Source organism: Dysgonomonas sp. PH5-45 (assembly GCF_029893235.1).
GTDB lineage: Bacteria > Bacteroidota > Bacteroidia > Bacteroidales > Dysgonomonadaceae > UBA1309.
In genome coordinates this window covers 1-57,671 of sequence record NZ_JARXWE010000005.1, presented here as the reverse complement: position 1 = coordinate 57,671, position 57,671 = coordinate 1, and the positions used below count along the sequence as shown (strand labels likewise).

The following is a 57,671-nucleotide window of genomic DNA, read 5'->3' as shown; positions in this document are numbered from 1 at the left end:
AGGATTTGTTTTTTGAAACATATCTGGCTTATAAATACAATGCTTTCAATAAAGTAAGTAACGATGTACAGTGGACAGGTACATATACCGCTAACCTGTGCCAAGGCAAGGTTACCCTCACAGGATTTGTGGATGTATGGACCGAAAATAAAAACCGTGATACAGGCAAAGGGGGTAAAAAAGTTGTTTTATTGACAGAACCCCAGTTCTGGTATAACTACAATAAACACTTATCGGTGGGAACAGAGATAGAGATCAGCAATAATTTCTATTCGCACTACGATAACAAGGTGTACGTTTGTCCAACGTTGGCCGCTAAATGGACGTTTTAAGAAATAGAGATAAATATTTTAAACTATGTTAGATAAATATTTTAAACTGACCGAAAATCGGACAACTATCCGCAAAGAGTTTGTGGCTGGTCTCATTACTTTCCTTACCATGTCGTACGTACTGATTGTGAATCCGAGTATCCTCGGTGCAACGGGTATGGACACAGGAGCCTTGTTTACGGCCACGGCATTGGCCACTGTTATAGCTACCCTGTTGATGGCTTTGCTGGCAAAATTGCCGATAGCTCAGGCGCCCGGTATGGGGTTGAATAGCTTTTTTGCGTTTTCGGTAGTGTTGGGTATGGGTTATACTTGGCAGTTTGCTCTTACGGCAGTGTTTATAGAAGGTATTATTTTTATATTACTTACAATGTTCAATGTCAGGGAACTGATAGTAAAAAGCATTCCTAAGGTAATAAAAGATGCTATCCCGATTGGTATAGGGCTTTTTATCACGTTGATAGGTCTGAAAAACGCCGGTATAATTGTTGCTAATCCGGCAACATTGGTGGGGCTTGGCGATTTTTCGCAACATAGCATCTGGATAGCCCTTTTGGGCTTAGTTGTGACGGCGGTTTTATACGTTCGCAATGTAAATGGTGCAATACTGGTAGGTATTATCTTTGCTACCGTTTTTGGCTTCGTGTTGGGCGACGTTGCTCTGCCAAGCGGATCTATTGTTAGTTTACCTCCATCGGTGGAGCCAATATTCGGAAAAGCCATAGAACCGATGCTTACAGCTGAGGGGTGGAGTAAGATATTCTCGCTCGACATGTTGATTGTAGTCTTTACATTCTTGTTTGTCAATTTGTTCGATACTGTTGGTACGCTTATTGGCGTGGTTTCGAAAATCGGGTTGACCGACGAAGAAGGCAACTTCCCTCAAATGAAAAAAGCCTTGTTTTCGGATGCTCTTGGAACAACATTCGGCGCAATATTGGGCACGAGTACCATTACCTCCTACGTAGAAAGTGCCTCTGGTGTAGCTTATGGCGGGCGTACAGGACTGACGGCGGTTAGCACAGCTTTGTTTTTTGCTTTGGCTTTGTTTTTTGCACCGTTGTTTTTGATGGTTCCTGCTGCCGCAACTGCTCCGGCACTGATTATTGTAGGGTTATTCATGGTTTCGTCGGTTGGTAAAATTAACTTCAACGACATGAGCGAAGGCTTACCTGCGTTCATAACAATGGTTTTTATGCCTTTCACATACAGCATTGCCGAGGGTATAGTTTTTGGTATGTTGAGTTTTACATTCATAAAACTGTTTTCGGGAAAAGCCAAAGATGTTTCGGTAACGGTTTACGTGGTGTCCGTTCTTTTTGCCTTGAAGATAGTTTTGGATGCCTTGCATTTGATAGGATAAAATTTTAAGAGAGAAAGTCAATGATAGAAAATAAGCATAAAGAGATAGCCCGATGGGCAATGGAATTCGCGTTGAAAAACGGCTGCAATGCCTCGCGTGTATCGGTGGTTACAGGGCAAAACAATTCTATTGAATACCGCAACACCCAGTTGGATAAACTGCAACAGAGTTCCGAAAACAAACTGTTCATAGAGTTTTTTGTGAATGGACGGTATGGCTCATTTTCTACAAACAGGATTGAGAAAGCGGAGTTGGAAATGTCGATCAAAAACGGTATTGCGTCGACCCGCTTTCTTGCAGAAGATATTTTCAGGCAGTTGCCCCATTCGGATAGGTACTATAAAGCCACGAAAGACGATGATTTAGATTTGTTTGATGCTTCGTACTACGATTATACAATAGATCAGAAACTGGATTTGGCTCGTGCTACGGTCGAAGAAGTATATCAGACCGACAGCCGCATTGTATCCGTCATGGCAAGTTTTGACGATGGCTGTGGCTCGGAGTATTTTGTTGCCAGTAATGGTTTTGAAGGAGAGAGCCGCGATTCGGCTTTTAGCCTCACAGCCGAAGTTGCCCTGAAAACAGAAAGCGATGCCCGTCCCGAATCGTATTGGTACGACAGCCGCGTTTATTTCTCTGATTTACAAAAGTCGGGTATTGCAAAAAAAGCATTGGGACGGGCGATACGAAAAATAGGACAAAAGAAGATAAAATCGGGGCGATACACTATGTTGCTCGACAATACTGTTTCATTGAGGCTTTTTGCTCCGCTTGTTTCGGCTATGTATGGATCGGCTTTGCAACAAAAAAGTTCTTTCCTTATAAACAGGCTTGGCCAACAGGTGGTATCGGACAAGTTGACTGTGATTGACGATCCTCATATCCACCGTGCTTTTGGGTCTCGCTGGTTTGATGGAGAAGGTGTTGCCACGAAGCGGCAAACAATCATAAACAAAGGAGTTTTGGATATGTATTTTATTGACACATATCACTCCCTGAAAATGAATACCGAACCCACCATATCATCGCCGTCGGTAATATCTGCCGAATTGGGAACCCGCAACTTTACGGAACTGTTGCAGTCGCTCAACAAAGGGATATGGATCACAGGTTTTAACGGGGGAAATACAAACTCTACCACGGGCGATTTTTCTTTTGGAATAGAAGGTTACTTGGTGGAAAACGGTGTAGCCACACAGCCTGTGAGCGAAATGAATATCACTGGAAATATGTTGCAGTTGTGGCAAAACCTGATGGAGATAGGTTGCGACCCGCGCGATAACTCTTCGTGGCGGTTCCCGTCTATGGTTTTTGATGATATTAATTTCAGCGGGCTGTAAATAATCTGCTGTTTTGGATTTAAGCACCACCATTTTTGGCATTGTTACCCGTAGAAATCAGATCATACTTGTTACAATCTTGATAACGCCTTCAACCCACGGTTCGGTACTATTCAATCCGGGAACGAACTGAAAGTCTTCTCCGCCATGTTTCATAAATATCTCGCGGGCGTTTATGTCTACATCAAACAACGACTCCAGATTGTCGGCCGGAAAACCTGCTGTAAGGACTATAATTTTTTTTGCGCCCAACGATGGCAAAGTGCGCATAGTTTCGTCTAAGCCCGGCTTGAGCCATTTATTGCCTATTGCCGATGAGTACAGAATCCGGTTTTTTTTAACGTCTAACTCTAACTCCTTACTTACCAGTCGGATAGTTTCTTTTATCTGATAAACGTAATCGAAGGCCTTGCCTTTGTGCCAAGCGGCGTCTACGTGTGCAAGGGGTAGGCTGTGAAAACTGAATATCAATCGGTCGTACTCCTTACGGACGAAAGGGCGTAAACTTTCGGCCAATGCCTTTATGTATCCGATATGATTGTAAAAAGGCTCTGCTATCTTTAGTTTGAATGGGCGGGGTTGTTTATAAAAATGTTTGGCAACCTCATCAACAGTTGTTTGGTACGACGACTGTGCGTAATGAGGAAACATCGGGACTACCACCACTTCGTGCAGTGTACTGCATTTCTCCTCCAAGAGGTCTAAGGCCAAAGATACATCGGGCATACCATACCGCATAGCATATACAACGGGCAAGCCGGAACTTTCTTCTACTTTTTTTGCCAGATTTTGAGTATGCAAAATAAGAGGAGAAGCGAAAGGCTCTTTGTTCCAGATAAGCGAATAGTGCGCCGCCGATTTGGGAGCTCGCACCGGTGCTATTATTCTTTTAGCCAAAATAGGCCTGAACCAATCGGGTACGGCAGACATAAGCATCGGGTCGGAGAGCATTGTCCCGATAAACTCTTCCACGTCTTTTTTGTTGGGACTGTTGGGAGTTCCTGTATTTACGATGAGAATACCTCTCATAGCACACGCTTATTACTTTTTTAAGAATAACAAAGATAGTTTAAATATTTTTTAAACGAATGTTTCTATGATATTAACACTTTCATCAGTCTCAATTTTTACAGTTTGCGCGCTGGCTGGTATAAGTACAGATTCTCCTCTTTTTATTGTCAACTTGTTGCCATTATTGTCGGTGATATTGCAAGCACCTTCGGTACAGATGTATATAACAAAAGAATCTGTTTGCGAATAATCTCTTGTTAGCGACTTATTCAGATTAATGATGTTTGTAGTGAAGTACGGACAAGATTCCACAAGTACGGCTTCGTTGGTGTGGGGAGTGTACTGGGTTTTGTACGAACTGTATACCTTGAAGTCGATAGCATCTTTGGCCAGTTGGGTGTGAAGCTCACGTTGATTTCCGTCTTTGTCGAGGCGTCCGTAATCGTATATCCGGTATGTAATATCTGATGTTTGCTGTATCTCGGCAATGAATGAGCCTGCCCCGATGGCATGCACACGTCCGGCGGGTAAAAAAAACACATCACCCTTTTTTATGGGTTGTTTGGCAAGGTAATCGATAAATGTATTATCGGCTACGGTTTGCGCATAGCAGTCAGGGTTTAATTGTTTTTCAAAACCGGAATAAAGGAAAGCATCGGGTTTTGCGTTTATTACGTACCACATTTCGGTTTTCCCGAAGGAGTTGTGCCTTGCCTTTGCCAATGCGTCGTTGGGGTGTACCTGTATCGACAAATTATCTTGTGCGTCAATAAATTTAATGAGCAGAGGAAACGTAGAGCCGAATCTCTCAAAAACTTTTTTGCCTACCAGTTTCTCCTTATAATGGGCAATCAGATCTTCCAGATTCCGGCCTTTGTGGCTGCCGTTGGCAACTACCGATACATTGTCTTTCACGCCCGATATTTCCCAGCTTTCGCCAATACCGTTTAGCGGAGGGGTAATCCCTTTAAAGGGACATATCTCAGAACCTCCCCAGATGAGAGATTTCAGGATGGGTTCAAATTTCAGCGGATATAAATTCATTTTAGTATTTTATTTTTTGTGCAGTCTTAAAACCATTCCCGTTCGCGCGGGCAGATACAGTTGCAACCAACCTTTGTTATCTTTCTCGTACAACGGGTCGTATTGAGTAAAATGATGGATGGTATCGTCGGCAAGGTTGTTACCTCCAAATACCGAGCTGTCTGTATTCAGCAGCACTACATATTCGCCTTGCGGAGTCAATATCCCGTAATTGGAGAACGATTTATGGGGGCTGAAGTTGAATACAAAAATCAAATCTTCGCGGCGATAAGCTAATATCTGGTCAGAATCGCTATCCCACAATTTGCAGATTGTTGTATTTTGAAAATCCTTTACCGATTTCACCGTTTCTATCATTGTTTTGTCGAAATCGGCAAGAGCTTTATACCTTAGGTTGGGGTCGTCCACCAGATTCCATTGGCGGCGGGCATATTTGTGCGACCATCCGTTTCCTTCGCGCGGGAAGTCTATCCATTCGGGATGCCCGAATTCATTGCCCATAAAGTTAAGATATCCGCCATTTATTGTTGATATGGTAATAAGGCGTATCATTTTATGCAGGGCAATGCCTCTGTCGGTGCGAAGCGAACTTCCGTACAGTTTTGACATATACCAGTACATATCGGAGTCGATAAGCCGGAATATGATTGTTTTATCGCCCACCAAAGCTTGGTCGTGACTTTCGGCATACGAAATTGTTTTTTCATCGCTTCGCCTATTTGTCAGTTCCCAGAATATTGACGAGGGCTTCCACTCCTCGTCTTTCAGTTCCTTTATGGATTTTATCCAATAGTCGGGTATGTTCATTGCCATGCGGTAATCGAACCCGTAGCCGCCATCTTTTATTTTTGCGGCAAGTCCCGGCATTCCACTCACCTCTTCGGCTATGGTTATGGCATGGGGATTGACTTCATGGATAAGCTGATTGGCAATAGTGAGGTAACTGATGGCATCGTCGTCTTCGTTACCATTATAATAATCCTGATAGTTGGTAAAGTTGTCAGATAAACCATGACTATAATAGAGCATGGAGGTAACGCCATCAAAACGGAAACCGTCGAAACGGTATTCGTCAATCCAGTATTTACAGTTCGAGAGCAGAAAGTGCATTACTTCCTGTTTGCCGTAATCGAAACAAAGCGAGTCCCACAACTTATGCTCACGTCTTTCTCCTTGGTGGAAGTATTGATTGTATGAGCCATCAAAACGGCCTAAGCCTTCAACTTCGTTCTTTACCGCATGCGAATGAACAATATCCATGATGACGGCAATGCCCATCGCATGGGCTTCGTCTATCAGTTGTTTCAGATCGTCGGGCGTTCCAAAGCGTGACGAAGGTGCAAAGAAACTGGATACATGATAGCCAAAAGAGCCATAGTAGGGATGCTCCTGTATGGCCATTATTTGTATGGCATTGTAACCGTCGGCCTTGATGCGTGGCAGCACGTTGATGCGGAATTCGTTGTACGAACCCACTTGTTCGCTTTGCGTAGCCATACCGATGTGGCATTCGTAAATGAGCAGAGGGTTGGTGTCGGGTCTGAACTGCTTTACCGAAAACCTATACGGATTTTCGGGAGCCCATACCTGAGCATTAAAAATATTAGAGTCTGCGTCTTGAATCACTCTTGTAGCCCAAGCCGGGATACGTTCACCGCATCCGCCCTCCCATTCTATAAGCAGTTTGAAAATATCTTCGTGGCGAAGTTTATCTGCCGGTAGTTTTATTTCCCAGTTTCCGTTGTCAATCTTAGAGAGGCGGTATTCTTCATCTTTTGTCCAATTGTTAAACGAACCAATCAGATAAATAGCCGTAGCATTTGGCGCCCATTCTCTAAATGTCCACCCATCTGATGTTTTGTGTAATCCAAAATAAAGATGTCCCGAAGCAAAGTCAGATAAAGAAAGCCTCCCGTTTTGGGTTATGGCTTTTTTTCTGTCTGCAACATAGTTACATCTGCCCTCGATAGCTTCTTTGTAAGGTTTAAGCCACGGGTCGTTCTTTATCAGGTTCATCATGCGGGGTTGTGCTGGATAGGTTTTTTCTTGCGGTTATTCCTTTACTAAAACCTTAACAACTATTTTCAGCACCGACCCTTGCCCTATACATGGCGCATGCCCATCTTCAGGGAAGAAGATAACAAAACTGCCGGGACATACATCGAAATACGATTCGGGTTTGTCGCTGAAAAATTGTACGTCTTTTTCGGTGTTGAAATCGTCTTTGGGATTTTTCATGTCCTTACGGCTTATCCAACCAAATCCTTCGGGTTTACTTACAGGGATTTGAATGTCTATGTATTTATTGTGAACTTCAAGTTTAGCATCTTCTTCGTTATTCAGATTGCTTTCGCTGATGCTCACAAACAAATCTCGTCCTTGAATTTCAGTTTTCCCTGTCTCCAAATTCGAAAAATCTAAAGATCGTATGTACTCAAAAGCTTTTGAGAAAAGCGGATGCAGACTATTATAACGATCCGAATTTTTAATGCTGTCTAATATCATAAAGCAAGGTTTTAATTTTTAACGTACCAATGGTTTCAACTGTTTAATTTATTGACTTATAGTTAAAAAACTCTATTGTTTAACCACATGTACGGCTATGAATATAATAACAAAGATATAATAAAATATGATATACTAAGTGTAAGCCAGATTCTTTTGTGATTTCTGTATATTTATGACTTTTTGATAAGGAATATGTTTTTTATAGCGTGTATATTTGTTTATATCGGATATTTTGCTATCTTTGTGTTATTGTTGTAGTGTGGTTAAATTTTATAAATTAGGTAAAATCATGAAAAGTACGATTGGTAACAATGCCGGTATGGTTTGGGATTTTTTGGAAACAAAAGGAGAACAAACTGTGCGGGGCATTAAAGTGGCATTAAAAGTGCCTGAAAAAGAATTGCATTTAGCTCTGGGATGGTTAGCCAGAGAAAATAAAGTTGAATTCGGAAAAGTAGGTAAAGATATCACAGTGAGGCTTATGTAGTTTGCTGTATATCTGATAATAAATTGCTCCTCCAAATATCTTTGTATGATATTGGGGGAGCTTTTGTTTTATAACTTTAATTTAAGGGTAATAATTTTGCCAATTCGTAATCAATTTTTATTTTTGTATGCATTTTGGTTGCGTATGGAAGATAAGTACGAAAAACTTCTTCAGAATTTGGAGTTGAGAATGCGGCAGTTAATGTTTCTTTGTGATTCTCTGAGGGAAGAAAATAATACCCTTAAAGAGGAGTTGAAAAAGAAAGAAAAAGAAGCCGAGTCTATTTCTCTTATGTTTACTGATATGCAATCGGAATACAACAACGTGAAGTTTGCCCGGTCATACACATCGGCCAATAAGGCTGATATTGAGAAGGCAAAAGCAAAGTTGTTGAAATTAGTGCAAGATGTTGATAAATGTATCTCATTGTTGAAAATGTAATAAGTTATGGCAGTGGGAGAATATTTCATAATTAAACTGCGGGTTGCAGACAGAATATATCGGTTAAGGATAAAACGATCGGAAGAGAAGAAATACCGAGATGCCGCAGATGCGATTGAGAAAAAAACAAATCAGTATAGAACCCACTTTTCGGGAATAAAAGGGGAACGACTGGAAGAGAAAGACTGTATGGCTATGACAACCATACAGGCTCTTGCCGAAAATTCGGCCTTAGAAGACAGAAGTCTTCTATTTGAATCCAGAATACAATTGTTGACCGAAGAACTGGATGCTTTTTTGAAGAAATTTATTTAAGGTTTTACTTAAAAAACAGATGCACTAATTGCGAGATGAGCAAAGAAATTTTTCATCTTTCGGTTAGTGCTTTTTATATACATTAATTAAAAACATTTTATAGAATAAATAATTTATGGAAATAATAATAGGTGTAGTAGCCTTCATTGTAGGAATTGCTGTGGCATGGGTTCTGCTGAACTTTGTGTCGAATTCGAAGGTGAAGAAAAGACTTGAAGAAGCTGAGCGCGAAGCTGAGGTAATAAAGAAAAATAAGCTGTTGGAAGTGAAAAATCAGGCAATAGAAATGAAGTCTGAATTTGAACGGATGGCCACCTCACGAAACGCAAAAATGCAAGCTGCCGAAAACAAAAATAAGCAGCGGGAAATGACACTCAACCAACGTCAGGAAGAATTGCAACGCCGCAAAGGAGAAGTAGAGGCTGTAAAAGAAAATCTGGATGCACAGCTCGAAATTGTTGAAAAAAGAAAGCAAGAACTCGAAAAACTACACAAACAAGAGGTTGAACGCCTGGAAGCCCTATCCGGTTTGTCGGCCGAAGAAGTTAAGGAAAAACTTGTTGAAGCCCTCAAAGACGAGGCGCAAACTAATGCCCAGTCTTACGTTAATGAAATAATGGAAGAGGCTAAAATGACGGCAAACAAGGAAGCTAAAAAGATTGTTATCCAATCAATACAACGTGTAGCAACCGAAACAGCGATTGAAAACGCGATCACTGTATTCCATATCGAATCGGACGAGATAAAAGGCCGTATCATTGGTCGCGAAGGCCGGAATATCCGCGCCCTTGAAGCGGCTACGGGCATTGAAATCATAGTAGACGATACGCCTGAGGCAATAATACTTTCAGGGTTCGATCCTGTTCGCCGCGAAGTGGCACGTTTGGCTTTGCATCAACTGGTGGCCGATGGACGTATACATCCGGCTCGTATCGAAGAGGTGGTTGCTAAAGTAAGGAAGCAAATTGAAGAAGAGATTATAGAAACAGGTAAACGCACTACTATCGACTTAGGTATCCACGGATTGCATCCGGAACTGATACGTATGGTAGGTAGAATGAAATACCGTTCGTCTTACGGACAGAATCTGTTACAGCACGCTCGCGAAACGGCAAATCTTTGTGCCATAATGGCCGCCGAACTTGGCTTGAATGTCAAGAAAGCGAAACGTGCCGGACTTCTGCACGATATAGGTAAAGTGCCTGACGACGAACCGGAATTGCCTCACGCAATATTGGGTATGAGGTTGGCCGAGAAATACAAGGAAAAACCGGATATCTGCAACGCCATAGGAGCGCACCACGACGAGGTTGAAATGACCAGCTTGCTTGCACCTATCGTTCAGGTGTGTGATGCAATATCTGGAGCTCGCCCGGGAGCCCGCCGCGAAATAGTGGAAGCATACATCAAACGTCTGAACGATTTGGAACAATTGGCCCTTTCGTACCCCGGTGTGCTGAAAACTTATGCCATTCAGGCAGGGCGCGAGTTGAGGGTTATTGTGGGCGCAGATAAAATAAGCGATACAGAAACGGAAAGCCTATCGACCGAAATAGCTAAGAAAATTCAGGATGAAATGACTTACCCCGGACAGGTTAAGATTACAGTAATCAGAGAAACCCGGGCTGTAAGTTTTGCCAAATAAAATAGGTATGAAAGTACAAGAGTTCTTAGGAAGAAAGTTCTCTTGTGCTTTTTTATAAGCTTATGAATAAAGAATTGAAGATGAAGTAGGGTATCAAAAAGTAATAATCAATTATTTATCTTTGTCTTAATTCGTAACGTATGAAAAAATTACTTTCATTCTTTTTTTGTTTTCTGATGTCGTTTTCTTTGTTGGCTAACGATAAATTTATTCTTGTTATAGACCCCGGACATGGAGGGGCGGATGGTGGAGCCACCAGAGGAAAAATAAAGGAAAAGGATATAACGCTCGATGTAGCGCTCAAACTTGGCAAACTTATAGAAAGCAACTGCCCTGATGTAAAGGTGGTATATACACGCAAAACCGATATCACGGTCGATTTATATAAACGCCCTGTTATTGCTAATAAAGCAAAAGCTAATTTGTTTATTTCCATTCATGTGAATGCAACCGATGCGAAAACCACCAGTGCTACGGGTATCGAAACTTACCTGTTGGGATTAGCTAAAACAAAAGAAAATCTTGCTGTCGCTAAGCGCGAAAACTCGGTTATCTTGTTGGAAAGCGATTATAAAACCAGATATGAAGGCTTTGACCCGCAGTCGCCCGAGTCGTACATCATATTTGAGTTTATGACAAATAAATACATGGAACAAAGCCTCGATTTTGCCGAAATGGTACAGAAGCAAATGGTTTCTATGTCGAAGAAAGGAAACAGGGGGGTTCGTCAGTCTGGTTTTTGGGTTTTGAAACAAACAAGCATGCCAAGTGTATTGGTAGAATTAGGCTTTATAAATAACCCTACGGATGCTGCTTATCTTACATCCGAGTCGGGAAAACGTGTTTTTGCAACTTCTATCTACAATGCTTTTATAAAGTATAAAAAAGAATTTGACAAGAAAAAAGGTGGAATACCTTCTGCTAAAACAGTAAAAGAGAATAAGCCAATAGCAATAGATTCGGTAGAAGATACTTCCCCAAAGGAAGTAAAGATATCGTCGGCCGGTAAGGATAGCGGCACTTTTTCTAAAGCGCTTAAAAATAAAAATGCCAAATCAAGTGCCTCTTCTGTACCTGTGGAATCACGGAAAGAAAATAAAGCACAAAAAGCGAAAACGGAAGAGCCTAAAACAAAAAAAGCAAATAGCTCTAAGGTTGCCATCGATGCAATAGAATATCGTGTGCAATTTCTTGTTGCGAATTCTAAGTTACCGGTCAACTCAAGTCAATTAAAGGGGTTAACCCCAGTTAGTTGCTATAAAGATGGGGCGGCATATAAATATACTTATGGAGCAACCACCGATATAGCAGAGGCACAGCGTATCCAGAAGGAGGTTCGCAAAAAATTTACTGATGCTTTTATTGTTAAATTTAAGAATGGAGTCAGAATCAAATAGATATAAAAATTTATGAAAAATCTTGCATCGAAAGAAGTAAAAATAGGAATTGCTTTTGTAGTAAGCTTGTTTATATTGTATTTCGGGATTAACTTTCTGAAAGGTGTAAATATTTTTAAGCCCACAAACTCGTACATTGTGGCTTTTGATGATGTTACCGGTTTAACACTTTCGAGTCCGGTTGTTGTTAACGGATTTCAAGTTGGCTTGGTTTCGTCTATGCATTTGGACGAAAAAACGAACAAGGTAAATGTAGAAATGAACCTTAATAAAGGAGTGCGGATACCTAAAGGCAGCAAGGTGAGGCTTGATGTGTCGTTGTTGGGAAATGCCTCCCTTATGATAGAGCAAAACTTGGCTACAACCGAAATGTACACAACCGACGATATAATAGAAGGTTCGCGCGTACATGGAGCCATGGAAGCTGTTTCTACACAAATGATACCCGAATTTGTGGCTCTGTTGCCCAAAATAGATTCTATCTTGGTTGGGGTAAACAATATTGTGAATAGTCCGGCTTTGATGCAGTCTGTAAACAATGCGGAGGCAATTACCGAAAATATTAAGCAATCTACGCAGCAACTAAATGTGCTGATGGCATCGGTCAATAAAGATGTGCCTGTAATTACAGGCAATCTGAAAACCGTCTCGAACGATGTAGCCGCGATGGGTTCTAAGCTGAATGCTATGGATTTGAATTCTACATACAATTCTTTGGATGCAACACTGAAAAATGTTGAACAACTGTCGGTTAAGCTGAACCAAAAAGATAACTCTTTAGGTTTGCTTCTTAATGACCGCCAATTGTACGATAGCCTCAATGTAACGATAGGTAACGCTTCTTTACTGCTCAAGGACGTGAAAGAGAATCCGGGCAAGTATATAAACGTAAAAGTTTTCTGATGTTATTTAGATCGATTATAAATAACAATTAATTTACAAAAAACGATATAGTGCCTAAAAATAGGGGGGTTATTACAATAGCCTCCTTATTTTTTTTGTAATAGGTAGAATGAGTTGTTTGTGTGTATATTGTTGTTTGACAGCTATTTATTGGTGTTTGATGGCGTGTTTTATTTGTATTTTTTAATAAGGTTTTAACCCTTTGTTTACTAAAATGTTATAGTAGTTTGCGAAAATGCAAATTAAAAACGATTTGTTTTTGTAATAAATATTTTGAAATTTTGTATAGCAGAAAAGGGATACTTCTTAAAGAATAACAAAGTGTATAAAAATAAAAGGCTCGATGAATAACAAAGTAGAATTACTATGGAATAATTGTTTGAAGGTTATAAAAGACAATGTGTCGGATGTAACTTTCAACACATGGTTTGCTCCGATAGTACCATTATTGTTCGAGGATAATGTGTTCACTATTCAGGTTCCGAGTCAGTTTTTCTACGAATATCTTGAAGATAAATTCATCGATTTGCTACGAATGACCCTTCACCGGGAGATAGGTGAAAAAGCGGTGCTTAATTATCGTATCTTGGTAGAGAATACTTCCAATACACATGTAGACTACCGGGGAGAGGCAAAGTCGACCGGAGTAGATGTTTCGCGGTCTAAAGTGGCGGGCAAGGTGGCCAGTCCTTTTCAGAATGTTGCTGTTCCTGCCGATTTCGACTCCCAGTTAAATCCTAAATATACTTTCGATAATTTTTTTGAAGGAGTTAGCAACAAATTAGCTCGTACGGCTGGCGAAACAGTTGCTAAAAATCCCGGAAAAACGGCTTTCAGCCCCTTGTTTGTACATGGAGTATGTGGTGTTGGCAAAACCCATCTTTGCCATGCTATCGGGGTAAAGATAAAAGAACTATATCCCGAAAAACGTGTTTTGTACGTTTCTGCGCATTTGTTCAAAATACAGTACACCGATGCCACGAGATTCAATACGGTAAACGATTTTATCAATTTCTATCAGGGCATAGATGTACTTATAATTGACGATATCCATGAACTATCGGGATTGGAAAAAACCCAGAATACTTTTTTCCATATATTCAACCATTTGCATCAAAACAATAAGCAATTGATTCTTACATCCGACAGATGTCCTTCGGAGCTGCTTGGGGTTGAAGAACGCTTGCTGACTCGTTTCCGCTGGGGATTGACAACCCGTTTGGAAGCTCCCGATTACGATCTTCGCATAAAGCTATTGCAGAGCAAAGTGTTGCAAGACGGCTTGTCTATATCGGATGATGTTATTGAATATGTTGCCGAGAATGTTGTCGATAATATTCGTGACCTTGAGGGGGTAATCGTTTCGCTTATGGCACATTCTGTTATCTATAACCGGGATGTTGACTTGTCGTTGGCAAAACGTGTAATAGGGCAGGCTATCAAAAAATCGGAAAAGAAAAGCCTTACGGCATACGATATTTCGGAAGCGGTATGCAATTATTTTAATATAAAGAAGGAACTGATACATACAGCATCCCGTAAGCGGGAGATTGTTCAGGCGCGGCAAGTGGCTATGTACCTGACGAAACAATATACCGACCTTTCGTTGGCTCAGATAGGTTCTGTGATAGGTAAGAAAAACCATGCAACCGTGCTTCATGCCTGCCGGACAGTGAAAGACCAGATAGAGGTCGACAAATCGTTCCGGGACGAAGTTGAAGAAATAGAAAAAATATTGAAACGATAGTGGTAAAAACAACTTAATTATAAGTTAAGCGGTCTATTTTTTTTAATGGATCGCTTTTTGTGTATTATAATGTTTAAATAATTTTGCGAAAAATATCAAAAAGAAAGATTGATATAAATTTTACTGATTGCTCATTTCTTTTCTCTTTGTGCAATTTTTGCATTGTCTAAATGTTTTATAGCAAATTGACATTTTATAAGTCTTTTTTATGGAGATTAATTGAAATGAAAATCCTAAATTTGTGGGATTTTAGAAATGAAACTATTATTGGCACAGTCGGTAATAGTTTAGAGAGAACTTTATGTTGATATCCGTGTTTAAAATCTAATAAAAACAATATAGAAAAATATTATGGGAAGAGAAATCAAATTTAGTCTTGTCTATCGGGACATGTGGCAATCTTCTGGTAAATACCAGCCCCGTGTAGACCAATTGACACAAATCGCACCCGTTATCATCGATATGGGCTGCTTTGCTCGTGTAGAAACCAATGGTGGTGCTTTTGAGCAGGTTAACCTTATGTATGGCGAGAACCCAAATAAAGCGGTTCGCGAATGGACAGCGCCTTTCAACAAAGTGGGTATCCAAACTCATATGTTGGAACGTGGTCTTAATGCCTTGCGTATGTATCCTGTACCAAAGGATGTACGCCAATTAATGTTTAAAGTAAAATGTGCTCAGGGTACAAATATATCTCGTTCTTTCTGCGGATTGAATGACCCTCGTAACCTTGAACTTTCTGTAAAATATGCCAAAGAAGCAGGAATGATTTCACAAACTGCTCTTTGTATCACTAGTTCTCCTGTTCATACAGTAGACTATTATGTTGACTTGGCCGATAAGTTAGTAGACTTCGGTGCCGATGAGTTTTGTTTGAAAGACATGGCCGGTGTTGGTCGTCCTGCATTCTTGGGTAAACTAACAAAAGCCCTTAAAGACCGTCACCCAAATATTCCTATTGAATATCACGGTCATACAGGTCCGGGATTCTCTGTTGCTTCTATGTTGGAAGTAGCAAAAGCCGGAGCCGATTATCTGGATACAGCTATCGACCCTCTATCGTGGGGTATGATTCATCCCGATGTTATCACAATACAGGCAATGTTGAAGGACGCAGGTTTCTCTGTTCCTGAAATCAATATGAATGCCTATATGGAAGCTCGTGCTTTAACACAATCTTTCATCGACGATTTCTTGGGATATTTTATCGACCCATCTAACAAGCAAATGAATTCGCTTCTTGTAGGTTGTGGTCTTCCTGGTGGTATGATGGGTTCTATGATGGCCGACTTGCGCACTATGCACCCTGCTATCAACATGGCTCTTCGTAATAATGGTAAATCGGAAGTGTCGCTCAACGACCTTGTGGTTCAACTATTCCAAGAAGTAGAATATGTATGGCCTAAACTTGGTTATCCTCCATTGGTAACACCATTCAGCCAATATGTTAAGAACATCGCGTTGATGAATATCTTTGCAATGGCTCAAGGTCAACCTCGTTTCTCTAACATCGACAAAGACAGTTGGGGTATGATTCTTGGTAAAGCTGGTAAACTTCCTGGCAAATTGGACGACGAAATCGTTGAATTGGCTAAATCGAAAGGAATGGAATTCTATACAGGAAATCCTCAAGACGAGTATCCTGACGAATTGGATAAATACCGCAAAGAAATGGACGAAAACGGTTGGGATTATGGTCAGGACGATGAAGAATTGTTCGAACTTGCTATGCACGACCGTCAATACCGTGACTATAAATCGGGTCTTGCAAAAGAACGTTTCAACAAAGAAGTTGAGGCTGCAAGAGCTAAAGCCGGTGCGCCAATCGTTGTTACACGCGAGGTGGTTGAAGTTCCTCGTTTCGACGCGGAAGCTATCCAGGCTAAGTATCCGGATGCTAAACCATTGCAGGCAACAGTTAGCGGACAGGTTCTTTGGCAAGTTGATGTTGACGATGTTTCAACAGCACCTGTTGTAGGTACAACAGTAAAAGAAGGTGATGTAGTGTGCTTCGTTCAAACATATTATGGTATTGAAGAAGTTAAAGCATTGACTTCTGGTAAGATTGTACAAATCGAAACTAAACAAGGCGATAAAGTACAGAAAAACCAAGTATTGGCTTATATCAACTAAAAGACAATATTATTTTCAAATAAGAAAGCCCTGTGGTTGTTGCAACCGCAGGGCTTTCTGCTGTTTTAACAGTTTGATTTTCTGGTATATATTTGATGCAATGTAAGCATATAAGTCACATTATTATTTAAGGAAATAAATATTTGGCGATATCAATAAAAATTTATTACTTGGAAAAAGTAATGATAATACCATAAAGTGAATTAGAAGAAATGAATATTTTAAAGAAAACCATCCTACTTGTTTTTTGCTTATGCTATTCCTTTAGTATGGTTTACGCACAAGATGAAGCAGCAGAAAAAGTTATTATATTAGATGAGGTTATTATATATCCTACGAAAGCAAAGATATTGAAATCTAATATAAAGAAAGAAGTTAAAACTTCGTGTAAAGGATTTGCTTCGGTAATTTCATTGGTAACACCTACAAAAAATGCCCAATATGTAAAAGGAATAGAATTTTTCTTTAATAATAAATGGAGCGACTCAAAGAACGAAGGGTTCTATCTTAGACCTATTATAGTTAATTCGGTGAATAACAAGCCCGGGAATACTGTTTTGTACCGAGGTTACGATTACTTTGTGACAAAAAAAGTAGGGCAACGGGTCTATTGTGATTTCTCGGAAGCTCCTGCTTTTGTAGGAAACCTTTCTTCTTTTTTTATTGGAGTAGAGTTTGTTGAAAAACGGGGAACTTCGCCTGTTGAGGACTTTAATATAACGTTAGGTACAAGTAAGAAGGTAAACTATTCGTTTGTAAAGGGGCATTGCAATACATGTCAATATGCACCGCTTAATATTAGTCCGAAAGAAGGTTTACTCTTGAAATACAGACTGTTTTATGATTAACCGCAGGGCTTTTTGTGTATTTTTGGAGTCTATAGAATATCTGATGGCTTTATGATAATAACCCTTTCGCCTGCCAAATTGATGAACTTCGGAACTCCTGCCCTGATGCAAGAGTTGACAGTTGCGCCTTTTCAAGAAAAAGCGGAGGACCTGAATACCTTGTTGATGCGGCTTGATATGGATGCAATAAAAAGGCTGATGAAGATAAATCCGACTCAGGCTATTGAGGTTTTCCAATACATACATGGTTTTGATGATGAACGTACTCCCCGCAAACAAGCGGTATTTGCTTACAACGGAATTGCTTTTTCGGGATTGGGTGCAGGCAGCATGACAGCCTCCGATTTGCATTATGCTCAGAGTCGATTGCTTATTCAGTCGGGCTTGTATGGCGTTTTGCGTCCGTTAGATGCGATAAAGCCATATCGGTTGGAGATGCAAGCAAAACTGCGAAATAGTTCAGGAGAAAACCTGTATGCTTATTGGAGGGAGGCTACTACTCAATATTTGAGTAAAGCCCTTGGTGAGAATGGGAATGTATGGCTGAATCTGGCGTCGGACGAATATACAAAAGCAATTGACGTTAAAACTATATCGAAACATTCGCAAATAATAACCCCTGTGTTTAAGCAACAAACCGATTCCGGATACAGGCAAGTGGTGGTACACACCAAAAAAGCCCGTGGATTGTTGGCACGGTTCGTTCTGGTTAATAGAATTGAAGATACGGAGTCGGTAAAAGCTTTCGATTACGAAGGCTATACTTTCTCTCCACGCCTGTCGAACGGAAATGAATATGTATTTGTAAGATGACTTATCTTACTTTAATCCAAACTTTCTAACCGGGGATGTTCCATTTTGTATAATCTACGAATAATGCCATCTACCAAGCCGATTTTAGGTACATATATTTCGCTTACTTGGCATATTTGTATAATAGTAAGGAAAATATGGATTGCGGGAATAATAACATCGGCACGATATGAGTTAAGCTGATAATTGAGCATGCGTTCTTCGTAAGTCATGTTGCTTAAAGATTGATAAAGCTCTTCCAGTTCGGATTTCTTGATGGATTCTCCTTCCCGTTTTTTCAGAATTTTATATACTTTGTTGATATTTCCGCCTGAGGCAATAATATTGAAGGGACCGTATTGATTATAGATATCGGTTATTTTTTCTTTAAAATTGCTGCAAACATTGGTTTGTACCGCATTAGCCAACATTCGCACCGTACCTACCTGGAAAGAATAGCCGGCAACTTTTTTTTCGCTGCTATAAGCTAATGCTTCTGTGCTGCCACCACCTACATCAATATAGAGCAGGTTCTTTGTCAGATTGAGTGTCTTAAACTTTTGCAGGCCCCCGGCTTCGTGAATGATGTCAGCTTCTTCACTACCGCTGATTATTTCTATATTTAGTCCGGATTTTTGGTGTATAGCATCTATTACCTCTGCTCCATTCTTTGCATCACGCATAGCACTGGTGGCACATCCCCTGTAATAGTCAACATTATAGGCTTTTAAAATAAGCGCAAAGCCTTTCATGGTTTCACATAACAGCGAACATTTTTCGTCGCTTATATACCCTGAGGTGAAAACATCTTCGCCTAAGCGGATAGGTACACGCAGGTAAGCAACTTTTTTAAAGTCGCTGTTTTCGGGGAGTTCTTCTTTGTTATTTATAAGTAACCGAACGGCGTTCGAACCTATATCTATGGCTGCAAATGTGCTTGTGTTCATTTTTTTATTTCTGTTTTGAGGCGATAATACTCGTACAGTTCGGTTTGAGAGCGCCGTATCTTAGTATTATATTCCCTATGTACATAATTGTTATTGCCAAATACAGTTAGGTTGCGAGCCTTAACATTATCGGCCCACTGTATTTCAAAAATATCTTTTATTGTTTGGCGTATTTTGTCATCGAAGATGGGTGTTCCCACTTCTACACGCCTATCAAGGTTGCGAGGCATCCAATCGGCACTCATTATATATACCTGTTCTTTGCCGTTGTTATGAAAAATGGCGAGGCGCGAATGTTCCAGATACTTATCTACAATACTTATTACTTCTATATTTTCGCTCAGTCCTTTTACCTGTGGTTGCAAACAGCAGGCACTCCGCACAATAAGCCTAATCTTTACTCCTGCCTGACTGGCCTTGTAAAGATGTTTTATCATGGTTTCGTCGGTCAAGTTGTTCAGTTTGGCACATATCGAAGCCGGTTTGTTCCGGCGGGCATTGCTTATTTCTTGGTCTATAAGGTCTTTTAATTGGGAGCGCATATGGTAGGGCGATACAAGCAGTTTCTTGCAAACGAAACGTTTGTGGGTATTCCGGAAAAAGTCGAATATAGCACGCGCGTCGTTTACTATATGTTGGTTGGCGGTAAACAGGCCGAGATCGCTATATATCTGTGCCGACGATTCGTTGAAGTTTCCTGTGCCGATGTACGCATAACCTTTTGTTGCGCTTCCTTCCTTACGTTCCACAAGTACCAGTTTGCTATGTACTTTTATGCCGTTTATGCCATGGATAACCTTTACACCTCTTTTTTGTAACATATCGGTGCTTTCTATATTCTGCTCTTCGTCAAAACGGGCTGTCAGCTCAACCAATACCACTACTTCCTTACCATTTTTTGCGGCATTGATGAGGGTACGTATTACTTTCGACCGTTCGGCAGTACGGTAAAGGGTTATATATATGCTTTTCACCTTGGGGTCGATAGCTGCTTCGCGCAGAAAATCGAGAAAGTGATTGAATGTATGGTATGGATAATTGAGCAATATATCTTTTTTCTCAATAACTTTCAGTATGCTCGAAAAAGGTTTTATGTCGGGGTGGGTGAGTGGAGTAGGGTTGCAGTATTCGAGCGAAGGGCGCACTTTGGGAAATCTCATCAAATCTTTCAACATATGGTAGCGGTCGCCTGCTTCGAGGTACTTGCTGTCGGCTAACTTCAGTTTGGTGGCAATGATGGAGAATAAATCTTGCGGCATCTCCTTATCGTAGATCAGGCGTATAGGTTGTCCGTGTAAACGATCTTCCAAGCCTTCTTTCATTTTATCAATGATGCTTTTTGATATATCGTCGTTGAATGTCAATTGGGCATCACGCATGATTTTGAAGGCATAGGCCGATATTTCCTTGTAGGAGAACATAAAGAATATTTCGTCCAGACACAAGCGGATGATGTCGTCAATAAAGATGATTTTGTTTTTATTCTTTTTCGATGGCAGTACAACAAAACGCGGACAGGCAGAACTGACAGGTATCTGTATGATTGCGTATTTGTTGCCGTCGGTTTTGCCCGAACTCATTTTAACGGCATGATACACATTGTCGTCTTTGAGAAAAGGCAGTTGTATGGATTTACGGATAATGAGCAAAACCAAGCGAGGACTGATGATGTTAGAAAAATACTCACGGCAAAACTTTATTTGCTTATTGTTGAGCTGTGTTTCGTTCACCACATAAATGCCTTGCTTTTCCATTTCAGACAAAACATTGTAGTATGTGTCTATGAATATAGATTGGGCGTTTTTGGTGTGTTCGTTTATTTTTTGCAGCAATTCTTTGGGCAAAAAGTTGTCTGTGTTTTTTACAGACAGTTTTCCTTTTGTTCGTGCCTGACGCACAACATTTGCTACACGTACCTTAACAAACTGATCGTGATTGTTAGAGAAAATCCCCAGAAAGCGAAGCCTTTCCAGCAAGGGCACATTCATGTCTTGTGCTTCCTGAAGCACTCTGTCGTTGAACGTGAGCCAACTTAATTCACGGTTGTTTATAATCATTTTACTACAATTTCGGGTAATGTTAACGGGCTTTTGAAGCGCAGTGTGTTTTATGGTATGCGCCGCCATAATTATGCAAGGTATAATTTTTTTCGGGATGAAACGAGACGGGAAACTATGTTTTTCAAGATATAGTTCCTATTTGAGGTAATAATAGAGATAAACCAACCGGATAAGGGGCTGTTTTTGTTGGCGCATAATCAAAAAGTAAGCAAAAACGGTGGGTTATTCCCTCCAATGGAAAATATAGAGGATTATAATGTTAGAACTTAAATAAAGTGAAAAGCATAATGACATAATCAAAAGCATCTTTTTTTCCTGCTTATATTTTCCCGTTCTTTGATAATTTAATAGTAAATTTGCAGGCATTAATTCAAAATACTAACTTATTTATAATAAAATAGATCATGAATATTTCGCATATTGAACATCTTGGTATTGCTGTGAAAAGCATTGAAGAAAGCCTTCCATACTACGAAGGAGTGTTGGGCATGAAGTGTTATAACATTGAAGTTGTTGAAGACCAGAAAGTGAAAACTGCCTTCTTTAAGGTAGGACAAACAAAAATAGAGCTTCTTGAACCAACCAGTCCAGACAGTACTATCGCTAAGTTTATCGAGAAAAAAGGCGAAGGTATCCATCACCTTGCTTTTGCGGTAGCCGATGGTGTTGCCAATGCTTTGGGCGAACTTGAAGCAAAAGGCGTTCAGCTTATAGATAAAGCGCCTCGTGGCGGAGCCGAAGGTTTGAATATTGCTTTCCTTCATCCTAAATCAACATGCAGCGTGCTTACAGAGCTGTGCGAAGACCCTAAAAAATAAAAACTTACTGAAAATTAATTTCTTAGAATCAAAATAAAAGAATATGAGCCAACTTGAAAAAGTAAAAGAGCTTATTGAGCTTCGTGCAAAAGCCCGCCTTGGTGGTGGTGAAAAAAGAATTGAAGCCCAACATGCAAAAGGAAAGTACACTGCGCGTGAACGTGTTGCCTTGTTGTTAGACGAAGGCAGTTTCGAAGAGTTCGATATGTTTGTAGAGCATCGTTGCACAAACTTTGGTCAGGAAAAAATTAAATTCTTGGGCGATGGTGTTGTAACCGGTTGCGGAACTATGGACGGTCGTTTGGTTTATGTGTTTGCTCAAGACTTCACGGTTATAGGTGGTTCGTTGTCCGAAACAATGGCAATGAAAATCTGTAAAGTAATGGATATGGCAATGAAAGTAGGTGCTCCTTGCATCGGTATCAACGACTCGGGTGGTGCGCGTATACAAGAAGGTGTGAACGCATTGGCGGGATATTCTGAAATCTTCCAACGCAATATCCTTGCTTCGGGAGTTATTCCTCAGATTTCAGCAATCTTTGGTCCTTGTGCCGGTGGTGCTGTTTACTCTCCTGCTCTTACCGACTTCATTTTGATGACAGAAGGTAGCTCTTATATGTTCCTTACAGGACCAAAAGTTGTTAAAACCGTAACAGGCGAAGATGTAACCCAAGAAGAACTTGGTGGTGCAGGTGTGCATACAACAAAATCGGGGGTTGCTCAGTTCTCTGTTGCTAACGAAGACGAAGGTATAGAACTTATCAAGAAACTATACAGCTTCCTTCCTTCTAACAACCGCGAAGAAGCTCCACGCAAAGAATGTACCGACCCGATTGCCCGTATGGACGATTTGTTGAACGATATCATTCCTGACAATCCTAACAAGGCATACGATATGTATGACGTAATAGGTTCTGTTGTTGACAACGGCGAGTTCCTTGAAGTACATGCAAACTATGCTAAAAATATTATCGTAGGTTTCTCTCGTATGAACGGACAGTCAGTGGGTATTGTAGCCAATCAGCCTAAATATATGGCTGGTGTTCTTGACATCAATGCTTCGCGTAAGGCTGCACGTTTTGTACGTTTCTGCGATGCTTTCAATATTCCTCTCGTAACTTTGGTAGACGTTCCCGGATTCCTTCCCGGAACAGGACAAGAATACGGCGGTGTTATCACTCACGGAGCAAAACTCCTTTATGCTTACGGTGAGGCTACTGTGCCAAAAGTAACAGTTACTTTGCGTAAATCGTACGGAGGTTCGCACATCGTGATGAGCTGTAAACAACTTCGTGGCGACATCAACTACGCATGGCCAACTGCCGAAATTGCAGTTATGGGTGCCGATGGAGCGGCAGAAGTATTGTATGCTAAAGAAATTAAAGCCGAAACCGATCCTGCTAAACAAGCAGAAGTGGCAGCCGCTAAGAAAGATGAGTATAACAAACTGTTCTGCAATCCTTACAATGCAGCCCGTTATGGTTATATCGACGATGTTATTGAACCTCGTAACACTCGTTTCCGTGTGATTCGCGCTTTAGAGCAATTGAGAACAAAACAACAAGTTAATCCTGCTAAAAAGCATGATAACCTGCCTCTATAATTTCTAACCGAGAAAAAAGAAAGAAAATTATGAGCGAAATTAATAACGATGTCTTAGCAGCTATTGCAATGGCTATCTATGAGCTTCAGGACGAAGTGCATGATGTGGAAAGCAATGTGCTGACAATTAAGAGACAGCCACAGGAGTATCTGCCATGGGCGGCCAAAGAATTGCTGTTTAGACAACAACCAAACAAAATGTAAAAACGAGTTAGATATATGAAAACGTTTAAATATAAAATAAACGGCAAAGAGTACGAAGTAGCCGTTGACAAGTTTGAAGACCAGTTGGCGGAAGTAACCGTAAACGGAGCTTCTTATAAGGTAGAGTTGGAGAAAAAAGAAGAGCCTGCCGCCGCGCCAAAAATACAACGTCCTGTTGCAAGCGCGTCTTCGGCTCCTGCTGCCGCAGGTTCGGGTGCCGGTACTATCAAATCGCCACTTCCCGGTATCATTGTTGATATCAAGGTTAAGGTGGGCGATGCTGTAAATAAGGGCGATGTTGTTGCCGTGCTTGAAGCTATGAAGATGGAAAACGCAATCAACGCCCCTGTTTCGGGTAAAGTTGCTTCTATCAGCGTTAATGCCGGTGATTCTATCCTTGAAGGTGTAACTATCCTTACAATAGAGTAAAAAACTATATTTAGTTATATGGATGTGAAGTCCCTTTGCAATTTTTTGCAAAGGGACTTTGTTTTGAGCGATGGAATCTTTAAAAAGTTTTTCTACCTTTGTTTATTCACATAAAACGATAGAACCGTGGCGAAAAAAGTTGCAGAAACCCCGCTGATGAAGCAGTATTTCGAGATTAAAAGTAAACATCCTGACGCAATATTACTTTTTCGTGTAGGCGACTTTTACGAGACTTTTTTGCAGGACGCTATCGATACTTCCAATATTCTGGGTATTACTCTTACCCAACGTTCTAACGGGGCGGCCCAGTTTGTTGAACTTGCCGGCTTTCCACATCATGCGTTGGATACTTATCTGCCAAAACTTGTCCGTGCGGGTAGGCGTGTAGCTATTTGCGATCAGTTGGAAGACCCCAAGATGACAAAGACTCTTGTTAAAAGAGGTATCACCGAACTGGTTACTCCCGGAGTATCTATCAATGACAATGTGTTGAACCACAAAGAGAATAATTTTCTCTGTGCTATTCATTTTGCGAAAAAAAATATAGGTATTTCATTTCTTGATATTTCGACAGGTGAATTTCTTGTAACCGAGGGACAGCAGGAGTATATAGACAAACTACTGGCCAATTTCTCGCCCAAAGAGGTGCTGATAGAGCGCGACAAGAAAAAACCGTTTGAAGAATATTTCGGTTCACGTTTTTTTACCTTCGAGCTCGAAGATTGGGTTTTTACTGCCGATGCCGCAAACGACAGGCTATTGAAGCATTTTGAGACAAAAAACCTGAAAGGTTTTGGTGTGGCTCAACTTTACGACGGAATCATTGCTGCGGGAACAATACTGCATTATCTGGACATTACACAGCATTGCCAGATAAGACATATAACAACACTCTCGCGAATAGAAGAAGACCGCTATGTGCGTTTAGACAAATTCACGGTGCGTAGCTTGGAAGTGATTTCCACGATGAACGAAGGGGGCAAGTCGCTGTTGAATGTTTTAGATCGTACGGTTTCGCCTATGGGTGCGCGTATGTTGCGTCGTTGGCTGGTTTTTCCACTCAAAGAGGTAGAGCCTATTAACGATAGGCTGAATGTGGTGGAATATTTTTTTCGTGACCCGCAATTGAAGCAGCTTTTGGAGGAACAGCTATCGCTGATTGGCGATTTGGAGCGTATCGTATCGAAAGTGGCCGTTGGGCGCGTCACTCCCCGCGAAGTGGTTCAACTTAAGGTTGCTCTCAATGCTATTGAGCCTGTGCGCAATGCTTTTCTGGATTTGGAAGAACACACCTTGAGGAAAATTGGAGAACAATTGGACTTTTGCCCTCCGGTAAGAGACCGGATAGAACGTGAGATACAAAACGATCCTCCGGCGCAGGTAAATCGTGGAAATATAATTCGCAAAGGTGTTAACGAAGAGTTGGATAGCCTGCGCGAAATAGCTTTCTCGGGCAAAGATTACCTGATGCAGATACAGCAGCGCGAAACGGAAGCAACAGGAATTTCTTCGCTCAAAATAAGTTTCAATAATGTTTTCGGTTATTATATAGAAGTCCGCAATACCCATAAGGATAAAGTTCCTGCCGACTGGATACGTAAGCAAACGCTCGTCAACGCCGAACGGTATATTACACAAGAACTGAAAGATTACGAAGAAAAGATTTTGGGGGCGGAAGAAAAAATACTGGCGCTCGAAACAACCTTGTACAACAATCTGGTAGAGAGTATAACGGAATATATACCTGTTATACAGCGCAATGCAAACCTTATAGCCCGCATAGATTGTTTGCTTTCGTTTGCAAAGGTAGCCGGGGAGAATAAATACGTGCGTCCTGATGTTATAGATTCGGATGTGTTGGATATAAAAGCAGGTCGCCACCCTGTTATAGAAAAGCAATTGCCGCTTGGCGAGCCATACATCGCCAATGATGTGCATCTTGACAGTAAGGCGCAGCAAATTATCATCATAACGGGGCCAAACATGGCGGGTAAGTCGGCATTGTTGCGGCAAACGGCTTTGATAACACTGATGGCGCAGGCCGGAAGTTTTGTTCCTGCCGAATCGGCCCGGATAGGACTTGTAGACAAGATATTTACCCGTGTGGGGGCTTCCGATAATATATCGTTGGGCGAATCGACCTTCATGGTAGAGATGAACGAAGCAGCCGATATCTTGAATAACCTTTCGGACAGAAGCCTTGTGCTTTTCGACGAATTGGGGCGTGGTACCAGTACTTACGACGGTATATCTATCGCTTGGGCAATAGTGGAGCATATCCATGAACACCCTAAAGCAAAAGCGAAGACACTTTTTGCAACACATTATCACGAACTGAACGAAATGGAAAAATCGTTCAAACGGATAAAAAATTACAATGTGTCTGTAAAGGAAATAGATAATAAGGTAATCTTTTTGCGTAAGCTGGTGAAAGGCGGAAGCGAACACAGTTTTGGTATCCATGTGGCAAAAATGGCGGGAATGCCTCCAAGCATAGTGAAGCGTGCATCCGATATTTTAGCTCAGTTAGAGACCGATAACCGTAAACAGGGCATAGCAAAACCGATGAAAGCAATCAGAGAACAGCGCGAAGGCTTGCAGTTGAGTTTCTTCCAGTTGGACGATCCCGTTTTGAGTCAGGTGCGCGACGAAATACTCTCGCTCGATGTGAACAACCTGACACCAGTCGATGCCTTGAATAAACTCAATGAAATAAAGAAAATAGTGAAAGGAAAATAAACAGGGAAGAGTACGAATTTATAAATCTTGCGCGAATTTTCTGAACGATTGGGCGAAAGACGACCACGAAAGCCTCTTCTTTTCGGAAAGAATCCCCGGTAGGAAAGACGATTTCCCATCAACTTCGAAATACTGTTTTATTCCGCAGGCAATAGCTTCGGGTGCGATTTCTTCAACCACAATCCCTGTATTCGATTCTCTGATGGCTTGTCCCAAGGCTCCCACATCGGTTGCTACCATAGGTAGTTCCAGTTGATATGCAAGGGCAACAACTCCGCTCTGAGTAGCCGAACGGTAGGGTAGCACAAGTGCATCGGAAGCCGAAAACAGAGGCGATACCATTTCGTCGGGAATATATTGTTCAAATATCTTTATATTATCTTTCAGGGGCGAAGCATCTATCAGATCCTGATATTTCTTGAAGTCGCCGTAACATTCTCCGCCGATAATCAGTTGGTAGCTGTCGTTCAGATATGACATAGCCTGGATAAGCAAATCAAGTCCTTTGTAATCGCGGATAAGCCCGAAAAACAGAAGCGTTTTCTTTTCAGGTTTTACACCCAGTTGCTTGCAGGCTTCTGCTTTGTGGAAGCGGTCGCCATACTGGTCGTATATAGGGTGCGGATTCAACAAAACGCGCGCATGCGGCATCAACTGTTCTAAGTCTTGCTTAACAGGTTGGCTCATAGCAATAAAACCATCGCATCGGCCGAAGAAATATTTGGCAAAAGGAACATCTATGAAACTCCTTTCGTGAGGGATAGCATTGTGAACCAATGCCAGTATTTTAATGTCTTTTTTTATAAGCCGGCAAACGCTACCCAAGGCAGGAGCCATAAAAGGCATCCAATAAGCAACGATAAGTATATCGGGATGGTACTTGTTTATTTTTTTTGCGGCAGATATGTACGACAGTGGATTTACACTGCTCAGAACCGTGCTGGCTTTCGACTTTCCACTATCGGGGTTATCTACATATTGTGTCTTTCCCGGAAAAAGAAAAGACGGATACATGGTTGTATATGAAAATGCTTCTACTTCATCCTCTTTGCTTAGCTCTGTGTACAAACAATCGCTAAACGAAGCAATCCCTCCACGAAAAGGATAGAAAGGAGAAAGAATAGCTATTTTCATGGCAGTCTACTTTTGTTTCTTAGCCAGAATATCTTCCACTTTATCAACAATCACCTGTTCGTTTATTCCGTTCATGCAGGCGTAATCGCCTCTCACACACGGAATTTCTCCGTAAACAGAACATGGACGGCAATCAAGGTCTATCTGAATGGCGTTGTCGGGGTCTTGCTTAAACCCGTAAAACCCTAAACTGGGGTGGGTAGCTCCCCATATGGAAACAACAGGAACTTGCACGATAGACGCCAAGTGCATATTGGCCGAATCCATGGATATCATAACATCCATATAATACATCAGCAAGAGTTCGTTGCTGAGGTTTAGCTTTTGGGCTGTATTGATTGTATTGGGATATTTAGCACACCACTTGTTGGCAACCTCCGATTCGCCTTTGCCACCAACAAAAAGGAATATATTATTTTCCGGGTTTTTCGATAGGGTCGCTATCACCTTTTCCATTTTTTCGAGAGGATATATCTTTTCTCTGTGTTTAGCAAACGGAGCTATTGCAATCCAACGTCCCTTTTTTTCAGCAACAACACTCCGCAGCTGGTAGAAGTCGGTATTAGAGAAATCGAAAAAGTTTGAAAAAGACATATCGGCCTTATAACCAGCCCGTTCAAATACTTCGAAGTACCTTTCGATAGTCGACTTGAGGGGTGGTTGTGTCCGTTTGGTGCTTACCATCTCGGCTTTTTCTAAGCGGCCCTTATCTATATAGGCTGTTTTTACACCTGTCAGCCATAAGCTTCTTCGTATAACCTTTGAGCGAAGCACATCGTGAACGTCTACAACTTCAGTAAAGCGTTTTCTATGTAATTTGCCCAATATCTTTAAAAAACGAAAGCCTTTGTGACGCTTATCCGTATCGAGGGGAATAGTATTAATATTAAACCCTAAATTGTTGAATAGCGGCGTGAAAGCAGGACGTGTCAGTACTGAAAATCGGGATTGAGGATATCTTGCGGCAACAGAGGTAATAACTGGAACAAGCATTGCCACATCGCCAAAAGAAGATATACGAACAACTAATATTCTTGGCATTCAGAATAGTTTTGTAAATTTATTTCTTTTCGTACAAAACAGGGTTTAATGTAGGGTCGTTATACATTTTCATCTGTTTGTAAACTTTCATGTATTTATTGCCGTTCTCTATATCAGCAAGCAATTCGTTGATGGCAGTCGATAGATCGGTGCGCTGTTCGAGCAATACATCGAGTTTCTTTTTACATACTTCGCGATGGGCTGCATCAGCATCTGTACGGTTTGCCTCTTGCTGCATATGGTATATTTTCAAGGCAAGGATAGACAGGCGGTCTATGGCCCAAGCCGGGCTTTCTGTGTTTATCTGAGCATTAGCCTTGGGTTTTACTTCTTTGTATTTGTCAAGGAAATAGCTGTCTATCAGTTCTACCAGATCGGTTCTATCTTGATTCGATTTGTCTATACGGCGTTTCAGAGCAAGAGCTTCAACAGGATCTATTTGAGGATTTCGTATAATATCCTCCAAGTGCCATTGAACTGTGTCAATCCAATTTTTGAGATATAAATAATATTCGATCGATCTTACCTCATAAGGGTTTTTGATGGGAGTATCCACATGGTCGTTATGATGATAATCTGCAATTACGGTATCGAATATATTATTGCTCAAATCTGTAAAGCTCATCTCTAAGGGGTCTATTAAATTAAATTTATTTTACAAAAGTAGGATTAATTAATGTTGTTTCAAAATATTTTATTGATTTGCCCAATTTTCCCTGTCCAGATTCCGATAATTAATTGCTTCGGCCAAGTGGGTGGACTTAATTGTTGCTGACTCTTCAAGGTCGGCTATTGTACGGGCTACTTTAAGGATACGGTCGTAGGCTCTGGCCGATAGGTTAAACCTGTTCATGGCTGTTTTTAAGAGTTTAAGACCGGCCTCGTCGGGCGAGGCGTACTCTTGCAGATGCTTGCTGGTCATTTGCGCATTGCAATAAATGCCATCTTCACTGCTATAACGTACGGATTGTATTTCGCGGGCTTTTATTACCCTCTCCCTGATATGGGAACTGCTTTCGGCGGATGTTTTGTCCGATATTTTTTCGAAAGGTACGGGTGTTATTTCAATCTGTATATCTATACGGTCCAGCAATGGGCCTGATATTTTATTCAGGTATTTGTGTACGGCTCCCTGCGGGCAAATACAGTCTTTGTCAGGGTGGTTATAGTAACCGCACGGACAAGGGTTCATGGATGCTATCAACATAAATCCGGACGGATATTCGACCGAAAATTTGGAACGTGATATATTTATCTTCCTATCCTCGAGTGGCTGACGCATTACTTCAAGTACACTGCGGTTGAATTCGGGTAGTTCATCCAGAAAAAGTACTCCATTATGGGCAAGGCTTATTTCGCCCGGTTGCGGATATGCACCGCCTCCCACCATTGCAACGTCCGAAATGGTATGGTGTGGCGCCCTGAAGGGGCGTTGCTTCATCAAAGAAGTTTCTATGCCTATCTTTCCGGCAACGCTGTGTATTTTGGTTGTTTCGAGTGCTTCGTGCAAAGTAAATGGCGGTAATATTGAGGGTATGCGCTTTGCCATCATTGACTTACCGGCTCCGGGTGGACCTATCATTATGGCATTATGGCCACCTGCGGCAGCTACTTCGAGAGCACGTTTCACGTTTTCCTGACCTTTCACGTCCGAAAAATCGAATTCAAAGTTGTTGCCCGTACGGTTAAATTCGGCTCTTGTATCTATGACTGTTGGTTGTAGCGTTGATTGGTCATTGAAAAAATCTATAACTTCTTTTATGTTGTCTACCCCATAAACGTCCATATTGTTTACAACGGCTGCTTCGCGGGCATTGCTCCGGGGTAGGATGAATCCTTTGAAGCCTTGCTCACGAGCTTTTATGGCTATCGGCAAGACGCCTTTTATGGGCAGAATGGTTCCGTCGAGCGAAAGTTCGCCCATGATGATATATTCTTCGAGTTTCTGAGTCGATACACTTTCGGAGGCAGCTAAAATTCCGATTGCTAAAGGCAAATCGTAGGCCGAACCTTCTTTGCGGATATCGGCGGGCGACATATTTATGACCACCTGTTGCCGTGGAAATTTATAGCCGTTTACCTGTAATGCGGAAATAATGCGTTCGTGACTCTCTTTCACCGAAGCATCGGGCAAGCCAACGAGCATAAATTTTATGCCTTTAGAACAGTTTACTTCTATGGTTATGATGTTTGCGTTAATGCCTTGAACGGCAGCGCCAAATACTTTTGCGAGCATTTAAATAGAGTTATAATTCTTGGTTATACAAGCAAATGTAAAAAGAAATCGCCACAGAAAAAAGAAAAGGAGCTATGGTTTGTTATTTATGTAATACAATACTATAATTTGGCTTTTCTTTTTGATAAGGGGAAAATAGGCATAGAGAAGCCAATAGAAAAGTTATTCATGTTCTGAAATTTTTTATTGTATATTGGTACACGCCCATCGAAATGTAGTTTATAGTTTCCAAACCCTAAGTAAAAGAACGGAACCCATTGCAAGGATGTGTTTTTAAAGTCGGTATAATACACAAATTCGCTTCCTAACCCCAAAAAAAGAAAAGAAATCTGTCCTCCAATTTTGGGGCCGATATAAAACTTGTTTTTATTAAATGCAAATTCATTAGATGCATAGTAAGAAGTTGCAAATATTCTGTCATGAGATGTAATTCTCGAAAAACCAAGTTCCACTATGTGGTTGGTAATGCCTTTTTTCTTTCCGGGAATAATGGAGTATCCAGCAGCCAAATGGTTTTGTACCGACTTTGAGCCTTCCGGGTAAAAAAGTAATTGCAAGCCTATTAAATCTTGTTTGTTGATGCCAATACTTCTTATTTTGACTAATTTGCCTGTCTCATTGTTATGAATAGAATGTTTTTGATAATAAGCCGATACGTAAATTGAATCTTTGGTGAAGGAAACAAGCTTATTAAAAAATAAACGAGTTTCATTTCTTGTGTGTTGAATAGTGTCAGCTGAAATCGCGGGATGATATTTAAAATCAGTTTTTGTTTTGAATGAGAAGTTCTTTCCGTCTATTTCATAAGTAAAAAAGTCTCCTTTAAAGTCCGGTTCGACATCATAGTATAAATGTTCTTTCGAGAGAGAATCGATGGGGACATATAAAGGAGTGGATAGAGGCAAATGTAACGAATAACCCGAAATGGAAACGCTGGTTATAAGAATAAAAACCAAAAAGATATTGATTAATGTCTTCTTCATAGACTACATACTCGAGGTTACTGTTTATTGTTATTTTTAATCAGCTCTTCAAGTTTGGAGACGAGTTCGGTTGCGGAGATTCCCCGTTCTACGATCTTGCCTTCGGGCGAAATCAAGATGCTATACGGTATTTCGGTTATATTATAAGTGCTTACCGGTTCGGCAGCCCATTCCTGTACGTCAATAAGTGTTATCCAATCGGCAGGCAGTGAGTTTTTTTTATCCTTCACAACTTTTTTATCCGAATCGAGATATATGGACATAAATTTCACATCCATTTTCTTTTGCTTCAAAGCCTTTGAGGCATCCAATAGATATGGCATATTAGCCTCGCATACAGGGCATACAGCCGATAGGAATGATAATAGAACATACTTACCCCTAAAGTCGTTCAAGGACATTCGCTTACCGTTAATATCGGGTAGCGAAAAATAGGGAGCCTGCGCACCCACCCTCGATTGTTTTATCGACTGATTGAACAAATGCAATTCTTCTGTCAGGTAAAAGCTTTTGGCGGGACTTTGCAGTGAATTCAACTGTTCTTCAAGACGGTCGGCCATAGAATTGTCTTTATAGAAATGGTGAATGATGACAACACTGGCTATCTTGGCCGGATTCTTTTTTATATAGTCGCGGGCTTTGCCAGTCAGTTCAAAACTTATATTCATCAGTTCTGTTTGCAGCGATTCTGAATCACCTTTTTTATTCTCTAAATCCTTATATATCCGGTTTCTTTTTGCCAGAAGGCTTTTGTTCTTTTTCTTAAAGTCGGTGAGGTCGTCGTTGGCTTCGCCACCGCTTACCTCCACAAGGTCGGGGGTGCTTGCATCGCCCGATATTTTTATTTTCCATCCTTTGTCTACAAACACACTTATGGCACGACCTTGCTGATTAAAAAATAAACGGGCAAAAGTTAAAGTGTCGATTTCCGATTTAAACGAAAAACTTCCGTCTTTGTCTATTTTAATGGTATCAATGGCAAGTGTATCGGTTGGCAATTCTTTTATAAACAAAAGATAAGATCCGTTCGTGTTTTCGAGCTTACCTTCTATCGAAAATATCTTGCCGTTCTCTTTCTTGCAGGCTGATACAAGAAGTATTAGTGCCAACAAGATTACAGTACAGTAGAGTATATGTTTGGTTATTTTCATTGCTTCTTCAGATAATTAGAAAATACAAAGATATTAATTTTTCGTTATTTATGTTAATTAAAACAAATTTTTCTTCATTTTGTTTACCCTAAAGGCAACTTTAACTAATTGCGAATGAGTAAAACAGCTATTACCGCCCGTTTATTGTAAACGAATACCGGGGTTAAATATTTTCCGCAAGAGGGGTACGATTATGAAATATGTATTAGCGTTGTTTAGGGTAATAAACTTTTTATAACGGCTTCCATTTTTTCGATAGAATTTTTCCAATCAAATATTTGAGCGTAGTCATGCCCTTGTTGGGCAAGTTTTATGCGGTAGTCGGTGTTTTCTATCAGGGAAATTATTTTTTCGGCCATCTGCTCCGGATTACGCACTTCGGTAAGCAGGGCGGTTTTACCGTCGAAGGCGTATTCTTTGTGCCCATCAATGTTTGTGCAAACCAATGCGCAGCCGCAAAGCATGGCTTCGACCGACACCAGTCCGAACCCTTCGGTAAAACTGTTGGATATGAATATAGCATTGCCGTTGTAAACACTGCATAAATCGGCAGGATCGCGATTGTACTTTATCCAACCGGGCAAAGAATCGGGAGGGGGCGATATTCCGAATAACTCTACTTCTAATTCGGGAACTCTCTCCTTTACCAGCTTTAAGGCCTCAAGGCCGTATTTAGAACCTTTTATCTCTTGTTCGGAATACAACATGGCCACTGTTGAGGGTTTTCGGGCGTTTATTTGTTTGGTGATGTGAAACACCGAGTTGTCTATACCGTTTGTTATCAGCTCCACTCTGTTGCTTGTATGTTGGCTCACTATGTCTTTAAGGTAGGAGGCAACCACAATGTTGGTAGTGTTTTTTATGTTGTACGACGAATAAAGCAAATCCTCGTGCCCTTCCCAGTTCTCGAAGCCCTGTATCAGGTTTATCTTTCGGCCTTTACTGGGGCTTAAAGCTCCCATCTCCAAAACCGTAGACCACCAAGTGGCTATAACAATATCGGCATCGGGTATATATTTTTCTTCTACTCTGGGCACGTACGACATCGTTATTGAAGGATCGAAGTCGAACCACTTGTTTCGCCCGAAACCTTCTAATTTGGAAAGCATAAGCCTTACGAAATAAGGAAGCCTGTAATTCATGTATGGCGTAAAGATGGGAAATGTGAGATGCACACAATAGCCTTTCTTAGCCAAACGATTTGCATATTCATACATTACCCTGAAACCTCCTGCCGGACGGCGGGGTTTGAAAGGAAGGATGAAATTTATTTTTTTGTTACACACGGGCACAAATAATTTTCAACAAAAGTAAAACAGTTACTCATTAAAAATGGATATTTTAGCATAATTTTTATCAGAAAATAAATAGGAGTTTTGTGTATCGTAAAATACGAAAGGATTGTTGCGGCGCACATTCAAAATGTTTAATTTTGCTCGTAACTTAAAAAGAATCTTAATACTTAGGAGAAAATGCTGAAAAGAACCATTTCTTTAATTTGTTTATTGATGACATTGACTATCCCTGCACAACAGTCCGGAGGTTATTCCTTAAGCTTGGACGACCTTATCCCCGGTGGGAGTACCTATAATAATTACCGCCCGCAAATGCCACACAATTTGCGTTGGTGGGGCGATAAACTGCTGTGTGTCGAAGGTGATTCTGTAATATCAGTCTCCCTCACGGAGAAAGGTAAAAAGGAAGTTCTTTTTACGTTGGAAGGTCTTAACGGTTTGTTTCAATCAAAAAATAAGAAGATATCCACTATAAATGCCCTTAGTTTTCCGTATCCCGATAAAGATAATATCATCGCTTTCGATACGGAAACGGATAATGGCATGATGGAGAAGCTTCTTTTTGACCTCGAAAAACGAGATTTTATAGCTTCGTTCGTTTACCCAAAGAATGCAGGGAATCTTGATTTTTCGCCTCAAAGCAATAGGTTGGCTTATACCGTAGATAATAACTTGTTTGTATCGCTTGCCGGAGTTGTGTCTCCCTTGGCGGTTTCGGCCGAGGAGGAAGAGTATATTACTTATGGTGGGGCAGACGTGCATCGTAATGAATTTGGAATAACGAAGGGCACTTCCTGGTCGCCCAAAGGAACAATGTTGGCTTTTTATCGCATGGATCAGACAATGGTCGGCGATTATCCGTTGGTCGATATATCGGCCAGGGAAGCAAAACTAAAAAACATAAAATATCCGATGGCGGGTATGAATAGCCATGAAGTTACAGTTGGTGTTTATAATCCAGCTAATAGGACAGTAATTTATCTGAAAACGGGACTTCCGAAAGAAAAATACCTGACCAATATAGCGTGGAGCCCTGACGAGAAAAGTATTTATGTGGCTGAAGTGAACCGTGGGCAGGATACATGCCTGCTGAACCGGTATAATGCGGAAACAGGCGAACTTGAAGCCACCCTGTTTACTGAAACCAATAGCCGGTATGTTGAGCCCGAACATCCTGTTCTATTCCTTAAAAATACTCCTTCGCAATTTGTTTGGCAAAGCGAACGCGACGGGCACAATCATCTTTATTTGTATAATACGGATGGTAAGTTGTTGAAGCAAATAACATCGGGTCGTTGGGACGTTCTTTCTGTTGTAGGTTTTGACGAAAAAGGAGAGAACCTGTTTATTGTTTCGGCCGAAGAGTCGCCAATAGAAAACCATATTTACAAGTTAAATATAAAAACAGGAATCCGTACAAAATTATCGGGAGAAGCCGGAATGCACACCGCTCTGTTAAGTGTGTCGGGTCGCTACATTTGCGATACGTATTCGTCGCTGGCCATTCCGGGCAAAGTGGCGGTGATAGATACTAAATCGGATAAGGTACATATCGTTCATGAGGCAAAAAATCCTTTCGAGGGAATTGATATGCCGGAGATAACGGTTTCGCACCTTAAAGCCAATGACGGAAAAACCGATTTGTATTACCGTATGGTTAAACCAACAGATTTTAATCCGTCCGAGAAATATCCCGTTGTTATTTATGTATATGGAGGCCCTCATTCGCAAATGGTAAATAACGGATGGAATTCTGTGCGTGGCTGGGATATCTATATGGCGCAGAAAGGATATATTGTTTTCACTCTTGACAATAGAGGGACGTCTTATAGGGGGCACGATTTTGAAAGCATAACCCATCGCCGGTTGGGTATCGTAGAAACACAAGATCAGATGACGGGAGTTGAATACCTGAAATCTTTGCCCTATGTTGATGCGAACCGCATAGGTGTGCATGGTTGGAGTTTTGGCGGTTTTATGACCCTAAACCTCATGCTTCGCCATCCGGAAACATTTAAAGTAGGTGTTGCCGGAGGTCCTGTTACCGATTGGAAGTATTACGAAATAATGTATGGCGAACGCTACATGGATTCGCCCCAAGAAAATCCTGAAGGATATAAAGAAACAAACATGGTAGACCGCGCGGGCGATTTAAGTGGCCGCCTGTTGATAATACATGGCGACGAAGACCCTACTGTGGTGATGCAGCATAGTTTACAGTTCCTGAAATCGGCTATCAGTAATGGAACGCATCCCGATTTTTTTGTCTATCCCGGCCATGGACATAACATGAGAGGAAAGGATCGTGTGCATCTGCATGAGCATATAACACGTTATTTTGATAACTTTTTAAAATGAAAAACTCGAAAATGAAAAACTTACTCATTAATTATTTCCATTTTTTTGCCGGAATCTTATTTCTTCTTTTGGCAAAAGTGCGAAAATCTATTTATGGATATACACCTAAACCATTTACTACTGAAGAAGTTCAACGTTGTATTGAATACGATCTGAACATTGTAGACGATTGGTTAAAACAATTGAAGAATTATACAAAATCTGAAGGAGATTTACTAAAAGATAAAAGTATATTGGAATTAGGTCCGGGGTCAGATTTAGGTATAGGACTATCTCTTTTGGCAAAAGGGGCAAAAAAATATACGGCTGTCGATATTTATGATTTAGTAGCGAATGTACCCGATAAATTTTATGAACAATTATTCGTCTATTTTAAAAAAACAATGAATATCGATACCGTTCCTTTACAAGAAGAGTTTGTCAAACTTAAAAATAAAGAAAAAAGTAGGCTTAATTATGTATGCAGAAAAGATTTTGATATAAAGAAAGCGTTAGATGACGAGGAGAAAGTAGATATTATTTTTAGTAATGCGGCATTTGAACATTTCGACAATGTTAAGGAAACGATAAAAAATGTAAGTTCGGTGGTTGGTCCGGGTGGTAAGTTTATAATTCTGGTTGATTTGCAAACCCATTCAAGATGGATACGAGAAAAAGATCCTAACAATATATATCGTTATCCGCAATGGCTCTATAGCTTATTGAGTACGCAAAGTACACCAAACAGGACAAGACCATATAAATATGAAGAAGCTCTTTCGGAATTTGGTTGGGAAAATATTTCTGTTTATTCGAATAATATTTTAGGCGAGGAAATGTTTTCTTCGATGAAAAGATATCTCAATAAGGATTTTAAAGGATCTCGGAACCAAATGGAATATCTTACAGCTTGGATTTGTGCTACAAAAAAGGCGGATAATTAGATTTTTTTTCTGATTTTTCAAAAGAGAAACAATGCTCAGAGAGTTGTTTGCTGTCATAATGAAAGTGAAAAGTGCTTAAAAGCATGTTTGTAAAGATGCTTTTGAAACAAATTTGTTTAACCTTTGCAGTAAAATATTCTGCGTAATTGTTTTCGATTTTTCGGAGGCAAGTAGCGGAATATTTATTAATTTTGAACTTTGTTATTTTAAAACATATAAAACAATTATTAATTTTTCTACAGTTATGAAGAAGCATAATTTTAACGCAGGACCTTGTGTTTTACCAAAATCAGCAATTGATTCTGCAATTGCGGCAATAAAAGATTTCGACGGAACAGGTATCGGTCTTTTAGAAATTTCTCACCGTACACCAGGTTGGGAACGTATTATGGCAGAAACTGAACAATTATGGAAAGATTTGTTAAACATACCCGAAGGTTACAGAGTAATCTTTGTTGGTGGTGGTGCCAGCACACAATTCTGCTATGTGCCTTTCAATCTTTTGAACAAAAAAGCAGCCTATTTGCAAACAGGTGTTTGGGCAAAGAAAGCGGCAAAAGAAGCTAAATTGTTTGGCGAAGTAGAAATCGTTGCTTCTTCTGAAGACGCAAACTATTCTTATATTCCTAAAGATTATAAGATACCAACTGATGCGGATTATTTCCACATCACTACAAACAATACTATCTACGGAACAGAAATCCATACAGATATGGATTGCCCTGTAAACTTGATCGCCGACATGTCGTCTGATATCATGAGCCGTCCGGTAGATGTTTCTAAATATGCTATGATTTATGGTGGTGCACAAAAGAACGTAGGTCCAGCCGGTGTTACTTTCATCATCATTCGTGAAGATATTTTAGGAAAAGTAGATCGTCAAATTCCTACAATGCTTGACTATCGCACACACATGAAAGAAGATTCTATGTTCAATACACCTCCTGTATTCCCTATTTTCGTGATGCACGAAACATTGAAATGGGTAAAAGAACTTGGTGGATTGGAAGCGATGTACAAAATCAACAAACAAAAAGCCGATCTTCTTTATAACGAAATTGATCGTAACTCTGTGTTTGTGGGTACAGCTAAGAAAGAAGACCGTTCTTTGATGAATATCTGCTTCGTTATGGCCGAAGGTTATAAAGACAAAGAAGCCGATTTCATGGCATTTGCTAAAGAAAGAGGAATGGTTGGTATCAAAGGACACCGTTCGGTTGGTGGCTTCCGTGCTTCTACTTACAATGCTTGCCCTATCGAAAGCGTACAAGCTTTGGTTGACTGCATGCAAGAATTTGAAAAGAAAATTAAATAATAATAAGTATAGAATAGTTAGTTATGAAAGTACTTATTGCAACCGACAAACCTTTTGCAGCTGAGGCTGTGAACGGAATTAGAGCAGAAATTGAAAAAGCTGGTCACGAACTTGCCTTGCTCGAAAAATATACTGACAAACAACAGCTATTGGATGCTGTTGCTACGGCTGATGCTGCTATCATTCGCAGCGATATATTCGACAAAGCGGTTCTTGATGCAGGCAAAAACCTAAAGATTGTGGTTCGCGCAGGTGCAGGCTTCGATAATGTAGACCTTGAGACTGCTACCGCAAATAAAATCTGTGTTATGAACACTCCCGGACAAAATGCAAACGCTGTTGCGGAACTTGCTTTAGGTTTGGCTGTATATGCTGTTCGTAATATGTTTAACGGAACATCGGGCTCTGAGCTTGGAGGTAAAAAATTGGGTATCCATGCCTACGGAAATGTTGGCCGCAATGTAGCTCGTATAGCTAAAGGGTTCAACATGGAAGTTTATGCTTACGACCCATTCCTTTCGGCCGAAGCTATTGAGAAAGAAGGTGTGAAAGCTGTTGCCAGTGCAGAAGAATTGTACAAAACATGTCAGTTCATTTCTTTGCACATCCCTGCAACTGCCGAGACTAAAAACTCAATCAATTACGATTTGTTGAACAAGATGCCTAAAAAAGCGGTTCTTATCAACACTGCTCGTAAAGAAGTTATCAACGAAGCCGAAATGGTGAAATTGTTGACAGACCGTGCAGACTTCAAATATGTTACCGACATTATGCCTGGTAATCATGCTGAACTTGCGGAAAAATTTGAAGGCAGATATTTCTCAACTCCTAAAAAGATGGGAGCTCAAACTGCTGAAGCAAACGTTAATGCAGGTATTGCTGCCGCGAAACAAATTGTTGATTTCTTTGCAACAGGCAACGAACGTTTCCGTGTGAACAAATAAGAAATCCTCTTTTATAATATTAAAGAGACTATTTCCGAGAATGGAGATAGTCTCTTTTTTTTGCTTCTCCACAGAGCTATTAGTATGAAAGGATAGGGGAGATTAGGTGTTATGGAGAATAATTTGATAAAATAAATTGGTAAAAACCTTTGTCTTAATTAATATAATGTTATATTTGCATTGCACTAGATTTTTATACAGCATTACTAAATTTACTTCTCTTTGATGTGTAAGTGTTTTATTTCTGCCTTTTATAGACTTTCTTTTGCAGAGATTATTTATTATTTTTTTTAATTTTTATTTTACATGAACATTTTTATTGCAGGGTTAAGCAATAGTATTACAGATGCTGACCTATTGGATTTGTTTGGCGAATATGGTGAAATCAATTCGGCTAAAGTTATTATGGACAGAGATACAAGACGTTCTAAAGGATACGGCTTTGTAGAAATGAATGATGACGCTTCTGGACAAAAAGCTATTGACGAATTGAACGGTGCTGAATATGATGGAAAACAAATCTTTGTATCTGTGGCTCGCCCTCGCGCCGAAGGTCCAAGACAAAACAACGGTGGCGGATTCAACCGCAACAGGAACAACGATAGATATAACAGATAACCAAAAATATATTATCGAGACTTAAAAAATAAAGGCTGCTTTTTTTAGCAGCCTTTATTTTTTGGTATCGTTACCTTTTTTCAGTATATTATCGTAAAAGGCGTTAAGCAGATTTCAAGGCTCAACGGTTAGTGACATTTATTGATTCAGCACATGAATTGTATGGCATGCTACAAGGGCTGCTGTTTCCGTCCGTAGGCGGCTTTGGCCAAGGCTGATGGGTTCAAAACCGTAGGTTATGGCTTGGTTTACTTCCTCTTCGCTGAAATCGCCCTCAGGACCAATCAGTATCAAAGCATCTTCGCCTTGGTTATATATTTTCTTTATCAGTTCTTTGCCGGAAGGGTGACAGTGAGCTATAAATTTACGGCCATGGAAATCTTTTTTAATGAAAGAAGAAAAACTTGTCATCTTATCTAACAAAGGCAAGGTGGCTTTTTGCGATTGTTTCATAGCCGAAACAAGAATCTTCTCTAACCGGTGATGCTTTATCTCTTTTCTTTCGGAGTGTTGGCACAATAGGGGTGTAAAGCTGTCTATGCCTATCTCGGTAGCTTTTTCGGCAAACCATTCTACACGATCCATATTTTTAGTGGGAGCGAAAGCAATTTGCAGACGGAAATCCCTACCTGTGCTTTGAGGTATTGTTTCGATGATCTGTACTAAGCAGTGTTTCACATTTGCAGAGATAATTTCTGCGGCAAAGAAATGACCTTTCCCGTCGGTTATGAGAATCATATCGCCTTCGGTTTTCCTTAAAACTCTTGTACAGTGCTTTGCTTCTTCTTCGGGAAGTTCAAGGTTTGCAAGAATATCGGGAGCAAAAAAAATATTTTTTTCCATTGTTTTAATTTACCCTGACAGAATTTTAATGGGCTGAAATATCAGGCTTTTTTTCTTTTTGTTTTCTTTTTTCGTATTTCGTCTCTGATTATCGAAGCTAATTCGTAATCTTCTATGGCAAGAGCATCATTCAGCAAACTGTTCAGTTCTTCGTCCGACATTACAGAGTAATAGTTTATCTCGTTTTCTTGTATTTCTTCGGCTGTCGGGGCAACATTGTGCGTGTCTTTACTTTCTTCGTCAGCGTCCTGCACCACAACGGCAAGTCTGCGCATAATATCTTCTGTTGTATAAATGGGCGAATCTGTACGCAAAGCTATGGCTATGGCATCAGACGTTCGCGATTCTATTTCTATAACCTGTCCGTTTTGGTTAAACACCAAGTGAGAGAAAAATATACCATCGTCGTATTTATAAATAAATATTTCCTTGAGTGTAATGGCAAATCTTTTTAGGATAGACTGAACCAAATCGTGCGACAGGGGTCTGGGTGGGTTTGTATTATGAAGCTTAAAGGCAATAGATTGAGCCTCAGGAGTACCTACAACAATCATAAGCCTCCGTAATCCATCTTCTTCCGAAAGAACAAGCCCATATGTGCCCGATTTACTTTGATTGAAAGAAAACCCTAATACCGATAATTTAACTTTTGCTTCCACCAGAACCTTTTTTACCTGATTACTACAAAAATAGCGTTTTTATTTTATTTTATCCATTTTTGAACGATTATATTGAATTTCCATCAAAAAAGAGGAATAAAGATTATCTTTGCACTCTGAAATTTTATTTGGAATGGGACAAACTTTTAAGGAACTGATAAAATACGGGATAGTAGGCGTTATAGGCGTTGTGATAGACGCAGGCGTGTATTATTTGCTTGTAGATATGTTTGCTGTTCATTATTCTTTTTCGGGAGCCATTTCATCATTTTTCGAATCATTGGGCGGACGGGCTAATGTAGATACTGCCGATGCACTTGTTTCCAGTATTGTAAGTTCGTCTCTTGGGGCAATAAATAACTTTATCTGGAATAGCTTTTTTACATTTAAGGTTCATGACAAGATTCTGAAACGTTTTGTGCCTTATGCCTTGATGGTGCTTATGGGTATGTGTATCAGTACCTTGTTGCTCACCTTTATGCTCGACTATCTTATGCTCAACGCCATGTTGGCTAAGATTATAGCTATTGTGATAGTGGCAATGATTCAGTTTGTGCTTAGCAAGCTCGTTATCTTCAAGAAAAAACAAGAAAAGGTAGATTAACTCCTCAATCTTGATTATACAATTCAGCCTTTAAACGATACTTTGGGGAATACATCGAAAAATCCTATTTTTGCAATATATCTTTTTTTATATATTGATGGACAATATTCCTACACGTAAAACATCGGAACACTTTCAGGGGGAAATTGCCCAAATGCGCTATTTCTCGGAGGAGGTTAAGGAACAAACACTTCCTTCCAAAACTTATGCACACAGAGACGATTATTATATTTTTCTGCTGATAGAAGAAGGTAAAGGAAAGGTATTGATAGATTTTGAAGAACAAGAGTTAACCGGGAAAAGCATTTTCTGTATTTTGCCGGGACAAGTGCATCTTCCGGGAACCGGTGTCAGCGGTTGCGGCTGGTTTCTTGCTGTTGATAGTATGGTGGTGAGAGACGAATATAAAGGAGTGTTTGAAAAGTCTGTTATGGCAGGAAACAGTGTAAAGACGGATGAAGAAACAATTAACAATTTAAAGAATTGCGCTTCCATTATTTATAAGCGGCTTAAAGCCGGCAGTGAAAACACAGGGCAACATATTCTACGGGATTTGCTTTCGTCTTATATCGGGATGATTGCGGAGGTTTATCAAAATGAATTGCCTGCTACGATAAACAAACGTTCTGCTGTTATCACATACAAATTTAAGAATTTATTATCAACTCATTATCGCTCAATGAAGCGCCCTTCGCAGTATGCGGCCAAGTTGAATATTTCGGCTGTGTATTTATATGAAGCCGTAAAAGAAACTACCGAACAGAGCGCGAGCAATTATATCCGCAACGAAATTGTGATTCAGGCTAAACGCTTGTTGTTCTACACAAACATGAGCGTGAAAGAAATTGCTTTGGAGTTGGGATACGAAGATTGGGCTTACTTTACACGCCTGTTTACTAAAACAGCCAAACTATCACCTACACAATTCAAAAAGAAATACCTCGAATAATCCAATTCTTGCCTCTTTTTATCCATTTCGTATGCCTGTTCTTTTACTTTACTTTGTGTTTAACTTAATACAAATTGGGATGGTGAAAGGAGCAGATAAATTGAAAAAAATACGAACCCCTTATATCTGGATGAATCCGCGTAAATGCAAAGCATGTTGGATGTGTGTGGAAACCTGTCCGAAACAGGTAATCGGTAAAGTTAGTTTTCTTTGGCATAAACATGTCGTTTTCAAAAATTCGGATAATTGTACAGGCTGTAAGAAATGTATTAAAGTTTGTCCTTACGGGGTATTTAATCACCAATAATGAAAAAAAATATGGAAGTATTGCAAAAAAAATCGTTTAGCAGACGTAAGTTCGTGTCAATAGGATTGTTTCTTACATTGTTAATTCTGATTATTACAGGAATATTGATTCAGGTATTTGAAAGGTTTGAAGAAGGTGTTTCGATACACTTTTTCACGGCTGTTCATGTTCTGGCAGGGCTTGTTTTTGCTGTGTTGGCTGTTCTGCATACTGTAACAAACTGGCGGTCATTGAAGGCTTATATAAAAAACAAGGGAGTGACTGTAAGCCGGGAAGCTGTTTGGGGTGTTCTTCTGGTAGCCATTATTATCCTTATAGGATTTCTTTTTGCACATCGTCATTTTTAGGCTGTGACAACGTAGTTTTAGAATACAAAAGAGGCACTTCAAAACTTTGAAATGCCTCTTTCTTGTTTATGAATGTGTTTTATTTGTTCTTATTTCACAAATCCTCTGCTTTTTAGCATATAGATTGGGTTAGGATCAGCTCCTCTGAATTTTCTGTAAAGGTTCACAGGATCGTCAGTATTACCTTTCGACAGAACATTTTCTCTGAAAGATTTGGCTGTTGCTTGGTCAAAGATACCTTTCTCTTCGAAAGCTTGGAAAGCATCCGAATCCAATACTTCAGACCACAAGTAGCTGTAATATCCGGCCGAGTAGCCACCTGCAAATATATGGTTGAAGTAGGTGCTGCGGTAACGAACAATGATTTCAGGGATAAGGCCTATTCCTTCTAAAGCATTTTTCTCGAATGCTCTGACATCAATATCGCCTTTTTGTGTTATGGTGTACCATTTCATATCCAAGATAGCGGCTGCAACAATTTCGGTTGTAATGAACCCTTGGTTGAAGGTTGCTGTTTCCTGTATCTTGTTGATTAACTCCTCAGGGATAACTTCGCCTGTTTTATAATGTTTGGCATACATTTTCAATACTTCAGGATGCAAAGCCCAGTGTTCAAGTACTTGCGATGGAAGCTCCACAAAGTCGCGCGAGACGTTTGTTCCGGCTAAAGTTTTGTAAGTACATTTAGACAGCAATCCGTGCAATCCGTGTCCGAATTCGTGGAAAATTGTTGTAACCTCATCAAGCGAAAGCAACGATGGTTCATCGCCTACCGGTGCAGGGTAGTTACCCACGTTGTAAACGATAGGAGTAATAAACTGTCCTTTATAAACTTCTTGTTCGCGGAAGACACCCATCCATGCACCACCTCTTTTAGAAGGACGGGCAAAGTTGTCGATATAGATAGTACCGATGTATCCGTTGGCATCCGATACTTCAAAGGCCTTAACGTCTTTGTGATATACAGGTACATCTTTGGTTATTTCTTTGAAGTTCAAACCATATAGTTTGTTGGCTACCATGAACACGCCTTCGCGTACGTTATCTACTGCAAAGTAAGGTTTAAGGGCTTGTTCGTTCAAGTCATATTTTTCTTTACGCAGTTTTTCGGTATAATACCACCAGTCCCACGACTCTAATTTAAAGTTTCCGCCTTCGCGGTCTATGATGCTTTGTAGTTCGGCAGCTTCTTTTTTAGCTTGTGGTAAGGCATATTTCCAGATACTGTTCAATAGATTCATTGCATTTTCCGGAGTTTTTGCCATTGTTTCTTCAAGAGCAAAGTCAGCATAAGTTTTGTAACCTAAAAGGTTAGCTTTTTCGAGGCGAAGGTTTACAATTTTGCTGATGATAGCTTTATTGTCGAACTCATTGTCGTTATCGCCACGATTGTACATTGCTTTATAAAGTTTTTCTCTTAAATCACGGTTATCGGCATATTGCAAGAAAGGAATCCAGCTTGTTTTACTCAACGTGAACACCCATTTGCCTTCATGTCCTTTTGCTTTTGCAGCTTCGGCAGCAGCGGCAACAACATCTTCGGGCAGACCCGCCAAATCGTCCTTTTTGTCAACGATTAGGATGAAGTTGTTGTTTTCGGCAAGAAGGTTGTTCCCGAAATTCAAGCTCAGCAAATCGAGTTCTTTATTAATCTCTCTCATGCGGTCTTTTTGGGCTGCATCGAGCATGATTCCGGAACGTACAAAAGATTTATAAAATTTCTCAGTCAGGCGTTTTTGCTCTGTTGTTAAATCTTTCCGTGTGGTGTCGTCATAAACAGTTTTTATGCGAGCAAAGAGTTTTTCGTTCAGATTTATGTTATCGGCGTGAGTCGATAATATGGGCGAAAGTTCTTCGGCCAAACTTTGCATTGTAGAGTCGGAGTCGGCTTCGAGAACAGAATAAAAAACAGACGATACTTTATCGAGCAAACGGCCTGTTTCGTCTAAGGCAAGAACCGTGTTCTCGAAAGTAGGAGCTTCGGTATTGTTTACGATAGAGTCTATTTCGGCTAATTGTTGTTTCATACCCTCTTCGAAAGCAGGTTTGTAGTGCTCTATTTCGATAAGGTCGAAGGGTGGAAGTTGGTTCGGTGTTTCATATTCAGCAAAGAAAGGATTATCCTTCTTCTTACTGTCGCACGAATACATCATAATAAGCAGGCTAAGAACAATTAATAATTTCTTCATGGTTTAATTTACTTAATTTTTGTCTTGATTTTTTTTGTTGTTATATATTTAATTTATTGTTTTCTGTCGAGTATCAATCTGGCAGCCATTGCTTTGCCTAATTCTACACAGGCTGTGTAATTGTCAAGTTGCATAGACTGTTTCATTTCGACGGGAGTGCCAACTACTTCAAACTTGGTGTCTTCGGCAAATTGCGCCAACCGCTTAACTGCTGCCCCTGCCCATGTGAATGAGCCAAAATAACCGAAATAGCGGTTTTTCATTTCGCGACTCTCTATTTTAGAAAGCAGATATTCTATGTTGGGATACAGTTTGTTGTTGTATGTTGGCGAGCCTACAATCAGCCCCCGGTATTTGAATATATCGCGGAGAATATAAGAGTCTGAACGCTTGGATACGTTATGTACAATAACTTCTTTTATTCCCTGTACGGCTAATTCGTGCGCAATGGTTTCGGCCATCTGTTCGGTATTGCCATACATTGTTCCGTAGGCTATAACAACGCCTTCGTTGCCTTCGTAGCGGCTTAGCTTGTCGTAAATGTTTACTACTTTTTCAATCTGTTGAGGCAAGGTCCATACAGGGCCATGTGTTGAGCATATATAGTTTATGTCCAGGTTGTTAAGTTTCTCTAAAGCCTTTTGTACCGGCGACCCGAATTTACCGACTATGTTGGAATAATAACGAATCATTTCGTCGTAATATCGTTCGGGGTGCAATTGTGCGTCGGTAATACCACCGTCCAGCGTGCCGAAAGTACCAAAGGCATCGCCCGAGAATATAATCTTATCCGTAGTTTCGTAGGTCATCATCGTTTCGGGCCAATGTACCATCGGTGTCAGGTAAAACACCAGATTGTGTTTGCCCAACGGAAGTTGGTCGCCGTCCGAAACAAGCATCACGTTGTCCGTAATTCCGTGAAAGCCTTGTATCATATCGGCCGTGCGTTTATTCCCTACAACCTGCACGTTGGGATATTTGGCCTTCAGCAGGCCCAGCGAGCCCGAATGGTCGGGTTCCATATGATTGATAACTACGTAGTCTAACTGACGTCCGTCTAAAGCCGTTTCGAGTTTTTGAAAGAAACGGTCGGAATAACAGATATCGACCGTGTCGAAGAGCGCTGTTTTTTCGTCAACAATCAGATAAGAATTGTAAGACACGCCTTTGGGCAACGGCCACAGGTTTTCGAACAATTCCTTTGAACGGTCGTTAACACCTACGTAATATAAATTCTCTTTTATTTGTATTGGCTTGAGCATAGCTTTTTTTTCTGATGTTGTTTATTTTTCGGTGGCGGGCTTTTTCTTGAGTGCATTCCATACAAGCCAGATACCCCATACGACAAACGGAATGCTAAGCAGTTGCCCCATATCCAGCCCATAATTGGCACGCATCTGGATTTCGAACGGTTCCTGAACGTTTTTCAGATATTCGAGCAATATACGGGCAACGAAAATCAAGGATATGCAAGTGCCGAATATCAGCCCTTGTTTTTTTGAGGCATCGGTTTTCCAGTACATATACATTGCCAAACAGAATACCGCCAAGTAGATAAGCGCTTCGTAGATTTGTGTTGGGTGGCAAGGCAACCCTCCCGAACCAAAAAATGGTTCTCCCAGTGGTTCAGACCATCGGGGGTCTCTCACAAAGTTGAATCCCCAAGGCAAAGTTGTGGGTTTTCCGTATATTTCCGAGTTCAGCAGGTTTCCCAAGCGTATGCAAGCTCCTGTAAGTCCGGCGGCAACAACAACACGGTCCAGAGTCCAAATCATGCTCTTGTGTATCTTTCTCGAATAGAGCCATACGCCTATAACAATACCGATGGCTCCGCCGTGGCTCGACAGTCCACCTTCCCATACGGCAAGGAATTTAGCAGGGTGCGTAAAATAATATTCGGGATTGTAAAACAGGCAATGCCCCAGGCGAGCTCCTATAATCAGACTGATAACAACATAGTAAAAAAGGTTGTTGAACCATTTTTCGGGCAGTTCTTCGTGCTTATATATTTTGCCGATAATTACTATGGCAAACATCAGCCCCACAGCCCATAAAAGCCCATACCATACTATTGGTTTTCCGAAAAGACTAAAAATTTCAGGATCAACATCCCATGTGATAGATGCAAGCATTCTGTTATATCTCTTGATTTATGCAGCGTTTGTTTTTTTGAATGGCAAATATACTGAATATTGTTCGTTTTTTCAGACAAAACACAGGATAAAACCCAACGTTAACAAGATTTTATAGTAAAATTAATGTTTTTAATAGGTGCAAAAAAGGGGCTATCCAAACCGGACAGCCCCTTCGATATTTTTTACAGCAATAACTTGCCTATGGTTAAGGGCAATAAGGTATTTCGAAGCTAACGGTTTTTTCTGTACCGTTGGCATCAACTACGGTTATTGTAGTTTTGCCGCTATCTATGTCGTTTGTATTGCTCATTACCTCCAGCTTAAACGAACCGTCTTCGTTTTTTACGAATTTGCCAAAGCTAACGCTGCTTTGCGCTCCCGTTTTTGCCGATGTTTTGTAAGGTTTCTTTTCGTCTTCAAAAGCTTTTCCTCCCTTAATGATGAGGTATTCCGCGTCATTGCCAAAGCAAGGGTCTTTGGCGGCTACAAAGGTTAGAGTCATTTCTTCAACAACTACTTCCGGCTCGGGTTGAGGTTCTTCCGCGGCGGCTACTTCGGTAGTGTCTTTAGTTTCTTCGGTGTTTGGTGCTGCTTCTTTGTTACCACACGAAAACAGGAATGCGGCAACGACTGCAATAGATGCAAATCTGATTGTTTTTTTCATAATGATATTTTACTAAATTAAGAGTTTGAAATGATTTCCTTAAGGTGCGAAAATAGAAATAAAATGACAGATTTACAACATGTTGATGTAAATAAGGTGATTTTTGCTGATTAGAGCATTCATTTTTCGTAAAAGTTTTTCGGAGTTGTTAAATTTTTACTTATCTTTATCACGAAGGCTTTTTTTATCTTTTGGGATGAATGCAAAAAAACAAACTGGAAGATAAGGTAGAAGGTTTCGCGTTAAAAAGTAATAAATTGAAGGGGTATGAGTTATTTGAAGTTTGATAAAACACGAATGGTTAACTTGGAATATTCTCTCGACAGGGAAATTCTGAGGGCAAACCGCAAAGGCGCCTATCACTGCACTACCTTGGTTGAATGTAACACACGGAAACAGCATGGACTGCTGGTTATGCCTATACCTGAAATTGACGATTCGAACCATGTTTTGCTTTCGTCGTTCGACGAAACAATTATCCAACGTGGGGTTGAGTTTAATTTAGGATTACACAAATACGATGGCGAAAATTATAGCCCTATGGGGCATAAATATATTCGCGAATTCGATTGCGATTCGTGTCCTAAAACCGTGTATCGGATTGGAGGCGTAATACTGTCGAAAGAAAAGGTTTTTGCACTCAAAGAAAACAGCATCATGATCCGCTACAGGCTTCTTGATGCCCATTCGCCCACCACCATCCGGTTTCGCCCGTTGCTCGCTTTTAGGAGTATTAACGACCTGACGTACGAAAACCAATGGGCTTCGCAAGCCTACGATGTGGTAGAAAACGGCATCAGCCTGAGCATGTATAACGGCTATCCTAACATTTACATGCAATTCAGCAAGAGCAATAATTTTGTTTTTGCCCCTACATGGTATAAGGGTGTGGAGTATCAGAAGGATCAGGAAGACGGGTTTCCCTATAAAGAAGATCTTTATAGCCCCGGATACTTTGAAATGCCAATAAAAAAAGATGAAACCATCGTCTTTTCGGGCAGTGATAGCTTGGTGGAGACAAAGAAATTGCTTGAGAGTTTTAAAACAGAAACCGACAGACGTACATCCCGATCTTCGTTTCTGAACTGTTTGACTAATTCGGCTCATCAGTTTTACTTTAGCCCTAATGCAGACCAGCTTTATATAAAATCCGGATATCCGTGGATGGGTGTTAGCGCACGGATACAGTTTCTTACTTTGCCTGCATTAACTTTCGGGATTGGTAAGCCCGAAGCATTTGAACGGATAATGGACACAGCCATACCGTCAATCAAACAATTTCTAAGCAGAAAAACTGTAACCAATCATCACCTGAAAAGTCTGGATACAGAGCCCGATGCCCTTTTATGGGTGGTTTGGTCGCTGATGCGTTATGCAAAGATATCGCCTGATGTTTTTAAGCAGAAGTATGCCGATCTGGTTGTGCGCATTTTTGAATTTATCCGCAAAAACCGCCATCCCGAACTAAAGGTTCTTGAAAACGGATTGCTCTATTGTGACGGAAGGGATAAGCCTATAAGTGTGATGAATGCCATGATAAAAGACCATCCGGTAACGCCCCGTACGGGTTGCTTGGTTGAATTTAACGCCATATGGTACGACCTCATAATGTTTAACCTTGATATGGCCAGCGCAAACGGAAATTCGGCTCAGACAAGAAATCTGACAGCATTAGCCGAAACGGTGAGGGTTTCGTTTTTAGATACATTCCTAAATACTGCCGGATATTTGTTCGATTATGTAGACGGCGAATATCCCAATTGGAGTGTACGCCCCAATATGCTTTTTGCATTGGTTTTGGAGCATCCTTTGCTGACCCGCCGTCAAAGCAAATTTATCCTTGATATGGTTACCAAGGAATTGCTTACACCCAAAGGAATCAGAACATTGAGCCCCAAAAGCGAAGGTTATCAGCCTTATTATACCGGCGATATCGACAGCCGCAACTACGCGTTTTCGAACGGTGTGGTGTGGCCTGCCTTTTTAGCCCCGTTTGTTGAGGCTTACATAAAGGTGCATCAGCGTAGTTCCATCTCCTTTATAGAACGGTTGATTATAGGACTGGAAGAAGAAATGACGAACGATTGTATCGGCTCTTTGTCGCAACTGTATGACGGAAACCCACCGTATACGGGCAGGGGGGCTATATCGGATGCGACAAGTGTGGCAAGTGTACTGCGGCTTATGCGTTTATATGCCGATTTGGAGGAAGAATGGGCAAGAGAATACGAAACAGAAGTTTAATGCCAATAGAGATACAGTTATGAAAGCTTTAATGTTTGGATGGGAATTCCCTCCGCATATTCTGGGAGGCTTGGGTACAGCCAGTTATGGGCTTACGCGGGGCATGTCGACGCAGGCCGATATGGACATAACGTTCGTTATTCCTAAACCTTGGGGCGACGAAGATCAGAGTTTTCTGAAAATCGTTGGGGCATGCAACGTTCCTGTTGTTTGGCGCGATGTAAACTACAATCAAGCGAAAGAAAAATTTTCGTCCTTTATGGACCCTCAAGAGTATTTTAATTTGAGGGATCATATATATGCCGATTTCAATTATATACGTACAAACAACTTTGGGTGTATAGAGTTTTCGGGCAAGTACCCCGATAATTTGTTGGAAGAAATCAATAACTATTCGATAGTTGCCGGCGTTATAGCCCGGACGTATGGTTATGACGTAATACACTCGCACGACTGGCTCACTTATCCGGCGGGTATTCATGCCAAAAACGTTTCGGGCAAGCCACTGGTGCTCCATGTGCATGCTACGGACTACGACCGCAGCCGCGGAAAAGTGAACCCGCAAGTGTATAATATAGAAAAGGATGGAATGGACCATGCCGACCATATAATTTGCGTGAGCGATCTTACCCGTCGTACCGTTATCGACAAATATCACCAAGATCCCCGCAAGGTAAGTACGGTTCATAATGCGGTAGAACCGCTTAGTCCCGAGATAGAAGCTATAAAACCCGAAAAAGGGGTTAAGGATAAGATTGTTACCTTCCTTGGGCGTATTACTATGCAAAAAGGACCGGAATACTTTGTTGAAACAGCGGCCAAAGTGCTGCGCAAAACAGACAACGTGCGCTTTGTGATGGCCGGCAGTGGCGATATGATGGAGCAGATGATTTACCTTGCTGCCACCAAAGGTATATCCGACAGGTTTCATTTCCCCGGTTTCCTGCGAGGAAAGCAGGTGTACGAAATGCTGAAGCGGAGCGATGTTTACGTAATGCCTTCGGTATCGGAGCCGTTCGGAATATCGCCTCTCGAAGCCATGCAGTGTGGCATACCTACTATCATATCCAAGCAATCGGGCTGTGCCGAAATATTGAGTAAGGCCATTAAACTGGATTATTGGGATACCGAGGCGATGGCCGATGCCATATACTCCATTTGCCGCTATCCGGCAATGGCTCGCTTTCTGCAAACCGAAGGGAAGCGCGAAGTTGATAACATCAGATGGGAAGACGCCGGACAGAAAGTGCGGGATATTTACAACAGTCTGTGCCATTAAATTTTTATAGTTCAAGAAAACAAAATAAGCAGGAAATTATGAAAACGATTTGCTTTTATTTTCAGATACACCAACCGTTCAGGCTAAAAAGATACCGCTTTTTTAATATCGGTGGCGATCACTATTATTACGACGATTTCTCGAACGAGGACATCATGCAACAGGTGGCCGAAACGTCTTATGTTCCGGCAAACCGTATGCTGCTGGATATGATAAAAAATTCGGAAGGCCGCTTCAAGGCTTCGATATCTGTTTCGGGTATAGCCCTCGAACAAATGGAGATTTATGCCCCCGAAGTAATAGATGGGTTGAAGGAACTTGCCAAAACGGGCTGCATTGAATTTTTGTCCGAAACCTATGCCCATTCTTTGGTATCGCTTTTCGATGCCGAAAGTTTCAGAAGGCAAGTAAACAGTCACCGGAAAAAAATAAGGGAATTGTTCGATCAGGAGCCAAAGGTTTTTAGGAACACAGAGTTGCTGTATTCGGATGATATTGCGGAGCTTGTTTACCAAATGGGATATAAAGGCATGCTCACCGAAGGGGCTAAGCGTACCTTGGGGTGGAAAAGTCCTAATTACTTGTACGAATCGGCTGCACAACCCAACTTAAAACTTCTTTTGCGTAACTCCCGCTTAAGTAACGATATAGCATATCATTTTTCGGACTACAAATGGCCGGGATACCCACTCACGGCCGATAAGCTGATAAACGGTATAGCGGCAACACCAAAGGAGGAAAATGTTTTTAACTTGTTTATGAACTACGAAACCTTTGGGCGGAATCAGGTTGTACAGTCGGGCATTTTTGAATTTATGAAGGTGCTTCCGCAATTTGCCGAAAAAAATAATATTTCGTTTTCAACACCCTCTCAGATATTTGAAAACTATAAACCTGTTGACAGCATATCTTCAACTCACCCTATATCGTGGGCAGATGAGGAGCGCGATACCTCGGCGTGGCTCGGGAATATTTTGCAACAAGAGGCCTCAAAAAAACTCTATGAATTGGCCGAACGTGTGCAACTAAGCCAGTCGCGACGGATAATACAAGACTGGATTTATTTGCAGGCAAGCGACCATTTCTACTATATGGGAACAAAAAAGAGTTTGCCTTTCAGCCCATATAATTCGCCTTACGAAGCATTCAACAATTACATGAATGTGTTGAGCGACTTCAAGGAAAGAGTGAAAGCCGAATTCCCGAGCGATATTGAAAACGAAGAACTAAACTCACTGCTCGAAACAATACACAATCAGGCAGCCGAAATTGACCGTTTGGAAGAGAAAATAGGAAAACTGAAAAATAAAAATAAATAAAATAATCTGAAAATAGGACTGAAATTGGCACACAAATACAACATCAATTGAGATTATGGATAGTGTAATTTGTTTTTGTTAAAAATTACGAATCAGTATTTTTTTGTAGTTTAAAAATAATAAACTTAAATATTTTTGTATCATAAAGAAAAAATATCTTACTTTGCTTCGTCAATATTTAAAACAGGCAAAACTGATGAGTCGATCTCTGGTATATAACTCTTTTTTTGAATTAATTAACTCCGTAGGGTTGATTAATTCGGCTGTTTTGTTAGAGAGAGAGCCTCACTTATAACACTTTCCAATAAAAGACTTAAATACAGAGTATTACTACTTTTATTTTTTTAATAAAAGTATGTATTTACAGCCTATTATCGCCATGCGTGCGTGTGCTTACGCATAGCGTCAAATTATCAAATAATTTTATCAGACAAAAGATTCGGGTATTTTTTTTCGCGAAAAAATATTCGCTGTTTGTATGCCCTGTACCCGCCAATGGTAAAGAGCCAGTATCCCTTTTTCTTCACGCAAACATAAACCTAAAAACTATACAAAAAAGGGTTTGGGGAGTTCTTGTTTTTTATTTGCCTTTCATTCAATTCGATTTAATTGTTATGCCGTTTGTGAAAATAGCAGGCAATATGTACAAATTGAATAGGAACTCCCCTTCCGTTTTTTGCGCCAAATATTCATTAAAAACAATACAATCAAATAATTTTAATAATGAGAGTTCCTGTCTGTTTCGATAGACGGGGATTGGTAACACTTTACAAATCATGAAGAACAAACAACAATCAAAACTGTGGCTATCGTCCATAATTTTATTAATCGTATGCTTTGCCACTGCTCCCCGGCTTAGTGCGCAAGTAACAATAGGTAGCGGAGCAGCACCGAAAGATTTTTCTGTTTTGGAACTTATCTCCAGTCAGGCTAAAGGTTTGCGGATGCCTCAACTTACAACTGCCGAAAGAGATGCACTTGTGGCAACAACAGAGTTTCAGACCTATAACACCGCAGCTAAAAATTTCCTTACTAAAGGGCTTACTATCTTTAACACACAAACAAATTGTTTGGAAACTTGGAATGGCAGTAAATGGATTTCTATGTGTGCCGATATAGGACTAACCGTTACTCCCTATCCTGTACCCGATGTGAGCGCAGGGGGAGGAAGCACTCCTGAAATATCTATAGAATCGGGATGTACAACTGAAGAATTTGACATTGACATAATTGATGGGGCTACTTACGCTACATTAGACCCGGTAAATAAAGTTAACGGAAAATTTACAGTTAAATTTGCAGTTAACCCCAATTTTGAGAGACGTAGTGTTACGGTAAGATTAGGAGACGACTGCGACCAAGGTGGTGATTATACTTTCTGGCAAGCGGCTGCAAGTGTAACAGATGCTGGTTGTGGGTCTATTGATTTTAGCAATGTCGAAAATGGTGTAGCTATAACTGTTTTTGAAACTAAAAACCTTAATTACACAAAGCTTGGAGGTGAATTCTCGTTTTCGGCAGGAGATGTACTTGGAGCAGCTAATGGTTTATGGATTGAAGTTAAAACAAATCATACAGCAAGTACCAGTGCAACCTCAGGAACAATTCAGATTCAATTGAAAGGAAAAGCAACTATTACTGGAATAATATCCATACCCATAACAATAGGGGATGCAACTTGCTATATTATGGTTCATTCAACCGGAACCTTTGTTGAAGATTGCGACGAAAACATGACAGTAGCAATTTCGTCAAGCCCTGCGGCGGCTAATCTTTCAATAGGTTCTACCGTAACCCTTGCTGCCATAGTAAACACAATCGGTAATATGGAACTTAATTACGAATGGAGGAAAAACGGCGTAATTATAGGAGGCAACACCCCGACAGTAACTATATCGAACATGACGGCGGCAGATTTCACTCAATATACATGTAGAGTGTATTCGGCTACCGCGGCGTGCAATGTCAGCAAAACTGCCGGATGGAGCCCTTGCGGTGCTTATACTTCTGATGGTGACTGGATTACATTTATGTGCCATAACCTTGGAGCAACATATACTGCTGACCCTTTTACGCCAAGTGCAGGTCTAATTGGTGGTAAGTTCCAATGGGGGCGTAGGGCTGACGGACACCAAACCAGCGGTAGCGGCACTTATGGCGCGCGAGTGTCTTCTAATCCGGCTAAAGGAGAAGTGGATAATAATTATCAGGTGCTACCTTCTTTAAGTAACAGATTCGGTAAATTTATAACAACTACTAATTCTACCGGTTGGCTTAATCCCGTTATAAATAACTTGTGGGGAGATGGTAATATGGAAACCGTTAATCCGAAAAAAACTATATCAGACCCTTGTCCTGTGGGTTGGAAAATACCTTCCATGGCACAAATGATGTCTATTTTTGGAGGAACGAGTACTCAAGACGGCAATATCCCCGATGACGGAAACGGAGCCTATGGCTGGAAATGGACAAAAAATGGTACATATTATGGTATTAAGGTAAATGGAAATATGATGTTACCGGTATCGGGACGCCGTCACAATAGTGATGCCTCTGTTAGAGACGATAATCCAGTTGCCCTTTATTGGACTTGCTCGAACAATAATATAAATATTATTAACGGCGGATATGGTGTTGCTTTTACCATCAGCTATCCTACTAAGAAAATTGATGCTAAAGACCCCCTAAATCGTTCTTATGGCGGATCAATACGCTGTGTTATAGATCCAGATAATACAGACTTCGGAAGTAAAGCATATCCGTGGATTGATTAACGCTTATTAAAATATTGTAATGGTTAGTAAATTTAGTAAGAAAAGCTATTAACTATTTAACTCCGAATATAAAAACGGATGCACGATTTCTATTTGAAATATGCATCCGTTTTTATATTTATACTTGCATATCTGCCGAAAAATGTTATTTTTGCATTAGTACTGATGCGTTAAAAATTTGAATTAAATAAATCCAATTGCTCTTTGACATTTTGTTTTGAATTGACTTGAAATTCGGTAAGCAGTTCTCTT

Annotated in this window: 50 protein-coding genes (1 of these 50 running past the window's edge); 31 read left to right on the top strand and 19 right to left on the bottom strand. The window is 40.6% G+C overall.

Translation table 11 applies throughout. The annotated features are described in order from the left end of the window. The 3 genes in view from M2132_RS03160 to M2132_RS03150 are tightly spaced (at most 25 nt apart) and all read left to right on the top strand, a layout consistent with a single transcriptional unit that may run on beyond the window. A protein-coding gene (locus M2132_RS03160; protein ID WP_280671265.1) for a DUF5020 family protein crosses the window boundary here: on the top strand, window positions 1–332 show its final stretch. It extends 379 nt beyond the left edge of the window; only the last 332 of its 711 coding nucleotides appear in the window; the start codon falls outside the window, past its left edge; the stop codon is at window positions 330–332. A gap of 25 nt (window positions 333–357) precedes the next feature. Then, window positions 358–1,695, top strand: coding sequence for an NCS2 family permease (locus tag M2132_RS03155; protein WP_280671263.1), 1,338 nt, complete (start codon window positions 358–360; stop codon window positions 1,693–1,695). Window positions 1,696–1,715: 20 nt separating this feature from the next. Continuing rightward, window positions 1,716–3,038 carry a TldD/PmbA family protein gene (locus tag M2132_RS03150; protein ID WP_280671261.1) on the top strand — a complete coding sequence of 441 codons (1,323 nt, stop codon included), beginning with the start codon at window positions 1,716–1,718 and terminating at the stop codon, window positions 3,036–3,038. A gap of 57 nt (window positions 3,039–3,095) precedes the next feature. On the opposite strand, the gene hemH is transcribed toward M2132_RS03150, so the two are convergent. The 4 genes from hemH to M2132_RS03130 are packed head-to-tail and all read right to left on the bottom strand — an operon-like array spanning window position 3,096 to window position 7,598. Continuing rightward, window positions 3,096–4,067, bottom strand: a complete 972-nt coding sequence (gene hemH / locus M2132_RS03145; RefSeq protein WP_280671259.1) for a ferrochelatase — start codon at window positions 4,065–4,067, stop codon at window positions 3,096–3,098. A gap of 51 nt (window positions 4,068–4,118) precedes the next feature. Beyond that, entirely contained in the window at window positions 4,119–5,093 is a 975-nt protein-coding gene (locus M2132_RS03140) for a type I phosphomannose isomerase catalytic subunit (protein WP_280671257.1), read from the bottom strand. Between the two features lie 9 nt (window positions 5,094–5,102). Further along, window positions 5,103–7,112, bottom strand: a complete 2,010-nt coding sequence (locus M2132_RS03135) for an alpha-amylase family glycosyl hydrolase (RefSeq protein WP_280671254.1) — start codon at window positions 7,110–7,112, stop codon at window positions 5,103–5,105. Between the two features lie 33 nt (window positions 7,113–7,145). Next, window positions 7,146–7,598, bottom strand: a complete 453-nt coding sequence (locus M2132_RS03130) for a YhcH/YjgK/YiaL family protein (protein WP_280671251.1) — start codon at window positions 7,596–7,598, stop codon at window positions 7,146–7,148. A gap of 292 nt (window positions 7,599–7,890) precedes the next feature. On the opposite strand from M2132_RS03130, the gene M2132_RS03125 reads away from it, so the two are divergent. The 10 genes from M2132_RS03125 to M2132_RS03080 all read left to right on the top strand — a co-directional run bounded on the left by M2132_RS03125 (window position 7,891) and on the right by M2132_RS03080 (window position 18,330). Continuing rightward, window positions 7,891–8,088 (top strand): winged helix-turn-helix domain-containing protein, encoded by a 198-nt coding sequence (locus tag M2132_RS03125; protein WP_280671249.1) that lies wholly within the window; start codon window positions 7,891–7,893, stop codon window positions 8,086–8,088. A 144-nt stretch (window positions 8,089–8,232) separates the two neighbouring features. Continuing rightward, window positions 8,233–8,529, top strand: a complete 297-nt coding sequence (locus M2132_RS03120) for a hypothetical protein (protein WP_280698198.1) — start codon at window positions 8,233–8,235, stop codon at window positions 8,527–8,529. Between the two features lie 6 nt (window positions 8,530–8,535). Beyond that, window positions 8,536–8,844 carry a cell division protein ZapA gene (locus M2132_RS03115; RefSeq protein WP_280671245.1) on the top strand — a complete coding sequence of 103 codons (309 nt, stop codon included), beginning with the start codon at window positions 8,536–8,538 and terminating at the stop codon, window positions 8,842–8,844. Between the two features lie 115 nt (window positions 8,845–8,959). Next, window positions 8,960–10,489, top strand: a complete 1,530-nt coding sequence (gene rny / locus M2132_RS03110) for a ribonuclease Y (protein ID WP_280671243.1) — start codon at window positions 8,960–8,962, stop codon at window positions 10,487–10,489. A 140-nt stretch (window positions 10,490–10,629) separates the two neighbouring features. Further along, window positions 10,630–11,886 (top strand): N-acetylmuramoyl-L-alanine amidase, encoded by a 1,257-nt coding sequence (locus M2132_RS03105; RefSeq protein ID WP_280671241.1) that lies wholly within the window; start codon window positions 10,630–10,632, stop codon window positions 11,884–11,886. Between the two features lie 12 nt (window positions 11,887–11,898). Then, entirely contained in the window at window positions 11,899–12,789 is an 891-nt protein-coding gene (locus M2132_RS03100) for an MlaD family protein (RefSeq protein ID WP_280671239.1), read from the top strand. Window positions 12,790–13,132: 343 nt separating this feature from the next. Then, window positions 13,133–14,536, top strand: coding sequence for a chromosomal replication initiator protein DnaA (gene dnaA, locus M2132_RS03095; protein ID WP_280671237.1), 1,404 nt, complete (start codon window positions 13,133–13,135; stop codon window positions 14,534–14,536). Between the two features lie 351 nt (window positions 14,537–14,887). After that, complete coding sequence (locus M2132_RS03090) at window positions 14,888–16,669, top strand: biotin/lipoyl-containing protein (protein ID WP_280671234.1); 1,782 nt, start codon at window positions 14,888–14,890, stop codon at window positions 16,667–16,669. 269 nt (window positions 16,670–16,938) lie between these two features. Further along, window positions 16,939–17,517: a hypothetical protein gene (locus tag M2132_RS03085; protein ID WP_280671233.1), complete on the top strand. Its 579-nt coding sequence runs from the start codon at window positions 16,939–16,941 to the stop codon at window positions 17,515–17,517. 51 nt (window positions 17,518–17,568) lie between these two features. Continuing rightward, entirely contained in the window at window positions 17,569–18,330 is a 762-nt protein-coding gene (locus M2132_RS03080) for a YaaA family protein (RefSeq protein WP_280671231.1), read from the top strand. Between the two features lie 11 nt (window positions 18,331–18,341). Here M2132_RS03080 and M2132_RS03075 read toward each other — a convergent pair whose 3' ends face one another. Further along, window positions 18,342–19,256, bottom strand: coding sequence for a hypothetical protein (locus M2132_RS03075; protein ID WP_280671229.1), 915 nt, complete (start codon window positions 19,254–19,256; stop codon window positions 18,342–18,344). Continuing rightward, window positions 19,253–21,313 carry a polyphosphate kinase 1 gene (gene ppk1 / locus M2132_RS03070; RefSeq protein WP_280671228.1) on the bottom strand — a complete coding sequence of 687 codons (2,061 nt, stop codon included), beginning with the start codon at window positions 21,311–21,313 and terminating at the stop codon, window positions 19,253–19,255. Before ppk1 ends, M2132_RS03075 begins: the two co-directional genes overlap by 4 nt. A gap of 407 nt (window positions 21,314–21,720) precedes the next feature. Here ppk1 and mce point away from each other — a divergent pair, with 407 nt between their 5' ends. The 5 genes from mce to mutS all read left to right on the top strand — a co-directional run bounded on the left by mce (window position 21,721) and on the right by mutS (window position 27,108). Beyond that, the gene (gene mce / locus M2132_RS03065) at window positions 21,721–22,134 is read left to right on the top strand and encodes a methylmalonyl-CoA epimerase (protein WP_280671226.1); all 414 of its coding nucleotides are present in this window, start codon (window positions 21,721–21,723) and stop codon (window positions 22,132–22,134) included. Between the two features lie 43 nt (window positions 22,135–22,177). Further along, window positions 22,178–23,737 carry an acyl-CoA carboxylase subunit beta gene (locus M2132_RS03060; protein ID WP_280671224.1) on the top strand — a complete coding sequence of 520 codons (1,560 nt, stop codon included), beginning with the start codon at window positions 22,178–22,180 and terminating at the stop codon, window positions 23,735–23,737. A gap of 29 nt (window positions 23,738–23,766) precedes the next feature. Beyond that, window positions 23,767–23,940 carry a hypothetical protein gene (locus M2132_RS03055; protein WP_280671222.1) on the top strand — a complete coding sequence of 58 codons (174 nt, stop codon included), beginning with the start codon at window positions 23,767–23,769 and terminating at the stop codon, window positions 23,938–23,940. Between the two features lie 15 nt (window positions 23,941–23,955). Then, complete coding sequence (locus M2132_RS03050; protein WP_280671221.1) at window positions 23,956–24,369, top strand: biotin/lipoyl-containing protein; 414 nt, start codon at window positions 23,956–23,958, stop codon at window positions 24,367–24,369. 156 nt (window positions 24,370–24,525) lie between these two features. Beyond that, on the top strand, window positions 24,526–27,108 hold the full coding sequence (mutS, locus tag M2132_RS03045; RefSeq protein ID WP_280671357.1) for a DNA mismatch repair protein MutS: 2,583 nt from the start codon (window positions 24,526–24,528) through the stop codon (window positions 27,106–27,108). Window positions 27,109–27,126: 18 nt separating this feature from the next. Here mutS and M2132_RS03040 read toward each other — a convergent pair whose 3' ends face one another. From M2132_RS03040 to M2132_RS03010, 7 genes are all read right to left on the bottom strand, one after another. After that, entirely contained in the window at window positions 27,127–28,242 is a 1,116-nt protein-coding gene (locus M2132_RS03040; RefSeq protein ID WP_280671220.1) for a glycosyltransferase, read from the bottom strand. A 6-nt stretch (window positions 28,243–28,248) separates the two neighbouring features. Further along, entirely contained in the window at window positions 28,249–29,283 is a 1,035-nt protein-coding gene (locus M2132_RS03035) for a glycosyltransferase family 9 protein (RefSeq protein ID WP_280671219.1), read from the bottom strand. 19 nt (window positions 29,284–29,302) lie between these two features. Next, entirely contained in the window at window positions 29,303–29,908 is a 606-nt protein-coding gene (locus M2132_RS03030; RefSeq protein WP_280671218.1) for a DUF4254 domain-containing protein, read from the bottom strand. A gap of 69 nt (window positions 29,909–29,977) precedes the next feature. Next, window positions 29,978–31,519, bottom strand: a complete 1,542-nt coding sequence (locus M2132_RS03025) for a YifB family Mg chelatase-like AAA ATPase (RefSeq protein WP_280671217.1) — start codon at window positions 31,517–31,519, stop codon at window positions 29,978–29,980. Between the two features lie 101 nt (window positions 31,520–31,620). Next, window positions 31,621–32,502: a hypothetical protein gene (locus M2132_RS03020; protein WP_280671216.1), complete on the bottom strand. Its 882-nt coding sequence runs from the start codon at window positions 32,500–32,502 to the stop codon at window positions 31,621–31,623. A gap of 17 nt (window positions 32,503–32,519) precedes the next feature. Further along, window positions 32,520–33,653 carry a DUF4369 domain-containing protein gene (locus tag M2132_RS03015; protein WP_280671215.1) on the bottom strand — a complete coding sequence of 378 codons (1,134 nt, stop codon included), beginning with the start codon at window positions 33,651–33,653 and terminating at the stop codon, window positions 32,520–32,522. A gap of 215 nt (window positions 33,654–33,868) precedes the next feature. Next, on the bottom strand, window positions 33,869–34,939 hold the full coding sequence (locus M2132_RS03010; protein WP_280671214.1) for a glycosyltransferase family 4 protein: 1,071 nt from the start codon (window positions 34,937–34,939) through the stop codon (window positions 33,869–33,871). Between the two features lie 222 nt (window positions 34,940–35,161). On the opposite strand from M2132_RS03010, the gene M2132_RS03005 reads away from it, so the two are divergent. The 5 genes from M2132_RS03005 to M2132_RS02985 all read left to right on the top strand — a co-directional run bounded on the left by M2132_RS03005 (window position 35,162) and on the right by M2132_RS02985 (window position 41,106). Beyond that, complete coding sequence (locus M2132_RS03005) at window positions 35,162–37,306, top strand: S9 family peptidase (protein WP_280671213.1); 2,145 nt, start codon at window positions 35,162–35,164, stop codon at window positions 37,304–37,306. A gap of 11 nt (window positions 37,307–37,317) precedes the next feature. Next, a complete protein-coding gene (locus M2132_RS03000; RefSeq protein ID WP_280671212.1) occupies window positions 37,318–38,229 on the top strand; it encodes a bifunctional 2-polyprenyl-6-hydroxyphenol methylase/3-demethylubiquinol 3-O-methyltransferase UbiG in 912 nt (303 codons plus the stop codon). Between the two features lie 244 nt (window positions 38,230–38,473). Further along, window positions 38,474–39,544 (top strand): 3-phosphoserine/phosphohydroxythreonine transaminase, encoded by a 1,071-nt coding sequence (gene serC, locus M2132_RS02995; RefSeq protein ID WP_280671211.1) that lies wholly within the window; start codon window positions 38,474–38,476, stop codon window positions 39,542–39,544. 23 nt (window positions 39,545–39,567) lie between these two features. After that, window positions 39,568–40,488 (top strand): NAD(P)-dependent oxidoreductase, encoded by a 921-nt coding sequence (locus tag M2132_RS02990; RefSeq protein ID WP_280671210.1) that lies wholly within the window; start codon window positions 39,568–39,570, stop codon window positions 40,486–40,488. Window positions 40,489–40,794: 306 nt separating this feature from the next. Next, window positions 40,795–41,106, top strand: coding sequence for an RNA-binding protein (locus tag M2132_RS02985; RefSeq protein WP_280671209.1), 312 nt, complete (start codon window positions 40,795–40,797; stop codon window positions 41,104–41,106). A gap of 138 nt (window positions 41,107–41,244) precedes the next feature. Here the strand turns inward: M2132_RS02985 and M2132_RS02980 are convergent, their stop codons facing one another. Both M2132_RS02980 and M2132_RS02975 read right to left on the bottom strand, forming a co-directional pair. Beyond that, window positions 41,245–41,949, bottom strand: a complete 705-nt coding sequence (locus M2132_RS02980; protein WP_280671208.1) for a 16S rRNA (uracil(1498)-N(3))-methyltransferase — start codon at window positions 41,947–41,949, stop codon at window positions 41,245–41,247. Between the two features lie 41 nt (window positions 41,950–41,990). Then, window positions 41,991–42,608: a bifunctional nuclease family protein gene (locus M2132_RS02975; protein ID WP_280671206.1), complete on the bottom strand. Its 618-nt coding sequence runs from the start codon at window positions 42,606–42,608 to the stop codon at window positions 41,991–41,993. A 133-nt stretch (window positions 42,609–42,741) separates the two neighbouring features. On the opposite strand from M2132_RS02975, the gene M2132_RS02970 reads away from it, so the two are divergent. From M2132_RS02970 to M2132_RS02960, 4 genes are all read left to right on the top strand, one after another. Then, window positions 42,742–43,212, top strand: coding sequence for a GtrA family protein (locus tag M2132_RS02970; RefSeq protein ID WP_280671204.1), 471 nt, complete (start codon window positions 42,742–42,744; stop codon window positions 43,210–43,212). A gap of 97 nt (window positions 43,213–43,309) precedes the next feature. Beyond that, window positions 43,310–44,161, top strand: a complete 852-nt coding sequence (locus M2132_RS02965; RefSeq protein ID WP_280671202.1) for an AraC family transcriptional regulator — start codon at window positions 43,310–43,312, stop codon at window positions 44,159–44,161. 31 nt (window positions 44,162–44,192) lie between these two features. Beyond that, complete coding sequence (locus M2132_RS12100; protein ID WP_407932410.1) at window positions 44,193–44,468, top strand: DUF362 domain-containing protein; 276 nt, start codon at window positions 44,193–44,195, stop codon at window positions 44,466–44,468. An 11-nt stretch (window positions 44,469–44,479) separates the two neighbouring features. Then, the gene (locus M2132_RS02960; protein ID WP_280671200.1) at window positions 44,480–44,815 is read left to right on the top strand and encodes a DUF4405 domain-containing protein; all 336 of its coding nucleotides are present in this window, start codon (window positions 44,480–44,482) and stop codon (window positions 44,813–44,815) included. An 89-nt stretch (window positions 44,816–44,904) separates the two neighbouring features. Here M2132_RS02960 and M2132_RS02955 read toward each other — a convergent pair whose 3' ends face one another. From M2132_RS02955 to M2132_RS02940, 4 genes are all read right to left on the bottom strand, one after another. Next, window positions 44,905–47,004 (bottom strand): M3 family metallopeptidase, encoded by a 2,100-nt coding sequence (locus tag M2132_RS02955; protein WP_280671198.1) that lies wholly within the window; start codon window positions 47,002–47,004, stop codon window positions 44,905–44,907. Between the two features lie 53 nt (window positions 47,005–47,057). Beyond that, a complete protein-coding gene (locus tag M2132_RS02950; protein WP_280671196.1) occupies window positions 47,058–48,266 on the bottom strand; it encodes an FprA family A-type flavoprotein in 1,209 nt (402 codons plus the stop codon). Window positions 48,267–48,287: 21 nt separating this feature from the next. Next, window positions 48,288–49,136, bottom strand: a complete 849-nt coding sequence (lgt, locus tag M2132_RS02945; RefSeq protein ID WP_280671194.1) for a prolipoprotein diacylglyceryl transferase — start codon at window positions 49,134–49,136, stop codon at window positions 48,288–48,290. Window positions 49,137–49,344: 208 nt separating this feature from the next. Continuing rightward, on the bottom strand, window positions 49,345–49,803 hold the full coding sequence (locus M2132_RS02940) for a hypothetical protein (RefSeq protein WP_280671192.1): 459 nt from the start codon (window positions 49,801–49,803) through the stop codon (window positions 49,345–49,347). A gap of 267 nt (window positions 49,804–50,070) precedes the next feature. Here M2132_RS02940 and M2132_RS02935 point away from each other — a divergent pair, with 267 nt between their 5' ends. The 4 genes from M2132_RS02935 (at window position 50,071) to M2132_RS02920 (ending at window position 57,419) form a co-directional block, all read left to right on the top strand. Next, entirely contained in the window at window positions 50,071–52,047 is a 1,977-nt protein-coding gene (locus tag M2132_RS02935) for a glycogen debranching enzyme N-terminal domain-containing protein (RefSeq protein ID WP_280671190.1), read from the top strand. 19 nt (window positions 52,048–52,066) lie between these two features. After that, the gene (locus M2132_RS02930) at window positions 52,067–53,326 is read left to right on the top strand and encodes a glycosyltransferase (protein WP_280671188.1); all 1,260 of its coding nucleotides are present in this window, start codon (window positions 52,067–52,069) and stop codon (window positions 53,324–53,326) included. 38 nt (window positions 53,327–53,364) lie between these two features. Continuing rightward, entirely contained in the window at window positions 53,365–54,645 is a 1,281-nt protein-coding gene (locus tag M2132_RS02925; RefSeq protein ID WP_280671186.1) for a glycoside hydrolase family 57 protein, read from the top strand. A 776-nt stretch (window positions 54,646–55,421) separates the two neighbouring features. Beyond that, window positions 55,422–57,419, top strand: coding sequence for a hypothetical protein (locus M2132_RS02920; RefSeq protein WP_280671184.1), 1,998 nt, complete (start codon window positions 55,422–55,424; stop codon window positions 57,417–57,419). Window positions 57,420–57,671: the final 252 nt, after the last annotated feature.

Coding starts and splice junctions, on each gene's coding strand:
- M2132_RS03085 (WP_280671233.1), top strand. CDS start 16,939: ATGGTTTACGCACAAGATGAAGCAGCAGAAAAAGTTATTATATTAGAT.
- M2132_RS03135 (WP_280671254.1), bottom strand. CDS start 7,112: ATGATGAACCTGATAAAGAACGACCCGTGGCTTAAACCTTACAAAGAA.
- mce (WP_280671226.1), top strand. CDS start 21,721: ATGAATATTTCGCATATTGAACATCTTGGTATTGCTGTGAAAAGCATT.
- M2132_RS03060 (WP_280671224.1), top strand. CDS start 22,178: ATGAGCCAACTTGAAAAAGTAAAAGAGCTTATTGAGCTTCGTGCAAAA.
- M2132_RS03005 (WP_280671213.1), top strand. CDS start 35,162: ATGACATTGACTATCCCTGCACAACAGTCCGGAGGTTATTCCTTAAGC.
- M2132_RS02940 (WP_280671192.1), bottom strand. CDS start 49,803: ATGAAAAAAACAATCAGATTTGCATCTATTGCAGTCGTTGCCGCATTC.
- M2132_RS03075 (WP_280671229.1), bottom strand. CDS start 19,256: ATGAACACAAGCACATTTGCAGCCATAGATATAGGTTCGAACGCCGTT.
- M2132_RS02960 (WP_280671200.1), top strand. CDS start 44,480: ATGGAAGTATTGCAAAAAAAATCGTTTAGCAGACGTAAGTTCGTGTCA.
- M2132_RS02985 (WP_280671209.1), top strand. CDS start 40,795: ATGAACATTTTTATTGCAGGGTTAAGCAATAGTATTACAGATGCTGAC.
- M2132_RS02980 (WP_280671208.1), bottom strand. CDS start 41,949: ATGGAAAAAAATATTTTTTTTGCTCCCGATATTCTTGCAAACCTTGAA.
- M2132_RS03120 (WP_280698198.1), top strand. CDS start 8,233: ATGGAAGATAAGTACGAAAAACTTCTTCAGAATTTGGAGTTGAGAATG.
- M2132_RS03025 (WP_280671217.1), bottom strand. CDS start 31,519: ATGCTCGCAAAAGTATTTGGCGCTGCCGTTCAAGGCATTAACGCAAAC.
- M2132_RS02970 (WP_280671204.1), top strand. CDS start 42,742: ATGGGACAAACTTTTAAGGAACTGATAAAATACGGGATAGTAGGCGTT.
- hemH (WP_280671259.1), bottom strand. CDS start 4,067: ATGAGAGGTATTCTCATCGTAAATACAGGAACTCCCAACAGTCCCAAC.
- M2132_RS03155 (WP_280671263.1), top strand. CDS start 358: ATGTTAGATAAATATTTTAAACTGACCGAAAATCGGACAACTATCCGC.
- M2132_RS02920 (WP_280671184.1), top strand. CDS start 55,422: ATGAAGAACAAACAACAATCAAAACTGTGGCTATCGTCCATAATTTTA.
- M2132_RS03050 (WP_280671221.1), top strand. CDS start 23,956: ATGAAAACGTTTAAATATAAAATAAACGGCAAAGAGTACGAAGTAGCC.
- M2132_RS02925 (WP_280671186.1), top strand. CDS start 53,365: ATGAAAACGATTTGCTTTTATTTTCAGATACACCAACCGTTCAGGCTA.
- M2132_RS03115 (WP_280671245.1), top strand. CDS start 8,536: ATGGCAGTGGGAGAATATTTCATAATTAAACTGCGGGTTGCAGACAGA.
- M2132_RS03100 (WP_280671239.1), top strand. CDS start 11,899: ATGAAAAATCTTGCATCGAAAGAAGTAAAAATAGGAATTGCTTTTGTA.
- M2132_RS02935 (WP_280671190.1), top strand. CDS start 50,071: ATGAGTTATTTGAAGTTTGATAAAACACGAATGGTTAACTTGGAATAT.
- M2132_RS02990 (WP_280671210.1), top strand. CDS start 39,568: ATGAAAGTACTTATTGCAACCGACAAACCTTTTGCAGCTGAGGCTGTG.
- M2132_RS02955 (WP_280671198.1), bottom strand. CDS start 47,004: ATGAAGAAATTATTAATTGTTCTTAGCCTGCTTATTATGATGTATTCG.
- M2132_RS03040 (WP_280671220.1), bottom strand. CDS start 28,242: ATGAAAATAGCTATTCTTTCTCCTTTCTATCCTTTTCGTGGAGGGATT.
- M2132_RS02950 (WP_280671196.1), bottom strand. CDS start 48,266: ATGCTCAAGCCAATACAAATAAAAGAGAATTTATATTACGTAGGTGTT.
- serC (WP_280671211.1), top strand. CDS start 38,474: ATGAAGAAGCATAATTTTAACGCAGGACCTTGTGTTTTACCAAAATCA.
- M2132_RS03000 (WP_280671212.1), top strand. CDS start 37,318: ATGAAAAACTTACTCATTAATTATTTCCATTTTTTTGCCGGAATCTTA.
- rny (WP_280671243.1), top strand. CDS start 8,960: ATGGAAATAATAATAGGTGTAGTAGCCTTCATTGTAGGAATTGCTGTG.
- M2132_RS03105 (WP_280671241.1), top strand. CDS start 10,630: ATGAAAAAATTACTTTCATTCTTTTTTTGTTTTCTGATGTCGTTTTCT.
- lgt (WP_280671194.1), bottom strand. CDS start 49,136: ATGCTTGCATCTATCACATGGGATGTTGATCCTGAAATTTTTAGTCTT.
- M2132_RS12100 (WP_407932410.1), top strand. CDS start 44,193: ATGCCTGTTCTTTTACTTTACTTTGTGTTTAACTTAATACAAATTGGG.
- M2132_RS03130 (WP_280671251.1), bottom strand. CDS start 7,598: ATGATATTAGACAGCATTAAAAATTCGGATCGTTATAATAGTCTGCAT.
- M2132_RS03140 (WP_280671257.1), bottom strand. CDS start 5,093: ATGAATTTATATCCGCTGAAATTTGAACCCATCCTGAAATCTCTCATC.
- M2132_RS03055 (WP_280671222.1), top strand. CDS start 23,767: ATGAGCGAAATTAATAACGATGTCTTAGCAGCTATTGCAATGGCTATC.
- M2132_RS03015 (WP_280671215.1), bottom strand. CDS start 33,653: ATGAAAATAACCAAACATATACTCTACTGTACTGTAATCTTGTTGGCA.
- M2132_RS03080 (WP_280671231.1), top strand. CDS start 17,569: ATGATAATAACCCTTTCGCCTGCCAAATTGATGAACTTCGGAACTCCT.
- mutS (WP_280671357.1), top strand. CDS start 24,526: ATGAAGCAGTATTTCGAGATTAAAAGTAAACATCCTGACGCAATATTA.
- M2132_RS03035 (WP_280671219.1), bottom strand. CDS start 29,283: ATGCCAAGAATATTAGTTGTTCGTATATCTTCTTTTGGCGATGTGGCA.
- M2132_RS03090 (WP_280671234.1), top strand. CDS start 14,888: ATGGGAAGAGAAATCAAATTTAGTCTTGTCTATCGGGACATGTGGCAA.
- dnaA (WP_280671237.1), top strand. CDS start 13,133: ATGAATAACAAAGTAGAATTACTATGGAATAATTGTTTGAAGGTTATA.
- M2132_RS02965 (WP_280671202.1), top strand. CDS start 43,310: ATGGACAATATTCCTACACGTAAAACATCGGAACACTTTCAGGGGGAA.
- ppk1 (WP_280671228.1), bottom strand. CDS start 21,313: ATGATTATAAACAACCGTGAATTAAGTTGGCTCACGTTCAACGACAGA.
- M2132_RS03030 (WP_280671218.1), bottom strand. CDS start 29,908: ATGAGCTTTACAGATTTGAGCAATAATATATTCGATACCGTAATTGCA.
- M2132_RS03125 (WP_280671249.1), top strand. CDS start 7,891: ATGAAAAGTACGATTGGTAACAATGCCGGTATGGTTTGGGATTTTTTG.
- M2132_RS02930 (WP_280671188.1), top strand. CDS start 52,067: ATGAAAGCTTTAATGTTTGGATGGGAATTCCCTCCGCATATTCTGGGA.
- M2132_RS03020 (WP_280671216.1), bottom strand. CDS start 32,502: ATGAAGAAGACATTAATCAATATCTTTTTGGTTTTTATTCTTATAACC.
- M2132_RS03150 (WP_280671261.1), top strand. CDS start 1,716: ATGATAGAAAATAAGCATAAAGAGATAGCCCGATGGGCAATGGAATTC.